The organism is Sphingobium sp. WTD-1 (assembly GCF_030128825.1).
Classification (GTDB): Bacteria; Pseudomonadota; Alphaproteobacteria; order Sphingomonadales; family Sphingomonadaceae; genus Sphingobium.
Window position 1 is genome coordinate 3647501 of sequence record NZ_CP119127.1, and the last position, 57671, is coordinate 3705171.

At 65.0% G+C, this 57671-nt stretch carries 39 protein-coding genes and 1 riboswitch (2 of these 40 running past the window's edge); of the genes, 16 read left to right on the plus strand and 23 right to left on the minus strand.

Features of this window, described 5'->3' with window-relative positions; translation table 11 throughout:
* From N6H05_RS18035 to N6H05_RS18045, 3 genes are all read left to right on the plus strand, one after another.
* Window positions 1-2084, plus strand: partial view of a TonB-dependent receptor gene (locus tag N6H05_RS18035; RefSeq protein ID WP_284110944.1) — the 3' portion only. It extends 385 nt beyond the left edge of the window; 2084 of the gene's 2469 nt are visible here — the last part of the coding sequence; its start codon lies off the left edge, out of view; it ends in the stop codon at window positions 2082-2084.
* A gap of 82 nt (window positions 2085-2166) precedes the next feature.
* On the plus strand, window positions 2167-2676 hold the full coding sequence (locus N6H05_RS18040; protein WP_502958980.1) for an RNA polymerase sigma factor: 510 nt from the start codon (window positions 2167-2169) through the stop codon (window positions 2674-2676).
* Window positions 2677-2691: 15 nt separating this feature from the next.
* The gene (locus N6H05_RS18045) at window positions 2692-3759 is read left to right on the plus strand and encodes a FecR family protein (RefSeq protein ID WP_284110946.1); all 1068 of its coding nucleotides are present in this window, start codon (window positions 2692-2694) and stop codon (window positions 3757-3759) included.
* Between the two features lie 42 nt (window positions 3760-3801).
* Here the strand turns inward: N6H05_RS18045 and N6H05_RS18050 are convergent, their stop codons facing one another.
* From N6H05_RS18050 to N6H05_RS18065, 4 genes are all read right to left on the minus strand, one after another.
* Window positions 3802-6546 carry a M14 family metallopeptidase gene (locus N6H05_RS18050; protein WP_284110947.1) on the minus strand — a complete coding sequence of 915 codons (2745 nt, stop codon included), beginning with the start codon at window positions 6544-6546 and terminating at the stop codon, window positions 3802-3804.
* An 89-nt stretch (window positions 6547-6635) separates the two neighbouring features.
* Window positions 6636-8432: a CIA30 family protein gene (locus N6H05_RS18055; protein WP_284110948.1), complete on the minus strand. Its 1797-nt coding sequence runs from the start codon at window positions 8430-8432 to the stop codon at window positions 6636-6638.
* 25 nt (window positions 8433-8457) lie between these two features.
* A complete protein-coding gene (locus N6H05_RS18060) occupies window positions 8458-10926 on the minus strand; it encodes a zinc-dependent metalloprotease (RefSeq protein WP_284110949.1) in 2469 nt (822 codons plus the stop codon).
* A gap of 63 nt (window positions 10927-10989) precedes the next feature.
* Window positions 10990-14007, minus strand: a complete 3018-nt coding sequence (locus tag N6H05_RS18065) for a TonB-dependent receptor domain-containing protein (RefSeq protein ID WP_284110950.1) — start codon at window positions 14005-14007, stop codon at window positions 10990-10992.
* Window positions 14008-14248: 241 nt separating this feature from the next.
* On the opposite strand from N6H05_RS18065, the gene N6H05_RS18070 reads away from it, so the two are divergent.
* Window positions 14249-15697, plus strand: coding sequence for an amidohydrolase (locus tag N6H05_RS18070; protein WP_010336076.1), 1449 nt, complete (start codon window positions 14249-14251; stop codon window positions 15695-15697).
* 210 nt (window positions 15698-15907) lie between these two features.
* On the opposite strand, the gene N6H05_RS18075 is transcribed toward N6H05_RS18070, so the two are convergent.
* The 11 genes from N6H05_RS18075 to N6H05_RS18125 form a co-directional block, all read right to left on the minus strand.
* Window positions 15908-16813 carry a phytanoyl-CoA dioxygenase family protein gene (locus N6H05_RS18075; RefSeq protein WP_284110952.1) on the minus strand — a complete coding sequence of 302 codons (906 nt, stop codon included), beginning with the start codon at window positions 16811-16813 and terminating at the stop codon, window positions 15908-15910.
* Window positions 16814-17163: 350 nt separating this feature from the next.
* Complete coding sequence (locus N6H05_RS18080) at window positions 17164-18966, minus strand: response regulator (RefSeq protein ID WP_284110953.1); 1803 nt, start codon at window positions 18964-18966, stop codon at window positions 17164-17166.
* On the minus strand, window positions 18956-19831 hold the full coding sequence (locus N6H05_RS18085) for a CheR family methyltransferase (RefSeq protein WP_284110954.1): 876 nt from the start codon (window positions 19829-19831) through the stop codon (window positions 18956-18958). Before N6H05_RS18085 ends, N6H05_RS18080 begins: the two co-directional genes overlap by 11 nt.
* Window positions 19816-23229, minus strand: a complete 3414-nt coding sequence (locus N6H05_RS18090) for a response regulator (RefSeq protein WP_284110955.1) — start codon at window positions 23227-23229, stop codon at window positions 19816-19818. Before N6H05_RS18090 ends, N6H05_RS18085 begins: the two co-directional genes overlap by 16 nt.
* A gap of 150 nt (window positions 23230-23379) precedes the next feature.
* Window positions 23380-26598 carry an amidohydrolase family protein gene (locus N6H05_RS18095; protein WP_284110956.1) on the minus strand — a complete coding sequence of 1073 codons (3219 nt, stop codon included), beginning with the start codon at window positions 26596-26598 and terminating at the stop codon, window positions 23380-23382.
* A gap of 83 nt (window positions 26599-26681) precedes the next feature.
* Window positions 26682-28925 carry a TonB-dependent receptor gene (locus tag N6H05_RS18100; RefSeq protein ID WP_284110957.1) on the minus strand — a complete coding sequence of 748 codons (2244 nt, stop codon included), beginning with the start codon at window positions 28923-28925 and terminating at the stop codon, window positions 26682-26684.
* Between the two features lie 64 nt (window positions 28926-28989).
* Window positions 28990-30675, minus strand: a complete 1686-nt coding sequence (locus tag N6H05_RS18105; protein WP_284110958.1) for an amidohydrolase — start codon at window positions 30673-30675, stop codon at window positions 28990-28992.
* Window positions 30672-31304: an FMN-binding negative transcriptional regulator gene (locus N6H05_RS18110; RefSeq protein ID WP_284110959.1), complete on the minus strand. Its 633-nt coding sequence runs from the start codon at window positions 31302-31304 to the stop codon at window positions 30672-30674. Before N6H05_RS18110 ends, N6H05_RS18105 begins: the two co-directional genes overlap by 4 nt.
* A gap of 68 nt (window positions 31305-31372) precedes the next feature.
* Complete coding sequence (gene pdxR, locus N6H05_RS18115) at window positions 31373-32848, minus strand: MocR-like pyridoxine biosynthesis transcription factor PdxR (protein WP_349666198.1); 1476 nt, start codon at window positions 32846-32848, stop codon at window positions 31373-31375.
* A 71-nt stretch (window positions 32849-32919) separates the two neighbouring features.
* Window positions 32920-34302 carry a sensor histidine kinase gene (locus N6H05_RS18120; RefSeq protein WP_284110961.1) on the minus strand — a complete coding sequence of 461 codons (1383 nt, stop codon included), beginning with the start codon at window positions 34300-34302 and terminating at the stop codon, window positions 32920-32922.
* The gene (locus N6H05_RS18125; protein ID WP_284114262.1) at window positions 34299-34988 is read right to left on the minus strand and encodes a response regulator transcription factor; all 690 of its coding nucleotides are present in this window, start codon (window positions 34986-34988) and stop codon (window positions 34299-34301) included. Before N6H05_RS18125 ends, N6H05_RS18120 begins: the two co-directional genes overlap by 4 nt.
* Window positions 34989-35211: 223 nt before the next feature.
* Between N6H05_RS18125 and N6H05_RS18130 the strand changes: the two genes are divergently transcribed.
* From N6H05_RS18130 to N6H05_RS18165, 8 genes are all read left to right on the plus strand, one after another.
* The gene (locus tag N6H05_RS18130) at window positions 35212-35781 is read left to right on the plus strand and encodes a type IV toxin-antitoxin system AbiEi family antitoxin domain-containing protein (protein ID WP_284110963.1); all 570 of its coding nucleotides are present in this window, start codon (window positions 35212-35214) and stop codon (window positions 35779-35781) included.
* A gap of 56 nt (window positions 35782-35837) precedes the next feature.
* Window positions 35838-38300: a TonB-dependent receptor gene (locus tag N6H05_RS18135; RefSeq protein ID WP_284110964.1), complete on the plus strand. Its 2463-nt coding sequence runs from the start codon at window positions 35838-35840 to the stop codon at window positions 38298-38300.
* 58 nt (window positions 38301-38358) lie between these two features.
* Window positions 38359-39060 carry a tetratricopeptide repeat protein gene (locus N6H05_RS18140; RefSeq protein ID WP_284110966.1) on the plus strand — a complete coding sequence of 234 codons (702 nt, stop codon included), beginning with the start codon at window positions 38359-38361 and terminating at the stop codon, window positions 39058-39060.
* Between the two features lie 292 nt (window positions 39061-39352).
* A complete protein-coding gene (locus N6H05_RS18145) occupies window positions 39353-41656 on the plus strand; it encodes a TonB-dependent receptor (protein WP_284110967.1) in 2304 nt (767 codons plus the stop codon).
* Between the two features lie 143 nt (window positions 41657-41799).
* Complete coding sequence (locus N6H05_RS18150; RefSeq protein ID WP_284110968.1) at window positions 41800-42189, plus strand: nuclear transport factor 2 family protein; 390 nt, start codon at window positions 41800-41802, stop codon at window positions 42187-42189.
* 220 nt (window positions 42190-42409) lie between these two features.
* The gene (locus N6H05_RS18155; RefSeq protein ID WP_284114263.1) at window positions 42410-43453 is read left to right on the plus strand and encodes a choice-of-anchor A family protein; all 1044 of its coding nucleotides are present in this window, start codon (window positions 42410-42412) and stop codon (window positions 43451-43453) included.
* A gap of 144 nt (window positions 43454-43597) precedes the next feature.
* Complete coding sequence (locus N6H05_RS18160) at window positions 43598-44635, plus strand: rod shape-determining protein (RefSeq protein WP_004212110.1); 1038 nt, start codon at window positions 43598-43600, stop codon at window positions 44633-44635.
* Between the two features lie 123 nt (window positions 44636-44758).
* Window positions 44759-45985, plus strand: a complete 1227-nt coding sequence (locus tag N6H05_RS18165; protein WP_284114264.1) for an NAD(P)/FAD-dependent oxidoreductase — start codon at window positions 44759-44761, stop codon at window positions 45983-45985.
* A 643-nt stretch (window positions 45986-46628) separates the two neighbouring features.
* On the opposite strand, the gene N6H05_RS18170 is transcribed toward N6H05_RS18165, so the two are convergent.
* On the minus strand, window positions 46629-47132 hold the full coding sequence (locus N6H05_RS18170) for a 2'-5' RNA ligase family protein (protein WP_284114265.1): 504 nt from the start codon (window positions 47130-47132) through the stop codon (window positions 46629-46631).
* A 107-nt stretch (window positions 47133-47239) separates the two neighbouring features.
* On the opposite strand from N6H05_RS18170, the gene N6H05_RS18175 reads away from it, so the two are divergent.
* Window positions 47240-47659 carry a sugar transporter gene (locus N6H05_RS18175; protein ID WP_284114266.1) on the plus strand — a complete coding sequence of 140 codons (420 nt, stop codon included), beginning with the start codon at window positions 47240-47242 and terminating at the stop codon, window positions 47657-47659.
* Window positions 47660-47669: 10 nt separating this feature from the next.
* Here N6H05_RS18175 and N6H05_RS18180 read toward each other — a convergent pair whose 3' ends face one another.
* The 4 genes from N6H05_RS18180 to N6H05_RS18195 form a co-directional block, all read right to left on the minus strand.
* Window positions 47670-48596, minus strand: coding sequence for a homoserine O-succinyltransferase (locus N6H05_RS18180; RefSeq protein ID WP_284110969.1), 927 nt, complete (start codon window positions 48594-48596; stop codon window positions 47670-47672).
* Window positions 48597-48635: 39 nt separating this feature from the next.
* Window positions 48636-48744, minus strand: a riboswitch (SAM-I-IV-variant riboswitch).
* Between the two features lie 60 nt (window positions 48745-48804).
* Window positions 48805-49776 (minus strand): endolytic transglycosylase MltG, encoded by a 972-nt coding sequence (gene mltG, locus N6H05_RS18185; RefSeq protein ID WP_284114267.1) that lies wholly within the window; start codon window positions 49774-49776, stop codon window positions 48805-48807.
* 209 nt (window positions 49777-49985) lie between these two features.
* Window positions 49986-51245 (minus strand): beta-ketoacyl-ACP synthase II, encoded by a 1260-nt coding sequence (fabF, locus tag N6H05_RS18190; RefSeq protein ID WP_037507895.1) that lies wholly within the window; start codon window positions 51243-51245, stop codon window positions 49986-49988.
* Between the two features lie 178 nt (window positions 51246-51423).
* Window positions 51424-51657, minus strand: coding sequence for an acyl carrier protein (locus N6H05_RS18195; RefSeq protein WP_004212096.1), 234 nt, complete (start codon window positions 51655-51657; stop codon window positions 51424-51426).
* Between the two features lie 207 nt (window positions 51658-51864).
* Between N6H05_RS18195 and N6H05_RS18200 the strand changes: the two genes are divergently transcribed.
* Window positions 51865-53088 (plus strand): glycosyltransferase family 87 protein, encoded by a 1224-nt coding sequence (locus tag N6H05_RS18200; protein ID WP_284110970.1) that lies wholly within the window; start codon window positions 51865-51867, stop codon window positions 53086-53088.
* 12 nt (window positions 53089-53100) lie between these two features.
* Here N6H05_RS18200 and fabG read toward each other — a convergent pair whose 3' ends face one another.
* The 3 genes from fabG to fabD are packed head-to-tail and all read right to left on the minus strand — an operon-like array spanning window position 53101 to window position 55581.
* A complete protein-coding gene (fabG, locus tag N6H05_RS18205; RefSeq protein ID WP_284110971.1) occupies window positions 53101-53841 on the minus strand; it encodes a 3-oxoacyl-[acyl-carrier-protein] reductase in 741 nt (246 codons plus the stop codon).
* A gap of 1 nt (window position 53842) precedes the next feature.
* On the minus strand, window positions 53843-54649 hold the full coding sequence (locus N6H05_RS18210; RefSeq protein ID WP_284110972.1) for a crotonase/enoyl-CoA hydratase family protein: 807 nt from the start codon (window positions 54647-54649) through the stop codon (window positions 53843-53845).
* Window positions 54646-55581 (minus strand): ACP S-malonyltransferase, encoded by a 936-nt coding sequence (gene fabD / locus N6H05_RS18215; RefSeq protein ID WP_284110973.1) that lies wholly within the window; start codon window positions 55579-55581, stop codon window positions 54646-54648. The genes N6H05_RS18210 and fabD overlap by 4 nt, the downstream gene beginning before the upstream one ends.
* A 190-nt stretch (window positions 55582-55771) precedes the next feature.
* Here fabD and N6H05_RS18220 point away from each other — a divergent pair, with 190 nt between their 5' ends.
* A complete protein-coding gene (locus N6H05_RS18220) occupies window positions 55772-57223 on the plus strand; it encodes an efflux transporter outer membrane subunit (protein WP_284110974.1) in 1452 nt (483 codons plus the stop codon).
* Window positions 57213-57671, plus strand: the 5' end (the start) of a protein-coding gene (locus tag N6H05_RS18225) for an efflux RND transporter periplasmic adaptor subunit (protein ID WP_284110976.1). It continues 1095 nt past the right edge of the window; only the first 459 of its 1554 coding nucleotides appear in the window; its start codon is at window positions 57213-57215; its stop codon lies beyond the right edge, outside the window. The genes N6H05_RS18220 and N6H05_RS18225 overlap by 11 nt, the downstream gene beginning before the upstream one ends.

A 57671-nucleotide genomic window follows, 5' to 3' on the forward strand; every position in this document is an offset into this window, starting at 1 on the left:
CCGACCCGGTCAGCTTTGCCGGCGACCTGCGGCTGCGGCCCAGCGCGGCGGGGATTGCCGCCCTGGTCGAAGCCAGTCCGGGCATCAGCAGCGAGCCGGGCAATGCCGGGCAGCGGGCGCTGGTCGTGCGCGGCGTCGGCATGGCCGGGGAATCCACCACTCTGGTCTATTTCGGTGATGTGCCGATCGCCGGCCCGTCGGGCACCGGCAGCGACGCCGCGCGCACGACCAGCGACCTGTCGCTGGTGGACGTGGCGCAGGTCCGCATCGCGCGCACCGCACGCAGCGCCGAACATGGCGTCGGCGCGCTCGCTGGCGAGGTCGAGATCGCGCCCGAAGAACCGCATCTGGGCCAATGGGGCGGCGGCGCCAGCCTGGGCCTGGGCATGCAGCAGGGCGGCGAGCCGGATCTTTCGGCCTCCTCCACGCTCAATATTCCGCTGGGCGCGCGCGCCGCCCTGCGCGCGACCGCCTATGCCAGCCGCGCAGGCGGCTATGTCGACAATGTCCGCACCGGCGCGCGCAACGTCAATGACGACGACATATCGGGGCTGCGCCTGATCGCGCGGATCGTGCCGCAGCCCGATCTCGACATATCGGCGCTGCTCACCTGGCAGCATCGCCGCATCGCCGACGCCTCCTCCTGGTTCCAGTCGCTCGGCTCCTATCGCACCGATCGCTATTTCGCCGCGCCCACCACCCATGACTTCCTGATGGGGCGGCTCAAGATCGGCTACGGCGACGGCCCGGTCCGCCTGACCAGCATCACGGCCGCTTATCGCTGGTCGCTCGACCGGCGTTATGACCGGACCAACGCCACCTTGCTGCAGGGGCAGGATCCCGAAGCCTGCCAGCGTTATTTCGGGCTCGACAGTCCATCCTGCGATCCGGCGCAGACGCAGCAGTTCGCCGATTATGCCGCCAGCCTCGCGCCATCGCTGCTGCATATTCCGATCGTGTCGACCCGCATCCTGCAGGAATTGCGCCTGGGGCATGACAATGCCCACGGGCTGGGTTGGGTGGCGGGCGTGCTGATCGATCATCGGAGCGAGCGGCTGCGCAGCGAACTCTCCTCCTACAGCGGTGATCCCGATGTGACCGCCGAACTGTTCGGTGCCCGCCGGCTGGCGATCAGTCGCGACCAGGCGGCGCTGTTCGGCACCCTCTCCTATCGCGAGGATGACCTGCTCGTCTCGCTGGGGCTGCGTTATGATGATTATCGCGTCGCGTCGCAGAATGATGTGGTCGTGCCCAATCTGCTCAGCGGATCGATCGACTCCTGGCCCCGCACCGTCAGCCGATCGGGCGGGCTCAGCACCCGCGTCCATATCGACCTGCCGATCGCGCCGGGCGCCAGCTGGCATACCCAGCTGACGCGCAGCATCCGGCCGGGCGGGGTCAATACGGCCTCGGTGCTGCTGCCCGATCGCCGCACCTATGATGGCGACAGCCTGTGGGGCGCGGAACTCGGCTTCAACCTGCATCTCTGGCGCGACAGCGAGATGACGCTGACCGCCTATATGAACGACTGGCGCGACATGCAGTATCGGGCGCTGTCGGAAAATCGCTCGCACGCCTATCTGGTCAATGTCGGCAATGCGATGATCCTGGGCACCGAGTTCGAACTGGTCGCCCGCCCGCTGCCGGGCCTGACCGCCCGGCTGGAGGCCAGCCTGATCCGCGCCGACCTGACCCGCGTGTCCGATGCCGCACCACTGGTCGGCGGGGCTGACAAGGGCGACAGCATCCCCTTCGTGCCGCATCGCCGGTTGCAGGCCAGCCTGTCGCGCAGCTGGTCGGTCGGCGGCCATGGCCAGCTTACGGTCGAGGGCGACTGGCAATATCAGTCGGGTTCCTGGTCCACCTTCACGTCCGACGACCCCGATTTCGTCGATACGTCGGGCTTCTCGCTGTTCGGTGCGGGCCTGAGCTGGCGCTGCGAGCGGACCAGCCTGTCGCTGCGGGCGCGCAATATTTTCAACCGCGTCGCGAATTTGCGCGCGGTGACTAACGGATATGGGGTCGGTCAAACGTTCAGTTCAGGACCGCGATCGATTCTGCTGAGCTGGGACCGGCATTGGTGATGCGGGTCGCCGGTGCGGCTCGCAAGGGGTTGGAAAGCGCGGACAAGGGGTTTTGGGATTGAACCGTCTATCAGGATCGTCGTTGCCGCAACCGGGCGGGGCGGAAAACAGGGCGACCGACTATTCCGCCTATATCCCGGCGCTGCGCCGCTATTTTGCGCGCCGCGTTGCCAGCGCCCATATCGTCGACGACCTGGTGCAGGACGTGATGCTGCGCATGCATGTGCGCCAGTCGCCCGACGGCATCGATAATCTGGAAGGCTATATCTTCCGCACCGCGTCCAGCGTATTGCGCGATCAGGCGCGGCGCGATCAGGTCCGTCATGCCAAGGGGCATGATGAACTGACGGAAAAGGATCATCCTGCTGAGGAACGGACCGCCGACCGCGTCTTACAGGCAAGGGAAGAGATCGCCCAGGTCGTCCGCGCGCTGGAAGAGCTGCCGGAACGGACCCGCGACATCTTCCTGATGCGGCGCTACGAAGGGCTGGCCTATGGCGATATTGCGGAAAGGCTGGGCATTTCGGTGAGCGCGATCGAGAAACATGTCGCCAAGGCCGTCGCGCATGTCGCCCGGCGCATGGCACGATAGGATAGCGGTCACTTCATGACCCAGGACGGGGACGACCCCTTCGACATCGCCGCCGCCCATTGGGCGCGGTTGCAGTCCGGCACGGCGACATCCGCCGAGCGGGCGGCGATCGCCGCCTGGTGCGATGCGGCCCCGGCGCATCGCGCGGCCATGGACGCGGTCGAGCGCGGCTGGGACGTCGCCGGCGCCGCGCAGCAGGATGATGCGATCGCGACGATGCTGGCCCAGATGCAGGCGCGCCAGACCGAAGCCGCTGCGCCAGCAAGGCCGCGCCGCCCCTGGCGCGCGGCCTTGCTGGCAGCCTCGCTGACCGCACTGCTGGCGGTGCCGGCGACGCTCTGGTTCACCAGCCGGCCGGCCGAGCATCCCGTGCCGCCCGCCCTGTCCGGCGAACAGGTGGCACAGGCGACGGGCACGCGCCTGTTCAGCCCCGCCGGCCGCCGCCGCAATATCCAGCTGCCCGATGGTTCACGCGTGATTCTGGACGCCGACAGTGCGATCCGCTTCGCCTTCTCCGCCGACAAGCGGGCGGTCGCATTGGAAACGGGCCGCGCCTATTTCGCCGTCCACAAGGATAAGAGCCGCCCCTTCAGCGTGTCGGCCGGCAAGCTCACGGCCACGGCGGTCGGCACCGCCTTCGACGTATCGCGCCTCTCGGGCCGGGAACAGGTGACAACGACCGAGGGGCTTGTCCGCGTCGTGACGGCTGCGGCAACCCACAATGGCAGCCGCGCCACTTTGCTGCCCGCCGGCATGCGCCTGACGCAGAAGGACCAGAGCGTTTCGGTCGATCTGGTCGACGTGACCCGCGAAAGCGCCTGGCGCGACGGGCGCATCGTCTTCACCGGCCGCTGCCTGTCCGACGTCGCGGCGGAAATGAACCGCTATGGCTCGGGCCGGCTGGAGGTGAAGGAGGATGCCGCGCATATCGCCATCAGCGGCGTATTCGACATCGACAATGCCGATGGCCTGGCCGAAGCGCTGGAGCAGCAGGGGCTGGTCCATGTAGCGCGTAGCGCCGACCGGATCGTCCTGACCCGCGGCGATCAGATCATCCCCGGCGACTGCGCCGTCCGGGGCTGATCCAGTAGAACGGGGCGCCTGTCGACGCCCCGTGTCTTTCCCTTATTTCCGATCGGCCGCGCCATAGAGCAGCGCGTTGAACAGGAATTTGAACGTGCCATAGGATTGGGCGCGCTGCGCCACTTCCGGCCCCATCACCAGCAGCTTGCCCTTGCCGACATCGACATCGGCGACGGCGATCGTGCCGGCCAGCTTCTCCTGTCCCACGGCCCAGCCGCTGCGCAGCAGGTCGCGGCCCTCGAACCAGGACACCTGGCCATAGGGGGTGGCATTCGCCGTCACGAAGGTCTGCGAGCGGTTGAAGAACATGTCCACCTGGTCGGGCAGGCCATAGGCCAGCGGCTGGCGGTTATCGACGCGCGCACGCAGGATCGATCCGGGGATGAAGAAGCTCTTGGTGTCGAGCGGCTTCATCGCCCCCTCCACCTCGCGGGACAATGCAGGCTTGAGCGGCGTGCCGAGCAGGTCGATGAAGCGGGCCGAATTGCCGATCGCCACCACTGCGCCGCCGTTGCGGGCGAAGTCCGCGACCGCCGGCACCGTCTTGGCGTCGGTCAGATCGCCCAGCATCGGCACGAACTCGGCCGGCGTATCCTTGGCGTCTGGCTGCTTGCCGGCGCGGGCCGTTCCCCAGGCGCCGCTCGGCGGCAGTGCGCCGTCGGCGAACAGCAGCACATCATAGTCCTTCGCCAGATTGCCCGCATCCAGACGCTTGGCATAGACCGGCGCGAAGGGAAATTCGAACTTCTCCAGCAGGAAGCGGGTCCAGCCGGTCGGGATATTGCCGCCATAGCGATCGACCAGGCCGATGCGCAGGGGTTTGAGCGCAATGCGATCACCCTGCGGCGCGGCATCGACGGCATGGGCGGTCAGGCCCAGCTCCGTCACCGCATCGCCGATGATCTTCTGCGCGCCGGCCGATGCCGGGATCCAGATCGCGCCGGCCTGCATCGCCTCGCCATCGGCGCTCACCGCCTGCTTCAGCCAGGCCGGACGCACGCCCGCCTTCAACAGGCGGTTGGTCAGGATGAAGCTGTTGTTGCTTTCATGACCGACGATCCAGCCGGCCTTGCCCTGCCCCACGATCCGGCCGGGCGGCGGCGCCAGCAGGTCGGGCACCGGGGTGAAATGCTGGTCCAGCCCGTCGAGCAGCCGGTCGAAGCCGATCCCCATCTGATAGGCCAGCGTATAGCCGGTAATGTCATAGGGCGCCTTGGGCGGGCCACCGGGGAAATCCGTGTCGTGCGGATGGTCCTGCGGCTCGAACATGTCGATCACATGCGGGCGATAGGCCTGGTCGGTGCGCACGATATAGGAGCCGGCGGCATAGCTTTTCCCGCCCGCCTGGAACGGCGCGTCGGCGCGCTCCACCTCGATGCCATTCTTGATGAGCGCGTTGAGGAAGGCGATCGCGGTGGGCATGTCGCGCTGGTCGGCGGGGATGATGTAGGCGCGCGGATCGCGCTCGGCCGGCGCCTGCAGCATCGTCTTGTAAAGGCCGGGATCGACCTTCTTGGGGCCACGCCCTTCGTCGAGCGCCTTGGCATTGGCCAGCCGGTCGACCTTGGATGGGGTGATGGTCCAGCTGTCCTTGCTGCCCTTCTCGATGCTGTTGGCGCCCATCTTCCAGATGTTGAACAGCAGCCGTTCGCGATTGCGCGAGGCATAGTCGATGACGGCGCGGTCCAGCGTCCATTGATAGTCGAGCGAATCCTGCAAATGCCAATCGCGCGGGCCGATCGGCATCATCTCGTCGCCGCGCGGCAACTGGGTCGACGGCACCAGCGGGATCTTCGCCGGGGTCGGCCCGCCGATGATCTCGGTCAGCAGGCCGATGCTGTTGTGGAAATAGGCGACCGATCGTTCCATGCCATTGTGCCAGGTCGAATAGGGCGCCGCGCTGCGCGTGCCCGACCCCGCCTTTCCCTCCGAAATCAGGCGCGAATGCATGGCGAAGCCGACTTCGTTGAGCTGCGCCATGACGATCGGGTCATAGTTGAAATTGAACGGATCGCGGAACGGCGGCACGAACACCACCATGCCCTCCGGCCCGGTCTGATGCTGGTTATAGACGATCTGCGGATACCATTGGCGGAACAGCACCCGATTGACATTCTCCGTCTCGGGCATCGCGGCCATGAAGCTGTCACGGTTATTATCGTGGCCGATATATTTCTGGTAGAGGCGCGGCAGCGTCGCCATCTCGCGCTTCTTGGGATCGGCGGAGCGCATATACCAGTCGGCGACCAGTTCCATGCCATCGGGATTGTCATGCGCGAACAGGATGATGCAGTCGTCCAGCATGCGCATCGTTTCCGGGTCCGACTGGGTCAGCATCCGGTAGAGCACCTGGATCTGCCCCTGCGACGTCACCGTCTCGGTCGCGTGCATGCCCGCGTCGATCCAGACCACCGCCTTGCCCTGCGCCGCCAGCGCGCGCGCCTGCGCCTCGTCCACGCCATGGGCGCGGGCCAGCTTCTCGGCAATGGCGCGATACTCGTCCAGCTTGGCGAGGTTCGCGGGCGAGGAGACGATCGCCATCCACTGGCTGCGCCCTTCCGCGCTCTTGCCGATGTCGACCAGCTTCATCCGGTCGCTCTCGGTCGCCAGCTTCTGGAGATAGGCCTCATATTCGCTGTAATTGGCGAGATAATAGTCGGTCCCCGGCGGCTGCTTGAAGAAGCGCTCGGGCGGGGTCGGCGTGCTGGTCTGGGCGCCAGTCTGGGCCGCGGCAGGAACCGCCTGCAACAGCAGCGCGCCCGACAGGAAAAGCCAATGGGGTTTCATGCAATCTCTCCAGATATCTGGTCGTAAGCAGGCAGAAAGGGAAAGGGGCACGATGTTTCATCGCGCCCCTTCAAGCAGGCCGTCAGCCCTTAGTAGAAGCGGACATTGTCGATCTGCAACCACATGCGCTTGCCCGGACCGCGCGATCCGCCGAACTCGACCTGGGTGATGCCGTCGCCGGTGAAGGCCGGGCCGACCTTGCCGCGCCGCTCGACCGGCTTGAACTGGCTGAACGGCACTTCGACCGCAGCCCAGCCCGCGCCGCCCTGCACCTGCGCTTCCCAGACGCCGTCCAGACCGTTCAGGCGAACGGTGTAGGCGCCGTCACCCTTCAGCTCGAAGCGCAGGCCCTTGTAGCCGCTGATCTTCGCCGGGGTGATCGACCCGCGGCTGAGCGGAATGGCAAAGCCGGCATAGGCCGCTTCCTTGACCGCCATGCGCGCCGACAGCGACAGCGCCTTGCCGCCCTCGTCGCGCGGCACCGTCTGGGTGATCTCGACCGACCGGTCGATGCCGCCATCGGGCGTGTCGACGCGCAACGTGTCGATCGACGAGCGGCGATCGTCGCGCTCGAAATCGTCGATCAGCGCAGGCACGCTGATCGAGGGCAGACGGTCGGTCTTGTTGGCGGCGGGCAGCGCCGGGGCGCCAGCGCCAAAGGCCAGCTTGCCGTCGATCAGCACCTGCGAGACCTTGTAGACATCCTTGATGTTGGTCCAGGGCGTGCCGTCGATCAGTACGATGTCGGCGCGCTTGCCGACCGCGATGGTGCCGCGATCGGCATCGATGCGCATGATCTTTGCGCTGGTCTGGGTGCCGGCGACCAGCGCCTGGCTGGGCGTCAGCCCGGCCTGTACCAGCAATTCCATCTCGTGCAGGGTGGACGGACCATGCGGCGTGCCGGGCATGCCCGCATCGGTGCCCAGCGCGATCGGCACGCCGGCATCGAACAGCGCCTTCACATTGCCCAGCGCAAAGCCGAACTTGCGGAAGGTCTGCTTCAGGCGCGGATCGTCGGCCTTCACATCGCCACGCTTATAGGGATCATAGACCGCCAGCGTCGGCGCCATAGCCATGCCGCTCTGCTTGATCGCGGCGACTTCCTCGGCGGTGATCGGCCGGTCCTGCAGGCCATGGGCGAGCGAATCCACGCCCGCCCGCGCCGCGACCAGGCCGCGATCGACGGTGACGGTGTGGGTCAGCACCGGCCAGTTCTGGACATGGGCTGCCTCGACCGTGGCCTTCAGCGTCCATTCGTCCATGCTGGTATTGTCGGGCGACACGCCATAGCGCCAGCCATCGGAGAAGATCTTCACCAGATCGGGCTGATAGGGCACCAGGCTCTCGATCGCGGCCTTGCCGGCGGCGGGGGTGTTGACCCAGATGGTGGTCGCCTGATCGGCCCAGTCGGCGCCATGGCCGCCGGGCGTGCTGATCCGCGCGGCAAAGCGGACATGGGGCGCGTTCATCTGGCCCAGCCAGGCGCGCAGCGGCGCAAACGCCTCGGGCGCTTCGTTGAAATCATTCACCGTGGTCACGCCGGCCGCGACATAGGCATTGGCGATCTGCGGGAAGGTGCTGGGGCTGCCGCCGGCGGTCCAATGGGTATGGACGTCGAAGAAGCCGGGCAGCAGCGCCTTGCCCTTGGCGTTGATGACCCTGGCACCGCGCGGCACCTTCACATCGGCGCCGACGGCGGTGATGCGGCCATCCTGGATCAGCACGGTGCCGGGCGCGGGCGCCGCGCCGGTGCCGTCGAAAATGGTCGCGCCGACGATGGCGACCGTGCCGCCATCGGCTGGGGCCGAGACGGAAGCGGCGGAATGCAGCGCGATCGGCAGGGCGATGGCCGAGGCCAGCAGAGCAGTGACAACAGATTTACGCATGGGACTTCCCCCTCAAAGGCAATGATTATTCTTCGGTCGCCGGCACGGCCGGCATGCAGAACCAGCATTCGGCATCGCTGCCGATCGGCGCGCCCGGCGGGATCGGCGGCGGCGGCGCGATCGGCTCGGCTAGCTTGGCGCGCTCCTCGGGCGAGGCCGTCAGCATTGTGGCGAGATAGCGATTATGCGCAGCGTCGGCGGCGTCGCCGCGCTTGCCGAGGCGCCCGGCCAGGCTCTCCATATGCGCCCGCACGATCGCGATCGCGGTCGACGACAATTGTTTGTCGTCGGCCAGGCTGATGAGGCGCAGGGCATAGCGGGCCCGGACCTGCCGCGCGATTTCCGCCTGCCGGCCCGTTGCCCCGGCGGCCATCACCCGATCGTCGATCGCGCCCAGATATTCGTCGAGCGACAGCTGGCCGGCATCGGCGGCATGCTGCGCCACCAGCCGGTTGAGCCGTTCGGGCGCCAGCATCGAGATGAAGCTGCCGTCGGCCGCCACTTCAGCCGCGCGCGCCCAGTCGAAGGCGGCGGCAGTGCGGCCGGGTAGCAATTCGATGTCGGTCTGCCGGTCGCTCATGCCCGACTGGATCGATGACAGCAAAGGTGACAGGCGATCGGGCAGATCGAGCGCGGCGGGATCGAGCGTCGCGAGCAGCGCGCGCAGCGCCGCCCGCTGCTGCGCGGCGTCGACCGGTAGCGCCTGCTCATGGCCGTCGCCCTTCACCGCATAGCTGTAATCCACCCCGCCGATCAGCTTCGACGCGGCCGTTACCTGATAGCGGTGAAACAGGTAGATCGGCACGATCATCCGGCGCAGGTCGGCGGCGGCCGCCCCGGCGGGCAGATTGTCGAGCCCGAAGCGGTCGAGCGCGATCCGGCGCACGTCCATGATATGGGTCAGTTGCGCCGCGGCATCCGTGCCGTCATCCCACATATTGCCCCAGGGCTGGGCATCGCCATCGCCGCGTGTGTCACCATCGGCGACAAAGCGATAGCCCTTGGCCTGGACCGCGCGGGTCATGGCGTCGAGCGCGCCCTTCTCGTCGGTGCCGGCCGGGAACTGGCGATAGAGCCAGTCGATCGCGAACCTGTCCCAGGCGCCGACGCCGGTGGCATAGGCATCGGAAAAGTCGAGTGCGCCGTCCCGCACGGCGATGCGCGGCGCGGGATAGTCCATCACCGACGCCCGGTTCTCGAAGGTCGAACCGGCGAAATTATGGGACAGGCCCAGCGCATGGCCGACCTCATGCACGGCGAGCTGGCGCAGCCGCGCCTTGACCAGCATGATCGGGTCGTCGCTGGCGCCGGTGCCTTCCCTGGATGCGCCGGCCAGCCCCTCGAAGATCAGCTTGTCCTGCCAGGCGCGCAGCGATCCCAGCTGCACCACGCCGCGCACGATTTCGCCGCTGCGCGGATCGACGATGGTGGTGCCGGTCGACCAGCCGCGCGTCTCGCGATGGACCCAGGCGATGACATTGTAGCGCGCGTCCATCGGGTTGGCGCCGACCGGCAGTTCCTCGACCCGGAAGGCGTCGACGAAGCCGGCGGCATCGAACGCCTGCGCCCACCATTGGGCGCCTTCCTTCAGCGCATCGCGGATCGCCTGCGGCGCGGCGCGGTCGACATAGAAGATGATCGGCTTCCTGACCGCCGAACGCTCGGCATTGGGATCGGTCTTTTCCAGCCGGAACCGGCGCACCAGCCGGGTGACGATCGGCTCGTCCAGCGCGGCGGCATAATTGTTGCGGATGACCTGGACCGACGTGCCGGTGCGCGGATCATGGGCGCGGGTATGGAAATTGGCGTCGGGCAGGCGGATGAAGCTGTGATGCACCCGCACCGTCAGCCCGCGCGCATCGGGCAGCACGCGCTCGATGCTGCGCCCCGGCTCGTCGCTGGTGAAGGTCAACGCCGCCTCGAACTCGACATTGTCCGGGAAGGCCAGGCTCTGCGTCGGATCGACATAGGACAGTGCCGGCGCAATCTTGAAAGTGCCGGCCTTGGTCGCCTTCAGCCGACCGGCGACGTCAAAGGCATCGCGCATCAGCAGGCCGGACAGGTCGAGCGTGATGCCCCTGTCATCTTCGCTGACAATATCGCCCGACCAGATCGGCGAATTGGAGAAGGAGCGCGCGACCGCCTGTTCCTCGCCGGCGTCGCCATTGAGCGCGCGGAAGCGATAATTCTCGAACTCGGCCAGCACCTTGTTGCCGACCTTGCGGAACAGCAGCACCTGCGTCTCGCCGAGCCGCGCGCGATCCAGGCCGATCTCGGCTGCGCCAAGTCCCCCGGCGATCGAGGGGGTGTAGAGATAGCGAGCGATGACGCCATTGGCGCCCGCCTTGGGCAGGACGATCTTCTGCCCGCCCGCCAGCGTGAACAGGCTGGCCGGGCCCGGACTTGCCGTCGGCGCGGGCTGGGCCAGCGCGGCGCCGGCCGGCACGCTCAGGATCATCAGGGCGACAAGCGGCAGCGCGCGCAGCGATTTCATCAATAACATGTCCCGAAAGCAAAAAAATGGGCACCGGCCGGATGGCCGGTGCCCCAGGAGGCATCAGAATTTGTGGCTGACGTTCAAGTACCAATAGCGACGCAGCGGCGAATAAAGCTGGCCCTGATAGCCACTGGACGACAGCGGCGGTGCCTTGTCGAACAGGTTGCGCACGCCGATGCGCATGCTGGTGCCGCTCAGCGATCCCTCGGTGAAGCGATACTGGCCATAGAGGTTCGCCGTGGTGGTCGCCTTGACCGTCCAGTAATCGCCGTCGGCGTCGATCAGGCCGGTGTCATAGACCTTGCCGGTATATTGGGCGAAGGCACCGACCGTCACATTGTTGAGCGACCAGGTGAGCGAGGCCGAACCGCGCCACTTGGGCTTGCGATCGAGCTGCAACAGGCTGCGGCCACCGGAGATGTTGACGGCGGCGTCGATGTCGCCCGCATCCTGCGCCGCCAGCAGTTCGGCGATGCCCGGCGAGGGTTCCTGATAATATTTCAGGAAGTGCGACGCATTGACCGCGAAGTTGAAGCTGCCGACGCTGGTTTCGGGCGTGCGATAGGTGAGGTTGAAGTCCAGGCCCTTCACCGTCTGCGGCTGCAAATTGGTATATTGGTCGAGGACGTAGAGAACCTCGCCCGCCGGGGTCAGGCCGGTGCCGGCAAAGGCTTCGACATCCGAAGCGGTCGCCGCGGCGCGGATCACGTTCGGATTGCTCGAACCCTGCTTGCGCAGCAGATAGTCGAGGATCAGCGCATTGCCTTCGCCGAAGATGCCGACCAGGCCGGTCTGGCGCACCCGCCACCAGTCGGTGGTGAAGGTCAGATGCCCCATGCCGTCGGGCAGCGGCGGCTCCAGCACGACGCCGAACGACAGGGTCTTTGCCCGTTCGGGATCGAGGTCCGGGTTACCCGAACGCCGCGCCGAGGTGGTCTGCGCCCGCGAACATTGCGAGAAGTCGGTGATGCGGCCGGCGCGGACGTCCGCCTCGCACATGATATAGTCGGTGCGGCTGTTCGCGCGCGTGACGACCGTCGCGTTGGTCTGCTCCAGGTTCGGGGCACGGAACGACTTGGCCCAGGAACCACGGAAGCGGATGCCGCGCACCACTTCCCAGGCACCGGCGATCTTCGGCACGGCGACATCGCCGAAATCGCTATAATGTTCGTACCGACCGGCCAACTGGAGATCCAGGCTGCGCACCAGCGGGATGTCCATTTCCGGCGAAACCAGCGGCACGGCAAATTCGGCATAGGCACCAAACACTTCGCGATGGCCGCTGGTGTCGTTGTTGAGCGCGGAGTTGACGAAGTCGCCTGCAACCGCGCCGGTCAGCGGATCGGTATAGGTGATGGTGCCGTCGATGCGCGGATCGCGATCGTCGAGCTGGGTCTCGCGCCGCGCCTCGATACCCGCCGCAAAGCCGACATTGCCACCCGGCAGGGTGAAGAGGTCGCCCTTGGAGATGCGGAAGTCGTAGGTCGCCAGCGTCGACTTGGTATAGCGAACCAGTTCCTCGCGCATCGCGTCGATGGTCGACTGGCTGTTCACCGACGTGCCGAAGATATTATAGGCGTCCGGGGTCGAGAGCGACAGATATTCCTGCAGCTTGGTGCGGCTGATATTGTCGCTGACGTCGCGAGCCCAGGCTTCGGAATAGCTGATCGCGCTTTCCCAGTTGAAGCCGTTGAACTCGCCGCGCAGACCGGCCAGCAAGCGATATTGCTGGTTGGTCACGGTGACGTTCATCGGACCGAAGTCCTCGAACAGATAATTGTTGATGGTGAGCGGCAGGCCAGCGGCCGGGGCATTGGTGCCGGCCAGGCGGTTGGGATTGACGGTGCCGTTGGCGAACACGGCCTGGCCCAGCGGGTTCCAGTAGTTGCTTGCCGGCACATAGATGGGGATCGAGCTGAGCGTCGCCACCGGGCTCTGCTGCGCCTTGGTCTTGCTGCGATAGAAGCCGGCTTCGGCGAAGAAGGTGACATCGTCACTGATGTCATAATGGCCGGTCATGAACAGGTTGAGGCGGTTGAGGCGCGGCATGATCGACGTGCCCTGCGCCAGCGAGTCATAACGCAGGTCGCGGTCCGCGCCCGCCGTCGCCATCGCCCCATTCTGGATGCAGCGATCATTGCCGATCGCCGCGACGCAGCCCGTGCTGCTGGTCGGCTGCAGGTGGAACTGGCCTGATGCGTTGGTCAGGGACGTGCCGTTGATGGTCACCGGCACATTGCCATAGGTGCGCAGGTTGGCGAAGGGCGTGGTGGTCGACCGGCCGTCGAGCGAGGTCGAGCCTTCGAACGCGGTGCCTTCGAACAGGCCACGGCGGTCGGAGGATTCGGTATAATATTGCTCGGTCGAATCCAGGCCGGTACCATGGTCATAGCTGCCGAACAGGGTGATGTTGCCGCGATTTTCGGCGAAGTTGGTGCCGATCACGCCATTGGCGTTGAACTCGCGCAGGCCGGTGCCTTCCGCGCCGCCATATTGCAGCGACAGTTCGGCGCCCTGATAGTCGGTCTTGAGCACGGTGTTGACCACGCCTGCCACCGCGTCCGCGCCGTAAATGGCGGCCGCGCCGTCGCGCAGCACTTCCAGCCGCTCCAGCCCGTTCACCGGGATGGCATTGGTGTTGTAGCTCAGCACCGGCACCAGCTGGTCGTTCGCTTGGCTGGTCGGGTGGGCAACGACACGGCGGCCGTTCAGCAGCACCAGCGTGTTGCCGATGCCCAGGCTGCGCAGGTCGAGCGAACCGACGTCGCCGCGCGCACCGTTGGAGCTGCCGGGCAGATATTGGCTGTTGAACTGAACGTCGCCAAATTGCGGGATCGAACGGAACAGTTCGTCGCCCGACACGGCGGCTGCGCTCTTGATCTCGTCGGTCGATACGACCGTGACCGGCAGCGCCTCGTTGATCTTCGCGCCCTTGATCTGCGAGCCGACGACGACGATGCCGTCCGCCGCATCCGCCGCCGGGGCGGCGTCCTGCGCCAATGCGCTGCCTGCGGTCATGGCCCAGCCCATGGCGATCAGGCTCGCCGCGCAGGCTCCCTTGTTCCGATACACACCCATATGTCTTCCCCTGGCTCCCGCCATCCGATCCCTTCGGATGGGCTCTGATCTTTTGAGGTTGTCCCCTCGTCCGGCTGCTTGGCCGGAAACCCTCTCATTGTCGGAGACGCAGGCCCGAAAATTTCCCCCATCAAAAATTTCACTTTTGTGATGGTGGTATCCATCGCCCTGATCGATAAGCCGTTTCACCAGTGGGGGATGGTGCGGACCGCCCCGCTTCATGCAGCCAGGGGATCCATCCATGTCACGCTTCGCCCGCTCCTTCCTTGCCCTCCTCGCGCTCGGCGCATCGGCGCCCGCCCTGGCCGGGCCGCTGGCCGATGGCGACAAGATGGCGATCATGGCGGATGTCGATCGCGGCGCGGACACGCTGGCCAAGAACGCGCTGCAGATCTGGAACTATGCCGAAATCGGCTTTCAGGAGACCAAGAGTTCGGCCCTGTTGCAGCAGCAGCTGAAGGCTGCCGGCTTCACGGTCGAGGCCGGGATCGCCGGCATGCCGACCGCCTTCGTTGCCCGCTTCAGGACCGGCGACGGCCCGGTCATCGGCCTGCTTGCCGAATATGACGCGTTGCCCGGCCTGCCCCAGGCGGCCGAGCCAGTGCGCAAGCCGATCGAGGGTATTGCCGGCCATGGCTGCGGCCATAATCTGTTCGGCGCCGCCTCGGTCGCGGCCGCCATCGCCACCAAGGACTGGATGGTCGCGCACAAGATCAAGGGCGAACTGCGCCTCTATGGCACCCCGGCCGAGGAAGGCGGATCGGGCAAGGTCTTCATCGTCCGCGCGGGGCTGACCAAGGATGTATCGGCGATGATCCACTGGCATGCGGCCGACAGCAACAGCGCGTCGCAAAATACCGCGCTCGCCAATATCAGTGGCAAGTTCCGCTTCCACGGCACCGCCGCCCATGCCGCCGCCGCGCCCGAACGTGGCCGCTCCGCGCTCGACGGGGTCGAGGCGATGGATGCGATGGTCAACATGATGCGCGAACATGTGCCGCAGGAAACCCGCATCCATTATGTCATCACCGATGGCGGCAAGGCGCCCAATGTCGTGCCCGACACGGCCGAGGTCTATTATTATGTCCGCCACCCCAACCAGCAGGTGGTCGCCGACATCATGGACCGGGTGAAGAAGGCAGCCGAGGGCGCGGCCATGGGCACTGGCACCACGGTCGAGTTCAACCAGGTCGGCGGCACCTTCGACCTGCTGCCCAACGACACGCTGGGCCATGTCATGTATGACAATCTGAAACAGGTGACCCTGCCCAGCTACAATGCGCAGGAGCAGGCCTTCATCACCCAGATCCAGTCGAGTTTCCCCAAGGGCACGCGCATGGGCGACGGCAGCGTCGAAGCCTATAGCAGCGGCGGCCTGACGCCCGCCTCCACCGATGTCGGCGATGTCAGCTACACGACGCCGACGGTCGGCATGGTCGCGGCCACCTGGGCGCCGGGAACCCCGCCGCACAGTTGGCAGGCGGTCGCCGCCAGCGGCACCAGCGTCGGCACCAAGGGCGCGGTCGTCGCTGCCAAGGCGATGGCGCTGACCGCCGCGCAACTGTTCCAGAGCCCGGATACGCTGGCAGAGGCGAAGGCCGAACTGGATCGCCGTCGCGGCAAGGATTTCGTCTATCGCTCGCTGCTGGGCGACAAGGGACCGGCGCTGGAATATCGAAACGGGAAATAGCCCGGATTTCACCAATCCCGCGCTTAAAGGACAAAGGCGGCATAACGGCGCACCCGCCTCCACTCCTCCAGCCTGACTCCAGCCATATGAAAAAGGCAGCATATCCGGGGCACTTCCCAGACATGCTGCCTTTTCGGTAATCCAGAGCTGTGCAAGATGACTGACCCAACCTCGAAAGGAGGATCGGGACTTGCATCATTTCAAAAGCACTTATTCCTTGGACAGATCATAGTGGCTGCTCGAATAGTGGAGCGGGCCATGCTGCTTGATCACATCACGCTGGCTATGATCAAAATAATAAGGCCGAGCATTTGCGGGACAGAAATGCCCCACCAGGCTTTGCCGCGTCAGATTGGTGTCCTTAACCGGTGAACCGCCATGGGCCAGGTCGGCGTGCCAGATCAGCACATCCCCCTTCTTGGGACGGAAAACGTCGATCCCCGACGGCAATTGCAAGGATTGCTCATACAGGTAGCGGCTCCATCCCTCATGGACGTCCAAACCATCCTCTTCAGCCGACCAATGCTTCTTGTTGCCAGCGAAGGGATAGTCCGGGAACCGGTGAGAACCCGGCGCATACATGAGTTCGCCCGAGCCTTCCTTGACATCTTCAAGCGCGATCCAGCACGCGGCCAATTCCATCGGACGATCGACCACAACATAGGCCGTGTCCTGATGCAGTCCCTGCTGCGACCCCTGATCGAAGCTCAGGCTCTGGAACAACAGCGGATCATCGGCAAAGATCAGCTTCAAGAACGCGAACAGGCGCGGCGACGCGAACAAATCGAGCGCTTCGGGCAGGCCAACATAGGAATCGACGATTCTGGTACCAAGCCGATCGACCGGCTCGGTCAACGGCTGCGCATGGTAGGAACCATGATGCTGATATAGCAGGCGTTCGTTTCCTTCCCTGAAGGACTTCTCGACCTGCTGCTGGAAGGCATCGATCGCATCCAGATCAATTGCGCCCTCCAGGATGAGAAATCCATTCTCAACGAAGAAAATCAGATCGTCACGAACATTGGCGGGAAGATGCATCGCCGAAAGGCGTTGCCGCCAATCAGCCCTGTCAATCCACATGCCACCAAATTTTGAATGAAAATTGGGGGTATCCATAAATATTGTGCCCTGCCCAAGGTCTTGCGTCATCGATCGAGATTCGGACGATTTGTCTAATATGGGCTTTTTGAAAGCGCAATGCATCTAGAGGGTTAGGACCCGTTGCAATGGTGACGATCCTCTTCACCATCGCGACGACACGGGCGATGAGACAAAAGTCGCGAATATTGGTCCTCGACAGTCCGCCACCAAATAACGAAAGGCATATGCGACGGGACAGACCCAGGGCTAGGCAATTCCCCTTCCCATCATCATAATGGCCAGGCCAGTCCGAGCGCCTTCCGGAAATTACCGATCGCGATGGAAATTCTGGCTGACCGGTGCAGGCTTATACCTCGCCCGCCCTGCTACACCCTCGACATTTTCCCGATCACCTTGAGCAAATCGGCGATCTTGAACGGCTTTTCGATCGCTGGCACCGCGTCGAATGCCTCAGGCAAATGGTCGCGCCCGTAACCGCTAACGAACAGGAAGCGCTTGCCCCGTTCCGACAAGAGGCGGGCGATGCGCTCCACACCTTCCCCCTGAAGATTGCCATCGAGCAGCGCGAGATCGAACTCTCCCTGATCGATCAGAGCCAGCGCATCTTCTACAGTCGCCGCCTGGCCGACGACATGTCCGCCAGCGTCTTCCAGCGTCGCTGCCAGTTCAAAGGCGACCAGCGGCTCATCCTCGATCAGCAGCAGGCGACATCCCCCCAGATGAAGCCCCTCCCCGCCGGCATGGTCCGCCTGCAGTTCGCTTACTGCCGGCCGTATCTTCTTGCGCAAACGCGGACCCGAGACATAGGGCAGCGTCAGCGTCCATCCCATGCCTTCCGCGCCGTAATGGGGCTGGGCACTGCCGCCGTCGGAACGCAGGCTACGTTCGATCAGCGCGGTGCCGAAGCCGCGACGGCTGGGCGGCGCAACCGGCGGACCGCCCCGTTCGCGCCAATCCAGAACCAGTTGATCATTGGTCAGGCGCCATTCCAGCTCGACACGACCGGTCGGCGCTGACAGTGCGCCATATTTATGGGCGTTGGTCACCAGTTCGTGCAGCACCAGCGCCAGGTGCAGCGCCGGTTCGGGCCGCAGATCGACCTCCGGCCCGTTCCAATGGAATCGTTCGCCGTCGATCGCGCCGATCGTCACCTGCCCCTCGATCAGATCCCCCAGCCGCGCGGCCTGCCAGGTTTCGCCGCTCAGCAGCGAATGGGCACTGGCCAGCGCGTGGATACGACCGATGAAGGTCGGGGCAAAATCGGACGGGCCGGACGAATGGCGCAAGGTCTGGGTGGCGATCGCCTGGACCGACGCCAGCGTGTTCTTCACCCGATGGTTAAGCTCGCCGATCAGCAGCTTCTGCGTAGCCTCCGCTCGCTTGCGGTCGGTCACGTCGAGGATCTGCAGGCTGATGGAGAAGAGCCGGCCGGCGGCATCGCGCAGCGCCGAGCAATAGCATTCGCAATCGAGGGTCAGTCCCTCGGCTGTATGGAAGCGCAGCAGGCGATTGGTGCGCGGCACGGTGCCGGCGATCATCTCGTCCATCAGGCCGGCAAAGTCGCCGCGCTGGCTGTCGTCCAGCCATTTGAGTTCGGACGCGCCAAAGCCCGCCACCTCTGCCGCACGCCAGCCGAACAGCCGCTCCGCTCCCTTGGACCAGGCAACGACATGGCGCTGGGCGTCGATTTCCACGATCGCCAGCGGGCTGTTGTCACCATGGGCCTGGATGCGGGCCAGCGCCGCGGCATGGCTGTCACGTTCCCGCGCCAGTTCCTGCCGCTGCTGGAACAGCTCGACGAACAAGGCGACCTTGTGCCGCAGGATATGGGGGTCGACCGGCTTGAACAGATAGTCGATCGCACCGCTTTCATAGCCGCGAAACTGGCGCCGCTCGTCGGTCGCCACGGCGGTCAGGAAGATGATCGGCACACGCCGGGTCCGTTCCGTGCCGCGCATCAGTTCGGCCAGCTCGAACCCGTCCATGCCCGGCATCTGCACGTCGAGCAGCGCCAGCGCGACATCCTCCACCAGCAGCAGTTCAAGCGCCTGCATGCCCGACCGCGCCTTGATGAGGGTCACGCCCTCGTCCGCCAGCAGCGCTTCAAGCGCGGTCAGATTTTCCTCGACATCGTCGACCGCCAGGATCTTGGTGGGCTCAGGCTGCATGGTCGAGCGCCTTCAGATCCTGCAGGTTGCGGCGATAGATTTTCTCGCCCTCGTCGAAATCGGCAAAGCCATCGGAATAGCGCGAGAAGCGCAGCGTTTCCTTCGAACCCAGCCCGAGGAAGCCGCCGCGGACCAGCGATTCCCCGAACAGGCCGAGCGCGCGATCCTGCAATTCGCGATCGAAATAGATGAGCACATTACGGCTGGACACCAGCTGTACCTCCCCAAAGACCTGGTCGCTCGCCAGATTATGTTGTGCAAAGACCGCGCGGCGACGCAGCGTCTTGTCGAAGACGGCGGCGCCATAGGCGGCAGTATAATAGTCGGACAGCGAGGCCTTCCCGCCCGCAAGCCGATGATTTTCGCTGAATTGCGGCAGACGATCGATGGCGTAGATGCCCGCTTCCGCCTTTTCGAGCGCGGCCGGGCTGATGTCGGTGCAGTAGAAGATCGTACGATCCTCCAGCCCTTCCTCGCGGAACAGGATCGCGAGCGAGTAGAATTCCTCGCCATTGGCGCAGCCGGCGATCCACACCTTGAGCGAGGGATAGGTCTTGAGATGCGGCACGACCTGCTCGCGCAACGCCCGGAAATAGGCGGGATCGCGAAACATTTCGCTCACCTGGATGGTGAGGAAGCCCATCAGGTCGGCAAACACGGCGGGATCGCGCAGCAACAGATGCTGGAGTTGGGACAGGCTGTCGCAGCCATGCTGATGCTGGGCACGGGCCAGCCGGCGATGTAGCGATCCGCGCGAATAGCCGCGAAAGTCGTAATGATAATGGCGGAAGATCGCTTCGAGCAGCAGGTCGAGCTCCAGTTCGTCCCGCGGCCCGAAATGCTCCTCCATCAGCGAGGCATCCATACACGCACCAGGCTGAGCAACTTGTCGACGTCGAGCGGCTTGGCGAGATAGTCGTTGGCACCGGCGGCCAGGCATTCCTGCTGGTCCTGCGCCATCGCCTTGGCCGTGAGCGCGATGATCGGCAGGCCCACGCCCCAGCCCTGCTTGCGGATTTCGCGCATCGCCGTCAGCCCGTCCATTTCCGGCATCATCACGTCCATCAGCACGAGATCGACCTTGGGCGCCTCGGTGCGCGCAGCCTCTTCGAGCGCGACAAGCGCCTCGCGGCCATTGCGTGCGATACGGACATGAACCCCATGGGGTTCGAAAATGCTCGTGAGGGCATAAACGTTCCGTATATCATCCTCGACAACCAGAATATTTTTGCCTTCCAGCGCCTCATCACGGCTGAGCGAACGGGCGATCAGCTGCTGCTGAAGTTCGGGCAGTTCCGACACCACCTGATGCAGGAACAGCGTCACTTCATCGAGCAGCCGTTCGGGCGACTTCGCCCCCTTGACGATGATCGACTTGGAATAGCGGCGCAGGCGCAGCTCCTCCTCCGCGCCGAGGTCGCGGCCGGTATAGACGATGACCGGCGGGAAGCCGACGCTGTCATCCGCGCTCAGCCGTTCGAGCAGGTCGAAACCGGACGCATCGGGCAGGTTGAGATCGAGCACCATGCAGTCGAAGGTCTCGCGACCCAGCATTTCGAAACATTGGGCGGCCGAATGGGCCTCCAGCGTCTCGACCTCGCGGGAGGCGAGCAGCAGCTTGATGCTCTCGGCCTGCTGGGCGTCGTCCTCGACTACCAGAACCCGGCGCATGCGCTGGGCCATGCGCGCCTCCAGCCCTTCAAGCATGTCGATCAGCGCATCGCGCTTCACCGGCTTGAACAGATAGCCGATCGCGCCGCTGGCCAGCGCCGCCTGGCTGTCATCATCGACCGACACGACATGGACCGGGATATGGCGGGTGCGCATGTCGCGCTTGATCCGGTCTAGCACCGACAGGCCGGTATGGTCGGGCAGGTTCATGTCCAGGATCACGGCATGAGGCAGATATTGCCGAGCCATCAGCGCGCCTTCGTCGGCGGTGCCGGCGATCAGGCACTGGAAGCCCTGTTCATGCGCGATGTCGCACAGGATGCGGGCGAAGACCGGATCATCCTCCACGATCAGGATCAGGCGCGAATCCCCGGACAAGGTTTCACGATCATCCTGGGTATCGACCAGGCTGGCGATACGCTGGCGCGCGGGCGCCACCGGCTGGGGCCGCGGCGCTTCGGCCAGGCTGATCGAGGGCAGATGGCTGAGCGCGGGATCGAAGCGATCGGGCAGCAGCAGCGAGAAGGCACTGCCCTCGCCCGGCTGGCTTTCGACGCGCAGTTCGCCGCCCAGCAGCCGCGCGAGTTCGCGCGAGATGGAGAGGCCAAGGCCGGTGCCGCCATATTTGCGGCTGATCGTGCCATCGGCCTGGCGGAAGGGTTCGAAGATCAGCTTCTGCTGCGCTTCCGCAATGCCGACGCCGCTGTCCTGCACGGTGAAGGCCACCCGGCCATCCGCATGCCGGCCAACGGTCAGCGCGACCTCGCCCCGATCGGTGAATTTGATCGCATTGGACAGGAAATTCTTCAGCACCTGCTCGACGCGCTGCGGATCGGTTTCGATCTCGACCGGATCGGCGCCGGCGGCAAGGCGGAAGGACAAGCCCTTGGCCTGGGCCGAGGGCGCGAAGATCGCCTGCAGCTTGTCCAGCATCGGCGCGATCCGCACGGAACGCGGCTGCAACTCCAGCTTGCCCGCCTCGATCTTGGAAATGTCGAGAATGTCGTTGATCAGGGTCAGCAGGTCATTGCCAGACGTCTCGATCGTTTCGGCATGGCGGACCTGATCGGCGCTGAGATTGCCGGCACGATTTTCCGCCAGCAGGCGCGCCATGATGAGCAGCGAGTTGAGCGGCGTGCGCAGCTCATGGCTCATATTGGCGAGGAATTCGGACTTGTAGCGGCTGGCCTGGTCCAGCTCGGCGGCCTGCTGCTGGAGCGAAAGCTGGGCGCGGGCGAGATCGTCGCGCTGGGCCTGCATGTGGCGGGCCTGCTCTTCCAGCTGGACATTGGTCTGTTCCAGCTCGCTCTGCTGCGCCTCCAGACGGGTGGCGGAGTCCTGAAGCTGGCGGCTCTGGGTTTCCAGCTCGTCATTATTGGCGCGCAGTTCCTCGCCCTGGGCCTGCAATTCCTCGGCCTGACGCTGGGTTTCCTCAAGCGCGTCCTGCAACCGGGCGCGGAAACGGGCCGAACGCAGCGCGATGCCCATGCCGGCGCTCGCTTCCTCCAGCAGTTCGAGCACGCGGTCATCGACCGGATCGAAGGCGCCCAGTTCCAGCACCGCATTGACGATGCCGTCCGTCACGGTCGGCACGATCAGCAGATGGCGGGGACGATCGCGGCCAAAGGCCGAGCCGATCGTCAGATAATGATCGGGCACATCATGCAGCAGTTGCGCCCGCCCTTCGGCCGCGACCTGGCCGAGCAGCCCTTCCTTGGCGACGAAGCGCTGCGGCATATCGGCATCGGCCGGCACGCCGAGCGTCGCGACGCGGTTGAACTGGCCATCCTCGCCCTTGAACAGGGCACCGCCCTGGAAACCGAGATAGCGCGCGAGGAAGGCAAGGATCGCCTCCCCCAGCTGCTCGACGCTCTGGTCGCCGCGCATCGCGTCGGACAGGCCCAGATGCCCCGCCTGCAACCAGGCCTGGCGCGCGCGCGCCTTGCTGTTGCGGCGCACCAGCAGATAGACGGCGATGGTCAGCACCACGCCCAGAAGGCCAGTGACAAGGCCCGACATGATCGCGGTCTGCGAGGCCGAAGCCATGTCGGCGAGGCGGATTTCCCGCAGTCGCAGTTCCTCACGCGCCATAGTGTCGAGCTGGGCCCGGACGGCGTCCATTTCCTGTTTGCCGCGGCCGGTGGTGACGATCGTCAGCGCCTGGATGATGCTCTGGTTGCGCCGCGCCTCGATCGTTTCCCTGAGTTCGGCAAGCTTGGCATCGACATGACGCCGCAGGCGGGCGAGATTATTCTGCTGGGTCGGGTTGTCGCGGGTCAGCCTGGCCAGCGCATCGAGCCGGCCGGGCATGGTCGCCACCGCATTCTCATAGGGCTCCAGATAGCCGCGGTCGCTCGTCAGCAGATAGCCGCGCTGGCCGGTCTCGGCATCCTGCGCGGTCGAGAGCAGTTCGTCGAGCGCGATCAGCACATTATGGGTATGGCGGATCGCCCGGTCGCTCTCGCCCAGGCCCTGGATGTTCAGATAGGCGACGGCGCCGCTGACCAGGAAGAAGGCGATTCCGAGGAAGAGGCCCAGCGCCGCCCATGCATCCGTGCGCCCACTGATGGAGCCCAATTTCGCCTTACCCATTATCATCCTGTTGTCGTTGCCGTGACGGAGCTGCCGACTAAGAGGCATTTCCGCGCGAAAGCAAGCGTCACCCCGCATGATATGGATCATCGGCGTCCATAATCACCAATTATCCCTGTCTGTTCGGGTTCGTTCAGCGCGGACGCCCGATCAATCCAGCCCTTCGGTCATTGGCGGAACTGGCTCTTCATAGATTGAGACAATCTCGTCGCTTGCCCGCTTCTCCGGCCAGATTTCGTCCAGCGTGGCAGGATCGTAAATCCGGCCATTCTTCATAACGGCGCCGATCTTCTGCGCATTGGCAATGTCGGCCAGCGGATCGGCGTCCAGGATCAGCAGGTCGGCAAACTTGCCCGGCTCCAGGCTGCCGACATCGTCGCTATGGCCGATCACCTCGGCCGACCCGATCGTCGCAGCCTTCAGCGCCTCCATCGGCGTCGCGCCGCCAGCGGCAAAGGCCTGCAACTCCCACTGATAGCCCAGCCCCTGGATCTCGCCATGGCTGCCAAGGCCGACGAGGCCGCCGGCGCGCTGTATCTTCACCGCGTCGGCCGCGATCTGCTGCCAGCTCTGCGCCTCGGGCGGCATCCAGTGGCGGTTGCGCAGCTTGTCGCTGACGATGCCGGCCGGCACGAAATGGGTCCACTTCGCGTCGTCCTGTGGCCGCTTATTGATGATGAAGTCGAACAGCGCCGGGGTGGTGCCATAGGCGACCAGGATGGTCGGCGTGTAGCTGGTGCGGCTCTGCGCGAACAGGCGGACGATATCCTCGCGCAGCGGCGACACCGGGATGCTGTGCTCATTGCCGGAAAATCCGTCGATCGCGTGGGTCAGGTTCAGCACCATGTCGCTCGCGCCCTCGGTCGTGGGCATCATGCCCAGTTCCGCCGCTGCCTCGACCATAAACTGGCGCTGGGCGCGGTCGCCGATCATGTAGCTCTTGATGTTCCGGGTGCGATAATGGTCGCGATAGCGGGTGAGGACGTCGACCGCATCCTGCTTGCTGTGGATTTCCGCATTCACGAACACGCCCGGCCCGGTCGACCAGGCGCGCGGCCCCCGCATCATGCCGGCATCGATCATGTCCTGATAGGCGAAGATGTCGGTGGTGAAGGGCTGAGGGTCGAGCGCCGACGTGACACCGAAGGCGAGGTTGGCGGCAAAGTCCCAATGGCCGCGCTCCTGGATGCCGCGCCGTATCTCGAACCAGTGGGCATGGGTGTCGACGAAGCCGGGGACGATATATTTGCCGCCGACATCACGGATCGTCGCGCCCTGCGGCACGGCGACCGATCCGCTGGCGCTGACCGCGACGATGCGATTGTCGGTGATGACGATGTCGGCATTGCGGATCACATCCTGTCCGCCCGCCATCGGCATGACGGTCGCGCCGCGCAGCACGACGCTGCCGCGGGGCACATCGCGCGGCAGTTCGACCGGCAGGGCGAAGCTCTGCGCCGCCGTCTCGGCCGCGCCCGGCGCCACGTTCAATGCCTGATCGATCGGCAAGCGGCGGAAGGTCGACCCGACCGACCAGGTGACGGTCGCGCCCTTATCGGCCCAGTCGATGAAGTCGGCGCCGACCCGTGTCAGCTTGCGTCGCGCCACCGCCGGCGTGTCGAGATTGACGGTCGCCGGCTCGCCGCCATTGGCCGGCGGAATGTCGACCAGATAGGCCTGGCTGAACGATTTGATGAGCGCGCGGCCGCCGTCCGGGCTGATCCGCACATCCTCGACTGGTGCCGGGCCGGGGAAATATTGGCCCAGCCCATGGGCCAGCACGCGCAGCAGCGGCTGCGGATCGCCGCCCGCCAGCGGCACGGAGGACAGGCCGCCGGCGCCGTAGAAATAGAGGGTGTCACTTTCGCTGGCGAACTGCGGCTGGCGCGCGCCCATGGCATGGGTGATCAGCCGTGCTGTGCCACCGCCGGCGGGCATGTGTATGATGTCGGTCGGGCGCGCGGGATCGATCTCCGACGCGGTGCGCAGCCGGTCATATTGGTTCCCGCGCAGCGCCACCACGCCCTTGCCATCGGGGGTGAAGACGGGCTGGCTGTAAAAGGCCGGAAACTGCGTCAGCCGGCGCGGCGTGCCGCCCGTAGCCGGGATCGTCCAGACATGGCCGCCATCCTTGGCGGTCCAGCTGACATAGGCGATGCTCTTGCCATCGGGCGACCAGCTCGGCTGGAAGGCATCGGCCGCGACAATGCGTTTAGGTGTCATGTTCGCTGTCAGCTTCTGGACATACAGCCCGCCCAGAGCGGTGAAGGCGACGCTGCCGCCATCGGGCGACTGGCGCGGCGCCTGTACCACGCGGACGCGCACCGGCCCGGTCTCTTCCCTCTGCCGCACGCGGGTCAGCGGGCCGAGGCCCAGTTGCACCGGCGCACTGAAGGGGATGTCGCTGATCTTGCCTGATGCGATGTCGAGCCGCCTGATCCCGCCGCCGACGCTCATCAGCATCGCCCTGTCGCCCGGCATGAAGCTGAAGCGCGGCAGCAGGTCGGCATAATAGCCGCCATCCTGGCCGTCCCGGTCGATCGGGAAGGCGATCCACTTGTCCTCGCCGGTCTCCAGGTTGCGGAGCCTGAGGCCGTCCTTCTGGCCCTGCCGGCTGGCATAGGCGAGCAGCTTGCCATCATGCGACAGCGCCGGACGCATCGCGCCGCCGGCCGACTGGATGATCGTCTCGTCCTGTCCGCTCTTGAGGTCGCGGCGCGCGATCGACCAGTTGGGCAGGTCATTCTCGGTCCAGGTATGGCCGCGCTTGGTCGCATAATAGAGATAGCGGCCGTCGGGCGTCGCGACCGCGCCCATGGCGTTCATCTTCGCGTCCCAATTGTCGGGCGATCCCGCCTTGGTAATCTGGATGCCGCTGCCGCCGTCACGGTCATACATGAACAGCTCGAACGCCAGGATCGAATGGACCGTGCGCGAAACATAGACAGAGCGGCCATCGGGCGACCAAGCCGGCGAGGAATAGATGGCGAGCGACTGGTCCTGCGACAGCTGCTTGAGGCCGGTGCCATCGACATTGGCGATCCAGAGATTGGTGACGCCCGACCGGTCGGAGAGGAAGGCGAACTGCTTACCGTCGGGCGAGAAGACCGGGTTGCGCTCGAACGCCATGCCGGTCAGCAGCGGCCGCGCCGTGCCCCCGCCGGCGTCCAGCGCATAGATGTCGCCCAGCAGGTCGAACAGGATCGTCTTGCCATCGGGCGACATGTCCGGCTGCATCCAGGTCGCTTCATGCGCGTCATAGCGCAGCGTCCGCGTGGGCGTCAGGCTCAGCCCCTTGCTGTCCTGCGCCAGCGCGGGATGGGCACAAAGCAGGGACGCACCCAGCAGCAGGGAGGCAAGAGAACGCATTGCGGCCTTTCGGTCAGAAGCTAGGAAGGCAGATAGGGAACGGGGCCGCAGCCTTGCGGATGCGGCCCCGTTCTTCAAGGCGGTTAGAGGCTCCAGTCGGCGCGCAGGCCGATGGTGCGCGGCCGGATGATCGAGCCCTGCGGCGTCGCCGCATCGTTCGCGAACGGCGCGTTCAGCACGCCATATTTGTCGAACAGATTGTTGGCGAAGGCCATCAGCCGGACCTTCTCGCCCAGGCTGACCGAGGCGCGCAGGTCGAACACGTTGAAGTCGCCACGGCGCGAGACATCGTCGAAGCTGGTCGGCGCCGACGAGAGGTAGCGATGGGCGATGTCGAAGCTGGGCGCGCCTGCCACATCGGCGAAGCTGAGCGTCAGATTATTGGCGATCGACCATTTGGACGAACCCGGCAGAGTCGTGCCCTTGGCATAACCGCCCAGCCCCGCAACGTCGAACGGATAGGGGAGGAATTCGGTCAGCTCCGCATCCTGCCAGGTGACGTTGGTGGTGAAGTGGACGATCTTGTTGACATTCACCGTGCCGGAAAATTCCACGCCGTTGACGCGCGCGCCGCCGGCATTGACGACATAGGAATAATAGGACGGCGCCGGACCGAACAGGCGCGCCTGGATATTGTTCCAGTCGAGGTGGAAGCCGGTCAGGTCGATGGCGAAGCGGCCATCGGGCGTCTGCGCCTTCACGCCGATTTCGTAATTCTTGACCTTGTCGCTCTCATAGGCTTCCGGAATGCTGGCCAGCAGGCCGGCATTGGGGTTGATGCCGCCGACGCGATAGCCCTGCGAATAGGTGGCATAGACCATGACATCCTTCGACGGGCGCCAGGCGATCGTCGCCTTGGGCAGGAAGCCGTCTTCCTTCTGGTTGACGCTGCCGCTGCTGTCGGTCGGCGTGTAGCCGCCTTCATAGCCGCCCAGCGCGCCGGCCTGGTTCAGCACGTCGGCCTTGGCGGTGGTGTCATAATAGCGACCGCCCAGCGTGATCTCGATCTGCTCCACCGGCTTGTAGGACAGTTCGCCGAACACGCCGAAATCCTCGTTCGTGCTCTTGGTGAAATAGCCATAGAGGCGGTCGCCCGGCGTCAGCTGCGCACCGGAATAGCCGCCGAACAGGTCGGGATTGGCGTCGATATAGCCGGCAGCACCGGCCTGGAAGATCTGGTCATAGCTGTTCTTCTTGGCCTGCAGATAGCTCACGCCGACCAGCCATTTGAACGGACCGTCGCCGGCCGAGGCGAGACGCGCTTCCACCGTCTTGATGAGCGCATCGGCCTCGCCCAGCGAATAGGCGGCGCCGTCGCCGGTGGTGACACCGGTCACATAGGCATAGGGGTAGGAGAAGATGGTGGTGTTGGTCTTCTTGGTGATCGACCCCAGCACCGTCAGATTGGCGATGTCGCTGACTTCCTGGTCCAGCCGCAGGCTGTTCATCCAGAATTTCGTCTTCTGGGTTTCGGCGCGCGGCAGGTCGCGGACATAGGGGTTGCCCAGGTCGAGATAGGTCTGGTCGTCCAGCTTGCTGTCCTGCCAGCTCGACAGATAGGTGACCTTGGTGCTCTCGCCCAGATTGGCGACGATCGATCCGCGCAGGCCGCGAGTGCGATAATCGTTGGAGCCGTTCACGCCGATGCCGGGATTGTCGAGATAGCCCGCGTCCGACCGCTGCAGCGCGACCAGGCGCAGCGCCAGCTGATCGGCGACCAGCGGGATGTTGATCATTGCCTTGGCGGCATAGTTGAGTTCGCCCGAGGCATTCTTGGTGGTGCCGACCAGGCCCGATGCGGCGGCGTCGACCTTGGACGGATCGGCGACATTGGCAACATAGTTGACGAGGCCGCCCAGGGTCGACGAACCGAACAGCGTGCCCTGCGGCCCGCGCAGCACTTCGACGCGCTGCAGGTCGAACGTGTCGACGTCGGGGATGCCGATCGGGAAGCCCGGCTCCACCACCGGCACTTCGTTGAGATAATAGCCGACCGTGGTCTGGCCCTGCTCATGATAGGTGGTGGCGGCGACGCCGCGGATCACGACCTCGGAAATGCCGGGCTGATAATCGTTGAACACGACGCCGGGCAGGCGGACGATATAGTCCGACAGGCTGTTGGCGTTCATCTTCTTGAGCTGCTCGCCGGTGACGGCGCTGATCGGCAGCGCGACCTGGCGGATATCCTCGTCGCGCTTGCCGGCGGTGACGATGATCGTCTCGCTGTCGCTGGCGGCCGGGGCCTGGGCAAGGGCGGTGCCGGACAAGATGGTCGCGGCCGCGATGGCGGTGAAACTCACAGTCTTGAGATGCGTCAGTCTGTTCATTGTCATTCCCCTTATGATGTGAGAACCGGCCTTGTTCCGGCCGGCTTTCTCCCTTGCTCGGTTGTTAGATGTCGCTCCCTTCGCCAAAGCGCTGGCGACCGCCGACGATCGTGCGCAGCACCTTGGTCGCGCCGATCCTAGCCGGATCAATCGCGAACAGATCGGCGTCCAGCACCGCGAAATCGGCCAGCATGCCGGGCTTCAGCAGGCCCATCCTGTCGTCGCTGAAACCGGCAAAGGCGTTGGTCGCGGTGTAGGCATGCAGCGCCTGGAGCAGGCTGATCTTCTGCTGCGGCAGCCAGCCGCCGGGGTTGGCGCCGTCGATCGTCTGGCGCAGCACGGCGGCGGCGACCCCGGTCAGCGGATCGAGCGGCGCCACCGGCCAGTCCGATCCGAAGGCGACCTTCGCCCCGGCGTCGAGCAGCGACTTGAACGCATAGGTGCCCTTCAGCCGCTCGGCGCCGACGCGCTGGATCGCCCAGCGTCCGTCGTCGATCGCATGATAGGGCTGGACCGATGCGATGACCTGCTGCCGGGCGAAGCGCGGGATCGCGGCCTGGGTCAGATGCTGGGCATGTTCGATGCGGAAGCGGCGATCGCGCTTGCCATTCTTCGCGGCAGCGGCGGCGAAGATGTCCAGCGCCTCGTCATTCGCCTTGTCGCCAATGCCGTGGATGGTGATCTGCAGGCCCGCCGCGTCGGCATCATTGGTCCATTGCTGGACATCGGCGCGCTTGTGGATCGGGAAGCCTACATTGTCGGGCGCGTCGTCATAGGGGCGATAGAACATCGCCGTGCGCGACCCCAGCGACCCGTCATATTGCAGCTTGAGCCCACCCCAGCGCACCCAGTCGTCGCCGCGTCCCTCGGCCTCGATCAGCGCCTTGAGCCTTGCCCAGTCCTGCAACGGCACGAAGGAATAGAAGCGCATGTCGGTCTCGCCCTTGGCACGCAGGCGGCGCAGCGTGTCATGGGTGATCCAGTCCAGTTCGGTGGTGTGGACCTGGACCACGCCCTTGGACAGGCCATGGGCGATGCCCTGGCGCGCGGCATCCTCCTTGTCGGCGTCAGTCGGCGCGGGGATGGCGCGCTTGACCAGGTCCATCGCCGCATCCTTCAGGATGCCGGTCGGGTTGCCATCCTTGTCGCGCACGATCATGCCGCCGGGCACGTCGGGGGTGTTGCGGTCGATCCCGGCGAGCTTCAGCGCCAGCGAATTGAGCGCCAGCATGTGCAGGTCAAGCCGCTGCACCGCGACCGGGGTATTGGGCGTCACCGGGTCCATCCAGCTGCGGTCGGGCAGTTCGCCGCCCCATAGTTCGGCGTCCCAGCTGCCGCCCTGCAGCCATTGGCCGGGCTTCAGGCTCTTGGCCGCCTCGCCGACGATGCGGGCAAATTCCTGCGGGCTCTTCGCCTCGCGCAGATTGGGCTGGCTCAGCAGATAGGAGCCGGTGAGGAAATGGGTGTGCGCGTCGGTGAAGCCGGGCATGACGAAGGCGCCGCCCAGATCGATGACCCGCGTGCTCTTGCCCGACTGCGCCTTGACCGCCGCCGCGCCGATCGCAGCGATGCGTCCGCTGGCGATGCCGATCGCCGATCGCGCCGCCGGCATGCCCTCGCCGGTCCAGACCGTCGCATTGACATAGGCGGTGTCCAGCACCTGTCCCTTCGCCCACAGGCTGCTGCTCAATGCCAGTCCGGCCAGGCCGGTCGCACCCCCGGCCAGCATTTCGCGTCGGCTGAACATCATTGCTCTGCTCCCTTGTGGCTGGTTTCGTCCAGCCGGTCCTCATTGTAGATCTGCATCCAGTCGCGCAGCCCGCCGGGGGCCAGGCTGCCGACAATCTCGTTGATGCCCTGGCGGCTTTCGTCGCGACCCAGCTTGAATCGGCCGTCGATCGCGCGGACATGGGCGCGAAAGCCGATGATATGCTTCATCATCGGTTCCAGCCGCGCACCGGCATCGTCGATATGCCAGGGGGGCACGCGGCCCGCTTCCATCCGGTCGGTCAGCGTCTCGATCGACTCGCGCGTCGCCTCCGGCAGAAGCTCGACATCGACGGTCAGCACCGCCATCGCATAGTTCCAGGTCGGCACCCAGGTCGGGTTCGACTGCATCTCGGGCGAGATATAACCTTGCGGCCCGTTCACCAGCACGGTGGCGCGGGGGACCGTGCGCAGTTGCGCGACCTGGGGGTTGGACAGGGCGAAATGGCCCAGCAGTGACACCAGCGCACCGTCCGCGTCGCATTCGGCCAGCAGCGGCAGCGGCGTCGCGCCGAAGCCGGCCTCGCTATGGGAGACGATCCAGCAGAGCGGATGGTCGCCGATCAGGGTGACGATGTCGTCCGGGGAGCGGGGCGCATATTTCATATGCATGACACTGCGCCGGCATTGGACCCGTCCGAAACATCCAATTCAGGAAAGTGAAGGGGTCCAAGTAAGGATCAGGGTTCGGCGCAGCGGCGCAGCGCCTGCAACACTTCTTTCGCCTCCTCCTCGGTCAGGCTGGCAAAGCCGATGCGCAGCCCCCGTTCGGTCCCTTCCTCGGCCGCATAGCTCTGCGAGGAGGCAAAGCTGAGGCCGATCTCGGGTGCTCGCTGCTCCAGCCGGTCGAGCGCCGCCATGTCCTTGAACTGCAACCAGAAGGCGAGGCCGCCATCGGGCAGGCGATAGTCGATCAACCTGTGCATTTCGCTGTCAAGATTGCGCGCGAAGGCATCGCGCCGCCGGGCATAGATCTGCGCGGTCTTGCGCACATGGCGGCGCACCTCGCCGCTCTCCAGCAGCTCGGCGGCGGCCTCCTCCGTCACGGTATTGCCCATGCCGTCGATCAACGAGATCTGATAGGCCAGCGCGTCGACGACCTTGGGCGCGGCAGCGATATAGCCGATGCGCAGTGCCGGCACGAGCAGCTTGGACATCGACCCGGCATAGATCACCCGCGCCGGGGCGTAGCTCGCCATCGGCAGCAGCGGCTGCGCGCCGAAGTGGAACTCATGGTCATAATCATCCTCGATGATCGCGAAGGCGAATTGCCGCGCCAGTTCCAGCAGGCGCAGCCGCCGCTCGGGCCGCATCGACACGGTGGTCGGGAACTGGTGGTGCGGCGTCACGAAGATGGCGCGGACGCGATGCTTGCGGCAGGCGCGCTCGACATCGGCGACATCGACCCCGTCCTCGTCCAGCCCGACCGTGACGATCTTGGCGCCGCAGGCGCGGAAGGCGGCGACCGCCGGCTCATAGGTCAGCCGTTCGACCAGCACCGCGTCGCCCGGCCGGATCAGGATGCGCGCGGTCAGGAACACGCCCATCTGGCTGCCACGGGTGATGCATATATTTTCCGCGCCAACCATCAGCCCGCGCTGGCGCCGCAACATGCTGGCGATCTCCTGCCGCAGCCGTGGCGACCCGCGCGGATCGCGATAATGGAGCGCATTGGCGCGCGACGCCCCCTCCGCCGCCTTGCGATAGGCGCGGGCGAGGAGGTCGGCGGGGAACAGGCGCCCGTCGGCGACGCCCTCGTCCAGCTTGCGCCATTTGCCCGCCGGGATGGCGAGCAACCGATCGGGCGCTGGCAAAAACGGATATTCGGTTTCGGCGGACACGCCGGTTGACTTTGCCGACAGGTGGGGGGCGTTCGTCGCGTCCCCCTCGGGCAAGGAGGTGGAAACGCGCGTTCCCCGCGTGCCGACGCTGGCCAGCCAGCCCTGGGCAATCAGTTCCTCATAGGCGGTGACGATCGTCTTGCGATTGACCTTCAGGGTCTCGGCCAGATCGCGGCTGCTCGGAAGATATTCCCCCGGCAACAAACGACCACGTTCAATCTCATGAATAAGACCATGAGCGATCTGGAGATAGCGCGGACCGTCAAGGTCTATGTTCACGCGTTTTTTGAGCAGCAGGTTCCAGGGACGAAGCATCCGTCCAACATGACGATCGACATCGATGAAATCCAGCGCGGCTTCTGCAATGCGCTATTGGCGCCGACAGGCTACGCACCCGCGATCGGCAGGTGGACAAGCATGACCATACCACGCGCTGACGGCATTGCCCTTATCCGCCCATGATGGGCACGGACGATGGCTCGAACCATGCTGAGGCCAAGACCATGACCGCCTTTGGAGCGGCTGGGGTCAAGCCGGACCAGCCGTTCGAATATCTTCTCCAGATCCTTGGCCGGTACGCCGGGACCAGTATCGGCCAGAATGAGAACCGCCTGCCCATCCTCCTGTCGCAGCGACAATGCCGCACTTGCCCCTTCGCCGGCATGGGCCAGGATGTTTTCGAGCAGATTGGCAACTGCGCGCTTGAGCAATTGGGCTTCGCCCCGAACCGTCAACGGTTGCAACTCGGCGGTCAAACTACGACCATCATCATCAAAAGCGGGCCGGTAGGCGTCCACGACGTCGGCGACCACATCGGCCAGCTGCAATCGGACGAAGCGCTTGCGAGCGGCAAAGCCACGCACCTCGGAAACCCCCAACAGGCCGGCAAACAGATCGAGCAGCGCGTCGATATCGGCGATCGCCTGTTCCGCAGATCGGCCAGCTGCCGGATCACTCGTGTCCTGTATCAGCCGCTCCATATCCTGGCGGATGCGGCCGAGCGGCGTGCGCATGTCGTGCGCCAGATCGCTCGACACCTGCCGCAGCGAGCCCATCAGTTCCTCGATCCGGCCGAGCATCTGGTTGAGGATGGTCGATATCCGGTCGAACTCGCTGCCCGATCCATCGACCGGCACCCGGCGAGCATAGTCGCCTTCGATGATACCCTGCGCCGTGCCGCTGATCAGCACCAGCCGACGGCGGACCAGCCGGCCAAAGGCGATGGTGCTGATGGTCCCGGTCAGCAGGATCACGCCTAGGCCGATCATCACCACGAACAGGATGCGATCATCGGACCGGTGCAGCGCCGAGCGATCGGCCGCGATGACGAGTTGGCCGCCATCGGGCAGACGCCGGCTGAGCGCCTGCGCCTCTCCGGTCGAACCATCGGGATGGCGGATGGGCAGGAACTCGCTCCAGCCATCGGCCGGCATTTTGGGGATCAGATGGCCGGCGATCCGGCGTCCTTCGGCATCGGCCAGCGCATAGAGCATCATCCGTCCATCGCTGTCGGCTTCGGCAAGATAGCCGGTGCCGGCCGTTGTTGCGCCATCGCGAGCGCGCACCACCTGCGCAAGCTGCGCCGCGCCGTTCGACGCATGGAAATCCAGCAGGGCATCCATTTCCCGCTCGATCCGATGGTCCATCTGCGCCTCAATCTCATGGTGCGAGATCAGGATGGCGGCAGCGCCCTGGATCAGGATGACCAGGCCCGATACCGTCGCCGACAGGATCGACAGCCCCCTTATCGTACGCGGGAGAAGGGTCATTGGGCGCTGCTAAGCACCATATAGCCCGCCCCCCGGACCGTGCGGATCGCATCCTCGCGCGCCCCCTCGTTCAGCTTGGCGCGCAACCGGCTCATATGGGTCTCGACGATATTGGTCTTGGGATCGAAGCCGAAATTCCACACCCGGTCGAGCAACATGGTCCGCGTCACTGGCCGGTCCGGATTGCGCAGCAGGAATTCGAGCAGGCTGAATTCGCGCGGTTGCAGGTCGATCGGACGGTCGCCGCGCCGCACCGTGCGCTTGAGCAGGTCCATCTCGATGTCGGCGACGCACAGAAGCGCCTGGAAATCACCCCGATCCCCCGGCGGTGGACGGCGCGCCAGTGCACCCAGCCGGGCGGTAAGTTCGGCAAAGGCAAAAGGCTTGATCAGATAATCGTCCGCCCCCCCTTCCAATCCGGCCACCCGGTCCTCGATCCCGGCCATGGCCGACAGGATGATCGCCGGCGCCTGGCACCCCGCTTCCCGCGCCAGCCGCAACATGGTGAGGCCATCAAGCCCCGGCACCATGCGATCGAGGATCAGGATGTCAAAGGCTTCACCCAGGGTTCGCGCCAAGGCGGCCTTGCCATCGCTTTCCGCGACAACGCGATGCCCCAGTTCCTTCAGCCCCCGGCCCAGATAGTCCCGTGTGTCCCGATCATCTTCCAGCAGCAATATTCGCATCGCGTCCAACTAGTCTTGCCCTCCCTCCATGGCGCACCGCTCCCCCGGATGATCATTGGGGTTTCTATACCATTCCCCAATGTTGCCCGATTTGATGGACCTGCGAACGCCTATCAGTAAACAGGCCTCGTCTGCGAGTCATTATTATTAGCGCTCGCATTAGCTCATCATGAAGGACGGATGCCATGAAGTGCAGGAGGCAAGGGTCATGAAATTCACGCGCTTGCTGGCGCGTCGCACGGCGCCGGAACGGCAGGTCATCGCCGCGCTGCGCGGCCGATTGCCGGCCCGGCTCTTGGCCCTGCCGGATGCAGCTTCGGATTTCATCGCCCTGGTTGACGTCGCTGCCCGACAGGGGCTGCACTGTTTCGCCCTGCAATCGCCGTTCATCAGCGATGGTGAGATCGAATTGCTCGCTTTGTTGGGCAGTGCGCAACGCCGCGCGCTTGTCGGCATGAGGGATGACAGAAAGGACGCGCCGGAGCGGCTGCTCCGCTGCGCCCTGCTGCTCCGCGATGCCGGGATATGGCTGCCCGTGGTGCAAGCCGGCACCGACAAGGCATCGTCCGCCCTCTCCATGCCGCGCCCAGAACAGCCCGGGCTGGCGCGCGCCCGAGCGCTGTCCCTTGCCCGCTCACGGCAGGTGGCCAGCACCGGCGACTTCATCGGCATCGGCATCTCGCGCCAATATGTCAGCCGTCTCTGCAAGGAAGGGCATCTCCAGCGCGTCCGCCACGGCTGGTATCGGGCGGCGCCCATCGCCGCCGAAGCGCGCATCCATCACCATTCCTGACCCATGGGACCGGCACGAGCCGGCCCGTTCACAACAGCAGAAAAAGGGGATTATTCGTGAACCTGAATGACACGCGCGACCGCGCGTCCACCAGCTTTCTGGCGCTGAGCTGCGTCGGCCTGTTTGCCACGGCCGCGCCGGCCATCGCCCAGTCGAACGACCAGCAAAATGGCACCGACGGGCCGAAGCTGGGCGGTGTCGTCGTCACCGACACCGCGATCGACGAGGAAGGTTATAAGATCGACGTCGCCAGTTCGCCGAAATTCACCGCGCCGCTGGTGAATACACCGCGTTCGGTGACGGTCATCCCATCGCAGCTCATTCGCGACACCGCATCGGCCTCCCTGACCGAAGCGCTGCGGACGGTTCCGGGCATCACCCTGGGCGCAGGCGAAGGCGGCAATCCGCTGGGCGACCGCCCCTTCATCCGTGGCTTCGACAGCCAGGCCAGCACCTATCTGGATGGCGTGCGCGACATCGGCGCGCAGAGCCGCGAAGTGTTCGCGGTCGAACAGATCGAGGTGGTCAAGGGTTCGGACAGCTCGATGGGCGGCCGCGGCAGCGCCGGCGGCTCGATCAACCTGGTGTCGAAAGCGCCCAAGGCCGACCGTTTCATCGCCGCCAGCGGCAGCCTGGGCAATGCCGACTACAAGCGCGCGACGATCGACATCAATCAGCCGATCAACGACTTTGTCGGCGTGCGCCTGAATGCGATGTGGCATGACCAGGACGTTGCCGGTCGCGACGGGATCTGGTCGAAGCGCTGGGGCGTTGCGCCCTCGCTCAAGCTGGGCCTCGACGGCCCGACCAGCCTGACCATCGGCTATTATCATCTTCACACCGAAGAACTGCCGGATTCGGGCATCCCCTATCTCTACACCATCGGCAATGCCCCGGCGGGCGTGACCGAAACCGGTCCGGCGCAGGATTTCACCACGATCGGCGGCAAGGAAATCAGCGTTCCTCGCGGCGCTTATTATGGTCTGAAGGATCGCGACTTTCGCGACACCAATGTCGACAATTTCACCATCCGCGCCGAACATGATTTCGGTGGCGTGACGCTGCGCAACACCACCCGCTACGGCCGCAGCACCCAAGGCTATGTCTGGACCCAGCCCGATGACCAGCAGGGCAATGTCTACGGCACCAACGCCGCCAATGCGGCGACCGCCGGCGGCCTCGTCTGGCGTCGCACCAACACCCGCTATTCCAAGACCGACGGCCTGCTGAACCAGACTGACCTGTCCGGCGAGTTCAGCGTCGGCGGGATCAAGAACAGCTTCTCGGCCTCGCTGGAGTTCAGCCAGGAAAAGGCCGCGAACGGCACCTATGTGTCCAACGCCGCGACCGGCGCCGCGATCGCCAGCGGTTCGAGCGTCAGCCCGCGCTGCTCGACCGCAATGCTTGCCCGCTATAATTGCACGACCGTCGACAATCCCAATCCCAGCGATCCCTGGATCAGCTATGCCAGCGACAGCTCGACCGTGACGGCCGATATCGTGCGCAGCGCGCCCAAGACCTGGACCCTGTCGAAGACCACGACGCAGGCCGCGTCCTTCTTTGACACGATCACCATCACCGATCAGCTGCTGATCAACCTGGGTGGCCGTTTCGACCGCTACAAGACCAGCGTCAGCCCAGGTCTGGCCGCAACCTCGACCGCCAACCGCTCCTTCTATGAGCGTGAGGATGATCTGTGGAACTATCAGGCCGGCATCATCTTCAAGCCGACCGAGAATAGCAGCCTCTATGCCTCGGCCTCCAGTTCCGCGACGCCGCCCGGCGCCTTCCTCGCCAATGGCAGCGAGGGCAATGCGCTCAACACCACCTCGCAGGCGCTGACCGACGCGCTGAAGGTCGAAAAGACCAAGTCCTACGAGATCGGCGCCAAGGCCAATCTGTTCGGCGATGCGTTGTCGCTGACCCTGGCGGCCTTCCGCACCGAAACCAAGAATGCCCGCGCCACCAACGATGCCGGCACGGTCGCCTATATCGGCGAGCGCAGGATCGAAGGCATCGAACTCGGCTTCAACGGCAATATCACGCCGGAATGGAATGTGTTCGGCGGCTATACCTATATGGATTCGGAAATCGTCGATGGTGGTTCGACCGTCACGACCGTCAACGGCGTGTCGATCGCCGCACCGAGCGTGAACACGGGCAAGCAATTCCCCAACACGCCCAAGCACAGCCTGACCGCCTTCACCAACTACAAGATCACCCCGGCCTTCACCATCGGCGGCGGCGCGATCTACATGGCGAAGGTCTATGGCGGCTATTCCGACACCCGTACCATCAGCAACGGCGCGGTCGTCATCACCAAGGAACTGGCCCGCATGGTGCCCAGCTACTGGCGCTTCGACGGCAACGCATCCTATGCGTTCAGCGATGCGGTGAGCCTGCAGGTCAACGTAAACAACGTCTTCAACAAGCGTTATTATGACAAGGCCTATGCCGCCCATTATGCCAATCAGGCCGCCGGCCGCACGGCAATCGCGACGCTCAACGTCAAATATTGATCCGCTGGCCCACCCGGCTGATTGATGATGGCCCGCCTCGCAAGGGGCGGGCCATTGCATGGAACAGATGATGCAGACCCAGCCCAGACTGATGACCATGACCGACGACGAGCGCGTCGCCGCGCTTGCCGGCCCACCCGAGAGTGTCGCCCCCCTGCTGCTGGAAGCGGCGGAGGCTGGCCATGGCGAGGCGCAGTTGCTGGCCGGCCAACTATGCCTCGACGGCAAGGGTGTTGCGCGCGATCCGGTCGCGGCGTTGCGCTGGTTCGGCCTGGCGGCGCAAGGTGGCAATGTCTTGGCCATGAACATGGTCGGACGCTGCTGCGAACATGGCTGGGGCACCGGCGTGGACAAGGCTCTGGCCGCCCGATGGTATGGCGCGGCCGCCGGTCAGGGCCTTGACTGGGGACTCTACAATCTCGCGACGCTCCATGCTCTGGGCGAAGGCGTACCGCAGGATCGGACGCGGGCGCTCGCCCTGTTCCGGCAGGCCGCCGGCACGGGGCACGCCAAGTCGATCAACATGATCGGCAGCTTCTACGAGGATGGCTGGGTCGTCGATCGCGACATGGAACAGGCCGCCGATCATTATCGCCGCGCCGCCGAAGGCGGTGACTTTCGCGGCCAGTTCAACCATGCGCGGATGCTGGCGGCACAGGGCGACTTGGACGGCGCCCATCTCTGGCTGACCCGTATGCAGGAAACGGCGACGCCTGCCTTCCTGGCCAAGGCGGAAAACTGGGTCCGCGATAATCTGTAAAGCACGCGCCGAACCGCCAGCCATATATGGACGGCTTGTTCTATAGCCGCAGAGAGAAGCTTTCCATCAGCAGCGGCCAGCCAGATAGCCAGTTCACTATTGGCGAATGCCCATGCATCGGGACTTGCCCGTCCTGCTCCCTGCTGCTGATCCTGGCCTGTAACGACATGGCCAAGCCCCCTGCCCTGCCATTAAAAGATATGTGAAAACCGATATCCAGTCTCAATAGCATTGACAATGCAAATAGGTCGCAATAGCAGCCCCTGCAACAATCGAAAGGGGTTCTGAAACAATGGCGAAATATGGAAACACTCCCTCCTTCCTCGCACTGAGCTGTGTCGGCGCCATGGCCTTCGCATCCGGCGCGCAGGCGCAGGATAGCGGCCAGGGCCAGGCGCTCGGCGGCGTCACGGTCACCGACACCGCCATCAACGATGATGCCGTAAAGGTAGAGAAGGCCGAATCGCCCAAATATGTTCGCCGCCTGCTGGATACGCCGCAGACCATCACGGTGATCGGCAACCAGACCATCCAGAAACAGAACCTCCTCACCCTGCGCGACGTGCTGTCGACCGTTCCGGGCATCACCTTCGGCGCCGGTGAAGGCGGCGGCGGCTATGGCGACAGCATCAACCTGCGCGGCCAGAGCGCCAACACCGACATCAGCATCGACGGCGTGCGCGACAGCGCCCAATATAGCCGCACCGATCCCTTCAACCTGGAGCAGATTGAGGTCACCAACGGTGCCAACTCCGTCTATGGCGGCTCGGGCGCGATCGGTGGCAATATCAACCTGGTGACCAAGCGCCCCAAGGCCGACAGCGAAACGCTGGTGCAGGGCGGCATCGGCACGTCGGACTATTATCGCGCAACCATCGACAGCAATGTCCGCGTCAACGACCAGATCGCCGTGCGCCTCAACGCCATGTATCATGAAAATGACGTCGCCCGGCGCGACTTCGACAGCTACAAGCGCTGGGGCGTGGCGCCCTCGGTCAAGCTGGGCGTGGACGGGCCGACCTCGCTGACCCTGCTCTACACCCATCAGGAAGACGAGAATACGCCGCTCTACGGCGTGCCCTATTACAAGAATGCGATCTATGACGGGCCGCTGCCCGGCGTCCCCTATAGCGGCTATTATGGCTACAAGAATCTCGACAAGCAGGACCAGACGATCGATCAGGCGACGGCGATCTTCGACCATCGTTTCAGCGACCTGCTGTCGGTCCGCAACCTGTCGCGCTGGCAGCGCGTCGAGCAGAATCTGGTCGTCAATCCGCCGCAGGGCAGCTATTGCCTGGCCAACGGCACGCTGCCGACCGGCGCGGCCTGCGCCGCCGGCCAGGTGCCGGGCATGTATTATCCCAGCGGCCCGCGTGGCGGCTTCCGGGACTCGGTAAACCAGACGCTCTACAATCAGCTCGATCTGACCTTCAACATTCCGGGCGGCCATACGCTGGTCATCGGCACCTCGATGCTGCAGGAAGATTACACGCTGGACAATGGTAACGTCCTGCGCAACGCGGACGGCGCCACGCCCAACCCCACGCTCGATCCGATCAGCATCAGCAACCCGAACGGCATCTATACCGGCCCGGTCAACAAGATCCGATCCGGGCACCAGATGGGCGACCTGTTCAACATCGCGACCTATGCCTTTGCCGCGGCCAAGATCGTCGATGGGCTCGAACTGAATGGCGGCGTCCGCTGGGAGCATAACCGCGCCCGCTTCCGCTCCGACACGATCGCCACGCCGGCCGCCGGCGGCGCCTACACCACCGGTGCGCAGCAGAATGCGACCGACGATCTATTCTCCTACCGCGTCGGCCTCGTCTACAAGCCGGCCGATAACGCCAGCCTCTACATCGCCTATGCCAACAGCAAGACGCCGACCGCGACCAGCGTGCGATCGGGCTGCGGCCTGGTGATCGTCGGCTCGGGCGGCAGCAACAATGCCTGCGAAGCCAAGCCCGAACAGGCGGTCAATTACGAAGTGGGTGGCAAGATCGACCTGTTCGACGGTGGCCTGCAGCTGACCGCCGCGCTGTTCCGCAACGAACGCACCAATTATCGCGTCGCCAGCAATGATCCGCTGATCGGCACGCTGCCGGTCAATGACGGCCGCAACCGCGTCAACGGCGTCACCCTGGGCGCGTCGGGCAACATCACCGACGCCTGGACCGTCTTCGCCAACTATACCTATCTCGATACGAAGGTGATCCAGAGCATCTCCGACTATCAGAAGGACCAGGGCGTCGTGGACGTGCAGGCCGGCAATCCGCTGACCAACACGCCCAAGCATTCGGGCAGCCTGTTCACCACCTACACCCTGCCCTTCGGGCTGCAGCTGGGCTATGGCCTGACCTATCAGGGCAGCTGGTATCTCAGCAATTCGAGCGCCGCGACCATGTACAAGGCGGACGATTATCTCGTTCACCGCGCGATGCTGTCCTACACCTTCGACGAGAAGCTGACGGCGCAGCTGAACGTCCAGAACTTCACTAACGAAAAATATTATACCAGCATCCGCAACAATGGCTGGGCCAATCCGGGCGAAGGCCGCTCCTGGGTGCTGACCCTGGGCTACAAGCTCTAACCCCCTCCTCTACCCGCCGGGCCGGCCATGCCCTCCTCGACATGGCCCGGTCTGGCGAACGGAACGCCCGCAGCCCGCTGCGGGCGTTCTTTTTTTGACCTTCGGGCATGGCGATGGCAGCACCGCCTGCTAAGGGAAGCGCCATGACCGCCACCGCCGATCTTGCCATCCGCCTGCGCCGCGCCAGTTTCAACCGGGCGCTCGCCGATGCCGACCTTGCCACCATCGGGCCAATCCTGGCACAGAATGTCGTGATGGTGACCGGCACCGACAGCGGCGTCATCGCCGGGCGCAAGGCGCAGCTGATGGCCTGGAAGCGCGAATTTGCCGCGCCCGACCGCAGCATATACACCCGCACGCCCGACACGATCCTCGTTTCGCCCGTCGAACCGATCGCCTTCGAACATGGCCAGTGGCAGGGCGTCGCCGCCTCGTCCGGCATCCTCATCGCCTCGGGCGCCTACACCGCCAAATGGCGGCAGCTTGGCGGCGAGTGGCTGATCGAGGCGGAACTTTACCTGACCCTGACCTGAAAAGTCCGCACCTCCCCCCTCAAGACGAGCGACCTCGATCTTCGCAGGATAGTTAATAAAATATTGCTGCTCCGGCCCGACAGGACTATGGCGCGCCCACCCTGTCCTCGACGCCCCGGCGCCGGAGTCGGGGCCGACAATCCAGGGAGCGGAAGGGAGGACTTCGCCACGCGTCACGCAATCCATTGTGACGACATGCGAAGACTTGGCGTTATCTATGATGAAAAAGACCGGTTTCATGGTTTCGGCGTCGCTGACGCTACTTGCCGCCGCCCCCGCTCATGCCTCGCCCGTCACCGGCACCGACGCGCTGCGCGAATGGAATCTGGTCGTGCTGGGCGACCTCAGCTCCTCCTCCGAAGTCGAGGGCCGCACCTTCGTTGGCGGCGACCTCACCGGCACCTCCTCCAGCTATCAGATCAGCACCCCCGCCACATCCGCCACTGGCCAGGCCGGCCTCACCGTGGTCGGCAATGTCACCGGCGGCATCAAGAATTTGAACAACGGGTCGGGCGCGCTGGTCGGCGGCAATGTCGAAAGCGGCTTCAACCTCAATGGCGCGGCCCAGACGGTGAAGGTCGGCGGCACCATCAGCAACACCAATATCAACCAGAATAGCGTCCAGTCCGGCCTGGCCACGTCCGACCCGGACTTCGCATCCAGCCTGGCGACGCAGGGCACGGTGCTGGCCGGCAGCATGAAGCAATTGTCGACCAACCTGTCGGGCCTGGCCGCCAACAGCGACATGGTGATCAGCGGCAACCGCGCCACCTTCAACGCCAGCCCCGACGCCAATGGCCTGGCCGTCTTCTCGATCAGCGCCGCCGACCTCGACAAGATTGGCGAAATCGCCTTCAACCTGAACGGCGCCGACACCGCGATTGTCAATGTCAGCGGCAGCGCAGTCAGCCTCAACGACAATTTCCTGGGCGGCACCGCCAATCTGGGCGAACATGTGATCTGGAATTTCGGCGACGCCCAGTCGCTCGACCTCACCAATAGCTGGGGCGGATCGGTGCTGGCCCCCTGGGCCGATGCGACCACTGCCAACTATATTCAGGGATCGGCCGTGTTCGGCAACCTGACCCAGAATGGCGAGATGCACCTGGGCACCTATACCGGCGGCTACACCCCGCCGATCGATCCGCCGACGGGCAGCAGCTCGGGCGGCACGCCGGTTCCCGAAGCACCGGGCTGGACCTTGTTCCTGCTCGGCATCGCCGGAGTATTGCTTGGTCGCCGGCTGCTGCGTAAAGCCGCCTGATCCGCCCTTCATCGTGCTTTCCGATCCCTTCACCCTCGGCCAGACGCGGGAAACGGACGGACTGGCGCAGCCCCCTTCTGATCGCCGCCGGGCGGCGGCACAGGGGGCCATTGTTTCACAATCTTTGCAGATCGCCGCTTTCCCATGAAAATGCCCCGCTTCTTCTCCTCGACCGCCTGCGACATGGCGATCGACCTTGGCACCGTGAATACCGTCATCCACGCCCGCGATCGCGGCATCGTGCTCAACGAACCCTCCGTCATCGCGATCGAGACCATTCGCGGCATCCGCAAGGTCAAGGTGGTGGGCAATGAAGCCAAGCTGATGATGGGCAAGACCCCGGCCAATATTCAGGCGATCCGCCCGCTGCGCGACGGCGTGATCGCCGACATCGACGTGGCCGAGCAGATGATCAAGCATTTCGTCGAGAAGGCGCAGGATGGCGGGCGTTTCGGCCGCCGCTATGATGTAGTGATCTGCGTGCCGACCGGTTCCACCATGGTCGAGCGCCGGGCGCTGCGCGATGCGGCCTCCAACGCCGGCGCCGCGCGGGTGCAGTTGATCGAGGAGCCGATGGCCGCGGCGATCGGCGCCGGCCTGCCCGTCACCGAACCGCGCGGCGCGATGGTCGTCGATATCGGCGGCGGCACGACCGAAGTGGCCGTGCTGTCGCTCAATGGCATCGCCTACAGCAATTCGGCCCGCGTCGGCGGCGACAAGCTGGACGACGCGATCGCCTCGCACATCCGCCGCGTCCACAACCTCATGATCGGCGAAGCCACCGCCGAGCGCGTCAAATGCGCGATCGGCTGCGCCACCCCGCCCGATGGCGAGGGCGAGCGGATCATCGTCAAGGGGCGCGACCTGGTAAATGGCCGCCCGGCCGAAATGACGATCAGCGAAGCGGAAATCTGCGACGCCCTGTCCGAACCGGTCGGCCAGATCGTGATGGCGGTGATGACCGCGCTGGAACAGACCGCGCCCGAACTCTCATCCGACATCATCGATGAAGGCATCACTCTGACCGGCGGCGGCGCGCTGCTGCGCCGGCTGGACGAGGCGCTGTCGGAAGCCACCGGCCTGCCCGTGCGGATCGCCGACACGCCGCTGATGTGCGTCGCCATGGGCGCGGGCAAGGCGCTGGAAGACCGTGCCTATGAAGGCGTGCTGACCATGTCCTGATCGGCACGTAGCGCCCCGACGATGGTTGGCGGGCATTGCTTGCCCGCCCCGCCACATCGGCGCTTGCCAGCACTGCCAAATGCCGCCAAGCAAAACTCCGGATAAAAGAGGATGAGCGGGCGGATGAGCTATTATGACGTTCTGATCGTGGGGGCCGGCCATGCCGGCGCGCAAGCGGCGATCTCGCTGCGGCAACACGGTTTCGAAGGCTCGGTCGGCATGATCGGTGATGAACGCGATCCGCCCTATGAGCGCCCGCCTTTGTCCAAGGAATATTTTGCCGGCGACAAGAGCTTCGACCGAATCCTGATCCGCCCTGCCGCCTTCTGGGACGAACGCAAGATCGACATGTTGCTGGGCAAGCGGGTCAAGAGCGTCGATCCGGTCGGCAAATTCGTCACCGTCGGCGACGAGGAAATCGGCTATGACAAGCTGATCTGGTGTACCGGCGGCAGTCCCCGGATGCTGACCTGTGCCGGCGCCGAAGCCGCCAATGTCCATGCCGTGCGCCGCCGCGATGATGTCGACGCGATGATGGCGAAGATCGACAGCGTCAGCCATGTCACCATCATCGGCGGTGGCTATATCGGGCTGGAGGCGGCCGCCGTCCTCTCCAAGTTCGGCAAGACCGTCGTCCTGCTCGAAGCGCTCGACCGGGTGTTGGCCCGCGTCGCGGGCGAGGATCTCTCGCGCTTCTACGAGGCGGAGCATCGCGCCCATGGCGTCGATCTGCGCACCGGCGCGAAGATGGACTGTATCGCGGTCGAGGACGGCCGGGCGACCGCGGTGCTGATGCAGGATGGCGAGCGGATCGAGACCGACATGGTGATCGTGGGCATCGGCATCGTGCCCGAAACCGGCCCGCTGATCGCGGCGGGCGCGGCCGGCGGCAATGGCGTCGATGTCGACGAATATTGCCGCACCTCGCTGCCCGACATCTATGCCGTGGGCGATTGCGCCGCCCACGCCAACCGCTTTGCCGGCGGCGCGCAGATGCGCCTCGAATCCGTCCAGAACGCCAATGACCAGGCCAAGACCGCCGTGGCCCATATCCTCGGCAAGGAAGAGGCCTATGACGCCGTGCCCTGGTTCTGGTCGAACCAATATGATCTGAAGCTCCAGACAGTGGGCCTCTCGACCGGCTTCGACCAGACGGTGCTGCGCGGCGATCCGGCCACCCGCAGCTTCTCGGTCGTCTATCTGAAGGGCGGCAAGGTAATCGCGCTCGACTGCGTCAATGCGGTCAAGGACTATGTCCAGGGTCGCGCCCATGTGCTGTCGGGCGCACACCTCGATCCCGCGCAACTGGCCGATGCCGGTATTCCGCTCAAGGAAGTCGGCCTCGCCTGACCGGTCGGCGACGACGCGACAAGGGAATTTTCCTACGAAGTTCACAGTGTCGTCGCCCCGTTTTGCGCCATTTTCCCGGCATAGGGTCATCGGAAAGCGACGGCGGTGCGACAATCGTGCGCTTGTGAAGCGGCACCGACGCACCGGCGAAGCGACGATCAGGCGACTAGGACGCGACAGGGCGGTTGCGGCGGGCTGTGGCAATGCGGTCGATGTGGGAGCGACAAGAGCGGCCAATTCCATCCCACAGGGTGGACCAGAAAAATGCCGAGTAGGAAAGACGGCCGGGAAGCGACCGAACCCCGCCATTGCAAGCGTAGCGAAGCAATGACGATATCGGGTTTTGACGGCTGACGACCACTTGCAGACCTCGGGGCTGCTGATAATCAACCGGTATGAGCCCAAGAGCATACATCATCTGCTTCCCTGCATCGGTAGCAAGCGGGACGGTCGATGAAATGCTTCGGGTAGCTGCCGAATTGGGTGCTATCTCAGTGGGAACCAACGATCGCGAATATTTTGTTGTTATCGAGCGATCAGCCGATCTTGAGCGTTTCGACCGGCTCACCTCCGATTGGAAGAAGAGTGAAATGGTTGTCGTTCGACCGCTCTAACTAAAGTCCGCCAACCACCCAAATCCCCCCTACCCCCGAAAGCGGCTCTCGCTTGCCAGTTCCCATGGTCCGCCACGATAGTGCCAGGCGGCCAGGCCCGCGATCGCCAGCGGGCGAGGATGGAAATCGGCGCGCAATCGGTCGGCCAGCACCCGCGCGACCCTCCGCTCCACCTTGTTCTGCACGGTCAGATGCGGGCGAAAGCCGGCCTGGTCCTGCGGCGTCAGCAGGCCGGTGAAGGCGTCCGCCAATTCGCCACGCAACGCCGCCAGATCGGGACTGTCGATGCGATAGGCGACCCCCTGCCCCAATAGCAGCACATCGCCCAGCCGCGCCCGTGGCGTCGGGCCGGCGCATATCTGTTTCATCCGCGTCCTGAGTTCGGGTAGCAGCGAAGGCGGCAGATGATGGAACAGGGTGACATGCGCCGGCACCTGATTGCGTTCGGGCGGAAAATGGGCGCGGCGCAAGCCATTCGCCCAGGCGAAATCGGCAGCGCCCAGCAGCGCGGTGACGATGATCGGATCAGCCAGGACCGCCTCCCTGCAACGCGATGGCGGACTTTCGCCCGGCCGGGACAGGCTATATGATGACAGAAGCCGCGCCCGGCAAGCAGGCGCGGACCAGGAGGGGAAGCATCATGCGCGCACCGGCATCCTTCGTCATCATCGCCGTCATCCTGCTGCTATGGAACCTGATGGGGGTCGCCGCCTTCGTCATGCAATATGGCGCCGATCTTGGCGAACTCGCCAAGACCGATCCCGACACCGCCCGCGCCTTTGCCCAGATGCCCGGCTGGGCCTGGGCCGTCTATGCGATGGCGGTGGGCGCCGGCACGCTGGGCGCGATCGCCCTGCTGTTGCGCCGCCGCGTCGCAGTGCCGCTGTTCCTGCTGTCGCTGCTCGCGGTGATCGTCCAGTTCGGATACACGTTCCTCGGCACCGACCTGCTGGCGGTGAAGGGCGCGGGCGCGGTGACCTTCCCGGCTGTCATCGTCCTGATCGGCATCGGCCAGTGGCTCTACGCCCGCAATCAGGCGGCCAAGGGCCTGCTGCGCTGATCGGCTCCGATCAGGCCGCGCTCTGCAATATCTCCTGGCCGATCATGTCCACGTCGAACGGCGCGGTCTGGTAGAGGTCGTTGATCCAGTTGCCGAACAGCAGATGGGCATGGCTGCGCCAGCGATTTTCCGGCGGCCGGGTCGGGTCGTCATCCGGGAAATAATGGGCCGGCATCTGGCGGCCGCCATCGCGCGCATATTCGTCGCCCAGGGTGCGCGTGTCATATTCGACATGGTTGAACATGTGCAGGAAGCCGTGGCGCGGATCATGCACCAGGCAAGGCCCGGTCTCCGCGCTGTCGGCCAGCAATTGCAGCCCGCGATCGACCGGCAGCGATTCCCGCCGCACTTCCGACCAGCGCGACACGGGGATCGAGAAATCGTCCGAAAAGCCCCGCAGATAGGGCGAGGCCGGGGCATGGTTGCGATGGCGGAACACGCCGAACGCCTTGCGCTCCAGCGCGTGTTTCGGAACCCCGTGGAAATGATAAAGCGCCGCCTGCGCCGCCCAGCAGATGCTGAGCGAACGATGCACATGGGTCTGGGTCCAGTCGAAGATGGCGCGCAGTTCCTGCCAGTAGCGCACCTCCTCGAACGGCAGATGCTCGACCGGCGCGCCGGTGATCAGGAAGCCGTCGAACCGCTCGTCGCGCACATCGCTCCAGGCGCGGTAGAAGGACTGCATATGATCGGCGGAGGTGTTGCGCGACACATGGTCGCTGATCCGCACCAGCGTCAGTTCCACCTGCAGCGGGGAAGCGCCGAGCAGCCGTGCCAACTGCGTCTCGGTATCAATCTTGTTGGGCATCAGGTTCAGCAGCGCGATCCGCAGCGGGCGGATATCCTGCCGCACCGCGTCCGCCTCGCCCATCACGGCAACGCCTTCGGCTTCCAGCGTGCGGCGGGCGGGCAGGTCGTCGGCAATCTTGATCGGCACGTCTCGTCAGTCCTTCCTGGTGGGGCGACGATCGGTGGCTGAGGTCCGCTTTGTTGCCGGATCGGCCACATCCTCCCGGATCGGGAGTGCCACCTTGCCCGGAACGGCAGGTTGGCGTTGGGCGTCGCCCCAACTCTTGATGCTGCGCTATCCCTAGCGCGCGCCGGGCCATGTGGCAAGCCCGGCTATATATCGGCCAAGCCGGGCTTTACAGCTCGCCCCGTGCGCGGCGGATCTCGAACCATTTGCGCACATTCTCATTATGCTGCTGATAGGTGTCGGCGAAGATATGGCCGCCCTTCCCGTCCGCGACGAAATAGAGCGCATTCGTCTCCGCCGGGTGCAGCACCGCCAGGATCGACAGTCGGCCCGGATTGGCGATCGGCCCCTTGGGCAGGCCGGTCATGGCATAGGTGTTGTAATCGTTGACGTCGGCGATCTCGGACTTCTTGATCCGGCGGCCGAGCGGCTTGCCCCTGGTGATCGGATAGATGATCGTCGGGTCGGCCTGCAGCATCATGTTCTTGCGCAGGCGATTGCTGTAGACGCCGGCGACCATCGGCCGCTCCTTGGCGATCGCGGTTTCCTTCTCGACGATCGAGGCGAGGATGATCGCCTCCTGGGGCGACTTGGCGATCGTGTTGGGCGCGCGTTCGGCCCAGAGCTTCGCCAGCGCCTTGTCCATCGCCGCCTGCATCCGCTTCAGCACGGCGGCGCGCGGCTCGCCCTTGTCGAAGGCATAGCTGTCAGGCAGCACGCTGCCCTCCTGCGGCACCGCGACTTCGCCGGTCAGCTCGTCATTGGCCATCAGCCGTTCCTGCACCAGGATCGACGGCATGCCTTCGGGAATGGTGACCAGCCGGGTCAGCGTCTTGCCGCCCTGCAGGATCGAGAGGATCTCGCTATTGCTGGCGCCCTTGGGCAGCACGAACTCGCCGGCCTTGATCGGCTTGGCGCCGCCAAAAACCTTCGCGCGGGTCAGGAAGGCATCGGCCGAACGCACCGCGCCGGCCGATTTCAGCAGCACCGCGGCATCGGACAGGGTCGATCCCTCCGGCACGACGATGCTGATATCCTGGGTGGCCGGTCCCGTCTCGGTCCAGCCATGGACGAAGCGGAAACCGACAAAGGCGACAACGGCCAGGCCGATCAGAAGGATGATGCAGCCCAGTCGCCGCACCGGATTTGCGCCGGATCGTCTTGCCATCATCCCAACTGCCCGACCCAAATAATGCCCAACCGGCTATGGCTTACATGATCCTCCCCCATTGGGGGAGGGGGACCGCGCCCGAAGGGCGTGGTGGAGGGGTATCCCGCCATCGATAGGGTGATACCCCTCCGTCAGGCCTTCGGCCTGCCACCTCCCCTTTGCAGGGGAAGATTGAAAGGTCAGATCGCCTTCATGATGAGCGAGGCGTTGGTGCCGCCAAAGCCGAACGAGTTGTTCAGCACCGCGCGCACCTTGCGCTCCTTGGCGACGTGCGGGACCAGGTCCACGCCCTTGCAGCTTTCGCTCGGCTCGTCGAGGTTGAGCGTCGGCGGCACGATCTGGTCGCGCATGGCAAGGATGCAGAAGATGCTCTCCACCGCGCCCGCGCCGCCCAGCAGATGGCCGATCGCCGACTTGGTCGACGACATCGACATGCTGCCCAGATGATCGCCGAACAGACGCTTGACCGCGCCCAGCTCCAGTTCGTCGCCCAGCGGGGTCGAAGTGCCATGCGCGTTCACATAGTCGATATCTTCCAGCGCCAGGCCCGAGCGCTTGAGCGCCATCTGCATCGAGCGGAAGCCGCCATTGCCTTCCGGGTGCGGCGCGGTGACATGATAGGCGTCGCCGGTCAGGCCATAGCCGATGACTTCGGCATAGATTTTCGCGCCGCGCGCCTTGGCCCGCTCATATTCTTCCAGCACGACCACGCCCGCGCCTTCGCCCATGACGAAGCCGTCACGGTTGACGTCATAGGGACGCGACGCCTTTTCCGGCGTGTCGTTGAAGCCGGTCGAGAGCGCACGCGCCTGGGCGAAGCCGGCGATGCCGATCGGGCAGATCGCGCTTTCCGCGCCGCCCGCCAGCATCACGTCGGCATCGTCCATCGCGATCATGCGCGCAGCGTCGCCAATCGAGTGGGCGCCGGTCGAGCAGGCGGTGACGACGGCATGGTTCGGACCCATCAGGCCATATTTGATCGACACCTGGCCCGAGATCAGGTTGATCAGGCGACCATGGACGAAGTGCGGCGAAACGCGGTTGGGGCCCTTGTTGGCCAGCACCAGCGATTCGCTTTCAATGCCCGGCAGGCCACCGATGCCCGAACCGATCGAGCAGCCGGCGCGCAGGCGCTCTTCTTCCGACATATTGTCCAGCCCCGCGTCGCGCAGCGCCTGGCTGGCGGCGGAAATGCCATAGACGATGAACGGATCGACCTGGCGCTGGATCTTGTGGTCGACGTCCAGCGAGGCGTCATAGCCATATTCATGATCCGCCGGCTTCACTTCGCAGGCGATGCGGCACTTGTAATCGGTGGCATCGAAGCGGGTGATCGTCGCCGCGCCGGATTTCGACGCGATGATGTTCTTCCAGGTGGTTTCGACATCCCCGCCAAGCGGGCTTACCATGCCAAGGCCGGTTACGACGACGCGACGCATATGCTTGCTCCGAAATTCCAATTTTTGGTTCCGTGCCGCTCATCTAGGCGTTCCACACGCACTTGTGAACGGCAGGCCAGATACGAAAAGGCTCCCCAAGCTCCGGGATCACCGGACAGGAGGAGCCAATCCTTGTGCAAGGAGGGCGGCCCGCCACCAAAGGCAGGCCGCGAAGCCCTTAGGCCTTGCTGTCGATATAGTCGATCGCGTCCTTGACGGTGGCGATCTTCTCAGCCGCATCGTCCGGGATTTCGACGCCGAATTCTTCTTCGAACGCCATCACCAGTTCCACGATGTCCAGGCTGTCTGCGCCCAGATCGTCGATGAAGCTGGCGTCCTCGGTCACCTTCTCGGCTTCGACGCCCAGATGCTCGACGACGATTTTCTTTACGCGATCCGCGGTCTCACTCATGAGTGGTCCTTCTTACTGGGTATCGTTGGTGGTTCTGAATAACCGTTAAGGCATTGCCCTAGTGCCAAGCCCCGATAGAGGCAAGAGGCAAGGCCGCCAAGCCCCAAGATGGAGCGACAGGCACGTTTCGGCAACAAAAAGACCGAAAAAACCCGGAAACAAGGACTTGTTTACCAAAATTTCAGCCGCTTGTGCCAGCAAATAGCCATGATCGACCGCCTGTGCCCCGACCCGTTCATCACTCCCGAACGGGTCCGAATGACCGCCTGGCTGATGCTGGCAGCAACGCTGATCGGCCTCACCTACCTGTTCGCGACGGCCCATGGCACGGTAGATTCGCTCGGCCGGCCGCTCGGCACCGACTTTTCCAACGTCTGGACGGCGGGATGGATGGCCGATCAGGGCCAGGCCGCGCAGGCATGGAACTGGCCCGCCCATCATGCAGTGCAAAAGGCGATCCATCATGATCCCGCCATCCCCTTCTATGGCTGGCATTATCCCCCGCCCTTCCTGATCCTGGCAACGCTGCTGGCGCAAATCCCCTACACCCCTGCCCTGCTGCTGTGGCAGGGACTGACGCTGGCCGGCGCACTGATGGTCGTCCGCCATGTCCTGCCGGGCCAGCGCGACGCCCTGCTCATCGCACTCGGCGCACCGGTGGTGATGGTGTGCCTGGGCCATGGCCAGAATGCCTTCATGACCGCCGGCCTGCTGGGCGGCGGCATGGCCCTGCTCGACCGACGCCCCTGGATCGCCGGCATGCTGCTGGGCGCATTGGTCTACAAACCGCAATTTGCCGTGCTGATCCCGGTGCTGATCATCGCACGCGGCAACGTCCGTGCCTTCCTGGCCGCCGGCCTGACATCGGCGGGCCTCTGCCTGCTGACATTGCTGATCTGGGGCTGGCCGGTGTGGCAGGCCTTCATCGATTCCCTACCGCTGACGCAGCATATCATCATCGAAAATGGCGCCACCGGCTGGGAAAAGATCCAGAGCCCTTTTGCCGCCATTCGCCAGTGGGGCGGCAGCATTCCGGCCGCCTATGTGGTGCAGGGTCTGGTGACAGCCATCGCCATCGGTATCGCCGCGCTGATCGCCCGGCGCGGCGCGATGGAAGTGCGGGGTGCCGCGGCACTCAGCGCAGCGCTGCTCTGCACGCCCTATGTGCTCGATTATGACTATGTGCTGCTGGGGATGGCGATCGCCTTCGTCGCGGCCGACATGGGCAAACGCGGCGCGCTAAGCTGGGAACGAAGCTGGTTGGCCTATGCCTGGATGGCCCCGCTGTTTGGCCGGGCCGTGTCGGAATGGACCCATGTGCCGGTCAACCTGATCGCCGCGATCGCCGTGCTGGCGCTGGCGATGCGGCGCGCCATCCTGCTGGACGGCGCGCTCGCTTATACTCTGCCCGGTCGGACGAAGATCGCCTGACCGGCGCGTCGGTCAGATCATCGCCATGCCGCCGTTGACGTGCAGGGTCTGGCCGTTGACATAGCCCGCTTCCTTGCTCGCCAGATAGGCGACCGCCGCGCCGATATCGTCGCCATCGCCCAGGTCGCCGGCCGGGATCTTGGCCAGGATCGTACCCTTCTGGGCATCGTTCAGCGCATCGGTCATGGCCGAACGGATGAAGCCGGGCGCCACGCAGTTCACGGTGATGCCGCGGCTCGCCAGTTCCTGGCCCAGCGACTTCGACATGCCGATGATACCCGCTTTCGACGCGCAATAGTTGGACTGGCCCGGATTGCCGGTGACGCCCACGACCGAGGTGATCGAAATGATGCGGCCGAAGCGCGCCTTCATCATCGGCTTGGCAGCGGCACGGCACAGGCGGAAGGCGGCTTCCAGATTGACCGAAATGACCTGCGACCATTCCTCGTCCTTCATGCGCAGGATCAAATTGTCGCGGGTGATGCCGGCATTGTTGACCAGGATATCGATCTTGCCGCCCAGCGCTTCCACCGCCTGCGGCACCAGCGCGTCGACGGCGGCCGGGTCAGACAGATTGCAGACCAGGGTCTTGTGGTCGCCGCCAAGTTCGGCGGCAAAGGCCTTGAGCTTTTCCTCATTGCTGCCCGACAGCGCCAGCGTGGCGCCCTGCGCGGCCAGCGCCTTGGCGATGGAGGAACCAATGCCCCCCGAAGCGCCGGTCACCAGCGCGGTCATTCCCGTCAGATCGAACATGTCAGTCTCCCTTGAAGTGTGGCGGCCGGCGGTCGAAGAAGGCGTCGATCGCCTCGTCATGATCCGCGGTCGCGTGGGCCAGCGCCTGCATGGCGCCCGCCATTTCCAAAATTTGCGAAAGTTCCGCCGTCTGCGCCGCGCGCAGTAGCCGCTTGGTCATCCGCGTCGCGTGCGGCGGGTTGGCGGCGATCGCATCGGCCTGCGCCCGCGCCACCGTCATCAGCTCCGCGTCGGGCACGACATCGCCGACCAGCCCGATCCGCAGTGCCTCGCCCGCACCGATCGTCTCGCCGGTCAGCGAGAGTTGCGACGCCTTGGAAAAGCCGATGATGCGCGGCAGCAACCAGGCCCCGCCATCGCCGGAGACAAGGCCGAGCTTCACGAAGCTTTCGGCAAAGCGCGCGCTCTCGCCCGCGACGCGCAGATCGCACATGCAGGCCAGGTCCAGTCCCGCGCCGATCGCCGGGCCATTGACCGCCGCGATCACCGGCAGCTCGATCGCCTGGAACAGCAGAGGCAGGCGCTGGATGCCCGCGCGATAGTTGCGCCGCGTCTGCGCCGGCAGGCTGGCGCGCAGCCCGCCGGCATCCGACCGCATCGCGTTGAGATCGCCGCCCGAGGAGAAGGCACTGCCCGCCCCGGTCAGGATCGCAACATGGATGCTCGCATCCCGGTCCGCCGCCTCGAACACATCGCACAGCGCATCCACCATCGCCGGATCGGAGATGGGATTGCGCCGGTCGGGCAGGTTCAGCGTGACCGTCAGGACGGCCCCGTCGCGGCTGGCAAGAACCGGGCCCTCGCTCACAGCGCGCCCAGCACCGCCTCGATATCGTCCATCGTCACCACGCTGCGCACGGTGGCGTCGGGGGCGATGCGCTTGACCATCGGGCCGAGCACCTTGCCGCCCAGTTCGACGAAATCGGTAACGCCCGCATCCCACATCGCGCCGATCGATTCGCGCCAGCGGACGCGGCCGGTGACCTGCTCGACCAGACGGTCACGAATGTCGGTCGGGTCGCTGATCGGCGCGGCCAGCACATTGGCATAGACCGGCAGCAGCGGCGCGTTGATCGTCGCTTTCGCCAGCGCTTCGGCCATCGCATCGGCGGCCGGCTGCATCAGCGGGCAGTGGAAGGGCGCCGACACCGGCAGCAGCACGCCGCGCTTGATGCCATGATCCTTGACCAGCGCGACCGCGCGCTCGATCGCGCCCTTGTGGCCGGAAATGACGACCTGGCTGGGATCATTGTCGTTGGCGACGGTGCAGACTTCGCCCTCGGCCGCAGCATCGGCGAGCGCCTGCGCCTTTTCGATGTCGGCGCCCAGCAGCGCCGCCATCGCGCCCTCGCCCACCGGCACGGCCGCCTGCATCGCCTGACCGCGCAGCTTGAGCAGGCGGGCGGTGGTGCCAAGGTCGAACGCCTCGACCGCGCACAGCGCGCTATATTCGCCCAGCGAGTGGCCGGCGACATAATCGCCCTTGTCGGCCAGGCTGAAACCGCCTTCCTTCTGCATCACGCGCAGCGTGGCGAGGGCATTGGCCATGATCGCGGGCTGGGCGTTCTCGGTCAGGGTCAGGTCGCTCTCGGGGCCTTCCACCATGATCCGGAACAGATGCTGCGACAGGGCGTCATCGACTTCCTGGAACAGTTCCTTTGCCGCCGGGCTAGCCTCGGCCAGCGCCTTGCCCATGCCGACCGACTGGCTACCCTGGCCCGGGAAAAGAAATGCCCTCATCTTCCATCCTCTGATCTACTGGTGTCTTTCCGGAGAAAAACACGGGAATTCACGCACGTTACACTTTGAGACATATATGGCATTGAGGCGTACATTGCTTTTCGGCACGTAACGACCTGACATACCTGCCCCCTGTCTCTCCGGGGGAATATTGCTGGCCCCTTTAACGACGACGGAGTGCAAGGAAAAGGTGCGATATCGCATTGCATGGCTCACGGGATCGGTGCTTGCCCTGTCCGCCTGCGCGGCGGGGCCGAACTATCACGCACCGCAATCCGCCGCGCTGGGCGTGCCCGCCGGCTATAGCCAAGGCAGCGGCACCGCGCTGGACGACGCCACCCTCGCCACCTGGTGGACGCGGCTCAACGATCCGACGCTGACTGGCCTGATCGATCAGGCGATCGCCGGCAACCTGGACATCGTCCAGGCGCAGGCGCGGCTGCGGCAGGCGCGGGAATCCCTGCGCCAGGCCAATGCGTCCTTCCTGCCGCAGGTGAGCGGATCGGCCAGCGGCGGCAAGAATTACCGCAGCCAGGCCGGCGGCACCCGTGTCGACGACAGCGGCAACGTCATCTCCACCGGCGCCAGCAACTGGTCCAGCAGCTATTCGGCCGGCGCCAATGCCAGCTGGCAGATCGACCTGTTCGGCGAATTGTCGCGCTCGGCCGAAGCCGCGCGGGCCGATCTCGCAGCGTCCGGCTATGACCTCGCCAATGTGCGGATGACCATCATTTCCGAACTGGTCACCAACTATGTCCAGGCGCGCGCATCGCAGGAACAGCTGCGCATCGCCCGCGAGACGCAGAAGGTGCAGCAGGACAATTACGACATCGCCCGCTGGCGGTTGCAGGCCGGGCTGGTCTCCTCGCTCGACGAGCAGCAGGCCAGGGCCCAACTCGCCCAGACCAGCGCCACCATCCCGCAGCTCGAAGCCAGCCTGAAGGGCAGCCTCAACCGCATCGCCGTGCTGACCGGCCAGGCGCCGGGCGACGCGACCCGCGCGCTGGAAACACCGGCGCCGATCCCCACCGCCGCAACCGACATCGCCACCGGTATTCCTGCCGACACGCTGCGCCAGCGGCCCGATGTGCGGTCCGCCGAACGGGCGCTGGCCGCCGCCACCGCGCGGATCGGCGTCGCCCAGGCGCAGCTCTATCCCTCGCTCGGCATCAGCGGCAACATCGGCACCACGTCGAACGCCTTCAAGGATCTGTTCGACCTCATCACCGGCGGCGTCTTTGCCAATGTCGCCCAGACCATCTTCGATGGTGGCCGCCTTGCCTCGCAGGTCCGCGCGCAGAAGGCGGCGACCGATGCCGCCTTCGCCGCCTACAAGCAGAGCGTTCTCGGCGCGCTGGAGGATGTCGAAAATGGCATGGCCTCGCTCGACAGTGCGCGCCGGCGCAAGATCGAGTTCGCCACCGCTTACGAAGCGTCGAACAATGCCGCGATCCTGGCGCGCAGCCAGTATCAGTCCGGCCTGATCGACTTCCAGACCCTGTCCAGCAGCGAAACCACGTTGCTGAACGCCCGCAACAGCCTTGCCAGCGCCCAATCGGACGAGATCCTGGCCATCGCCCAGCTTTATAATGCGCTGGGTGGCGGCTGGCAGAATATGGATGACCGCCCCCATGAGCAATGACGCCAGCCCCGATCAGGATCTCAACGACTTTCTGGGCGCCAAACCCGAAAAGCCGCATCGCAAATGGCTGATCCGCGGCGCCATCGGCATCGTGCTGCTGATCCTCGTTCTGCTTGTCGCCCGCTGCTTTGCCGGCGATGACAAGCCCAATTATGCCACCCGCGAGGCGCGCCAGGGCGACCTGACGGTCAGCGTGTCGGCGACCGGCAATCTGAAGCCGATCAACCAGGTCGATGTGGGGTCCGAACAGTCGGGCAAGATCACCGCCGTCTATGTCGACGTCAATGATCGCGTGACCAAGGGACAGAAGCTCGCCGAACTGGACACCCGCCGCCTGGTCGACACGATCAACCAGACGCAGGCCCAGGTGGCCTCCTCCCAGGCCGGCGTCGCCCAGGCGCAGGCGCAGGTCGCGCTGGCCAAGGCAACGCTGGATCGCCAGCTCAAC

What these genes read in the sequence shown, in the direction of transcription:
- N6H05_RS18045 (WP_284110946.1), top strand. Translation starts at nt 2,692, where the DNA reads ATGACCCAGGACGGGGACGACCCCTTCGACATCGCCGCCGCCCATTGG.
- N6H05_RS18050 (WP_284110947.1), bottom strand. Translation starts at nt 6,546, where the DNA reads ATGAAACCCCATTGGCTTTTCCTGTCGGGCGCGCTGCTGTTGCAGGCG.
- N6H05_RS18055 (WP_284110948.1), bottom strand. Translation starts at nt 8,432, where the DNA reads ATGCGTAAATCTGTTGTCACTGCTCTGCTGGCCTCGGCCATCGCCCTG.
- N6H05_RS18060 (WP_284110949.1), bottom strand. Translation starts at nt 10,926, where the DNA reads ATGAAATCGCTGCGCGCGCTGCCGCTTGTCGCCCTGATGATCCTGAGC.
- N6H05_RS18065 (WP_284110950.1), bottom strand. Translation starts at nt 14,007, where the DNA reads ATGGGTGTGTATCGGAACAAGGGAGCCTGCGCGGCGAGCCTGATCGCC.
- N6H05_RS18070 (WP_010336076.1), top strand. Translation starts at nt 14,249, where the DNA reads ATGTCACGCTTCGCCCGCTCCTTCCTTGCCCTCCTCGCGCTCGGCGCA.
- N6H05_RS18075 (WP_284110952.1), bottom strand. Translation starts at nt 16,813, where the DNA reads ATGGATACCCCCAATTTTCATTCAAAATTTGGTGGCATGTGGATTGAC.
- N6H05_RS18080 (WP_284110953.1), bottom strand. Translation starts at nt 18,966, where the DNA reads ATGCAGCCTGAGCCCACCAAGATCCTGGCGGTCGACGATGTCGAGGAA.
- N6H05_RS18085 (WP_284110954.1), bottom strand. Translation starts at nt 19,831, where the DNA reads ATGGATGCCTCGCTGATGGAGGAGCATTTCGGGCCGCGGGACGAACTG.
- N6H05_RS18090 (WP_284110955.1), bottom strand. Translation starts at nt 23,229, where the DNA reads ATGGGTAAGGCGAAATTGGGCTCCATCAGTGGGCGCACGGATGCATGG.
- N6H05_RS18095 (WP_284110956.1), bottom strand. Translation starts at nt 26,598, where the DNA reads ATGCGTTCTCTTGCCTCCCTGCTGCTGGGTGCGTCCCTGCTTTGTGCC.
- N6H05_RS18100 (WP_284110957.1), bottom strand. Translation starts at nt 28,925, where the DNA reads ATGAACAGACTGACGCATCTCAAGACTGTGAGTTTCACCGCCATCGCG.
- N6H05_RS18105 (WP_284110958.1), bottom strand. Translation starts at nt 30,675, where the DNA reads ATGATGTTCAGCCGACGCGAAATGCTGGCCGGGGGTGCGACCGGCCTG.
- N6H05_RS18110 (WP_284110959.1), bottom strand. Translation starts at nt 31,304, where the DNA reads ATGCATATGAAATATGCGCCCCGCTCCCCGGACGACATCGTCACCCTG.
- pdxR (WP_349666198.1), bottom strand. Translation starts at nt 32,848, where the DNA reads ATGCTTCGTCCCTGGAACCTGCTGCTCAAAAAACGCGTGAACATAGAC.
- N6H05_RS18120 (WP_284110961.1), bottom strand. Translation starts at nt 34,302, where the DNA reads ATGACCCTTCTCCCGCGTACGATAAGGGGGCTGTCGATCCTGTCGGCG.
- N6H05_RS18125 (WP_284114262.1), bottom strand. Translation starts at nt 34,988, where the DNA reads ATGCGAATATTGCTGCTGGAAGATGATCGGGACACACGGGACTATCTG.
- N6H05_RS18140 (WP_284110966.1), top strand. Translation starts at nt 38,359, where the DNA reads ATGGAACAGATGATGCAGACCCAGCCCAGACTGATGACCATGACCGAC.
- N6H05_RS18145 (WP_284110967.1), top strand. Translation starts at nt 39,353, where the DNA reads ATGGCGAAATATGGAAACACTCCCTCCTTCCTCGCACTGAGCTGTGTC.
- N6H05_RS18150 (WP_284110968.1), top strand. Translation starts at nt 41,800, where the DNA reads ATGACCGCCACCGCCGATCTTGCCATCCGCCTGCGCCGCGCCAGTTTC.
- N6H05_RS18155 (WP_284114263.1), top strand. Translation starts at nt 42,410, where the DNA reads ATGAAAAAGACCGGTTTCATGGTTTCGGCGTCGCTGACGCTACTTGCC.
- N6H05_RS18160 (WP_004212110.1), top strand. Translation starts at nt 43,598, where the DNA reads ATGAAAATGCCCCGCTTCTTCTCCTCGACCGCCTGCGACATGGCGATC.
- N6H05_RS18165 (WP_284114264.1), top strand. Translation starts at nt 44,759, where the DNA reads ATGAGCTATTATGACGTTCTGATCGTGGGGGCCGGCCATGCCGGCGCG.
- N6H05_RS18175 (WP_284114266.1), top strand. Translation starts at nt 47,240, where the DNA reads ATGCGCGCACCGGCATCCTTCGTCATCATCGCCGTCATCCTGCTGCTA.
- fabF (WP_037507895.1), bottom strand. Translation starts at nt 51,245, where the DNA reads ATGCGTCGCGTCGTCGTAACCGGCCTTGGCATGGTAAGCCCGCTTGGC.
- N6H05_RS18195 (WP_004212096.1), bottom strand. Translation starts at nt 51,657, where the DNA reads ATGAGTGAGACCGCGGATCGCGTAAAGAAAATCGTCGTCGAGCATCTG.
- N6H05_RS18200 (WP_284110970.1), top strand. Translation starts at nt 51,865, where the DNA reads ATGATCGACCGCCTGTGCCCCGACCCGTTCATCACTCCCGAACGGGTC.
- fabG (WP_284110971.1), bottom strand. Translation starts at nt 53,841, where the DNA reads ATGTTCGATCTGACGGGAATGACCGCGCTGGTGACCGGCGCTTCGGGG.
- fabD (WP_284110973.1), bottom strand. Translation starts at nt 55,581, where the DNA reads ATGAGGGCATTTCTTTTCCCGGGCCAGGGTAGCCAGTCGGTCGGCATG.